This is a genomic window from Pseudarthrobacter sp. WHRI 8279, from assembly GCF_040224115.2.
Classification (GTDB): Bacteria; Actinomycetota; Actinomycetes; order Actinomycetales; family Micrococcaceae; genus Arthrobacter.
Window position 1 is genome coordinate 3,536,469 of record NZ_CP168162.1, and the last position, 57,671, is coordinate 3,594,139.

General features: G+C 62.9%; 46 protein-coding genes and 2 pseudogenes (2 of these 48 cut by a window edge). 20 read left to right on the forward strand and 28 right to left on the reverse strand.

Translation table 11 applies throughout. The features are described from left to right. Positions 1-697, reverse strand: partial view of a hypothetical protein gene (locus tag ABRP28_RS16260; protein ID WP_350005984.1) — the beginning only. It extends 1,466 nt beyond the left edge of the window; 697 of the gene's 2,163 nt are visible here — the first part of the coding sequence; the start codon lies at positions 695-697; the stop codon falls past the left edge of the window. Further along, positions 694-3,192 carry a glycoside hydrolase family 2 TIM barrel-domain containing protein gene (locus ABRP28_RS16265; RefSeq protein WP_350005986.1) on the reverse strand — a complete coding sequence of 833 codons (2,499 nt, stop codon included), beginning with the start codon at positions 3,190-3,192 and terminating at the stop codon, positions 694-696. The genes ABRP28_RS16260 and ABRP28_RS16265 overlap by 4 nt, the downstream gene beginning before the upstream one ends. 512 nt (positions 3,193-3,704) lie before the next feature. On the opposite strand from ABRP28_RS16265, the gene istA reads away from it, so the two are divergent. The 4 genes and pseudogenes from istA (at position 3,705) to ABRP28_RS16285 (ending at position 7,168) form a co-directional block, all read left to right on the forward strand. Beyond that, positions 3,705-5,381, forward strand: coding sequence for an IS21 family transposase (gene istA / locus ABRP28_RS16270; RefSeq protein WP_350005988.1), 1,677 nt, complete (start codon positions 3,705-3,707; stop codon positions 5,379-5,381). After that, positions 5,378-6,169 (forward strand): annotated as a pseudogene (istB, locus tag ABRP28_RS16275) (IS21-like element helper ATPase IstB); the annotation flags it as partial. The gene istA and the pseudogene istB, both read left to right, overlap by 4 nt. Before the next feature lie 174 nt (positions 6,170-6,343). Continuing rightward, on the forward strand, positions 6,344-6,751 hold the full coding sequence (gene mscL / locus ABRP28_RS16280) for a large conductance mechanosensitive channel protein MscL (RefSeq protein ID WP_090584173.1): 408 nt from the start codon (positions 6,344-6,346) through the stop codon (positions 6,749-6,751). A 195-nt stretch (positions 6,752-6,946) separates the two neighbouring features. Next, complete coding sequence (locus tag ABRP28_RS16285) at positions 6,947-7,168, forward strand: hypothetical protein (protein WP_043480981.1); 222 nt, start codon at positions 6,947-6,949, stop codon at positions 7,166-7,168. A gap of 439 nt (positions 7,169-7,607) precedes the next feature. Here ABRP28_RS16285 and ABRP28_RS16290 read toward each other — a convergent pair whose 3' ends face one another. From ABRP28_RS16290 to ABRP28_RS16315, 6 genes and pseudogenes are all read right to left on the reverse strand, one after another. Further along, positions 7,608-8,384 (reverse strand): substrate-binding domain-containing protein, encoded by a 777-nt coding sequence (locus tag ABRP28_RS16290; protein ID WP_350001608.1) that lies wholly within the window; start codon positions 8,382-8,384, stop codon positions 7,608-7,610. 63 nt (positions 8,385-8,447) lie between these two features. Then, positions 8,448-8,609, reverse strand: a pseudogene (locus ABRP28_RS16295) (LacI family DNA-binding transcriptional regulator); the annotation flags it as partial. A 106-nt stretch (positions 8,610-8,715) separates the two neighbouring features. Further along, positions 8,716-9,546 carry an ATP-binding cassette domain-containing protein gene (locus ABRP28_RS16300; protein WP_374152876.1) on the reverse strand — a complete coding sequence of 277 codons (831 nt, stop codon included), beginning with the start codon at positions 9,544-9,546 and terminating at the stop codon, positions 8,716-8,718. A gap of 8 nt (positions 9,547-9,554) precedes the next feature. Continuing rightward, complete coding sequence (locus tag ABRP28_RS16305; protein WP_350001555.1) at positions 9,555-11,366, reverse strand: dipeptide/oligopeptide/nickel ABC transporter permease/ATP-binding protein; 1,812 nt, start codon at positions 11,364-11,366, stop codon at positions 9,555-9,557. Beyond that, the gene (locus ABRP28_RS16310) at positions 11,363-12,304 is read right to left on the reverse strand and encodes an ABC transporter permease (RefSeq protein WP_350001553.1); all 942 of its coding nucleotides are present in this window, start codon (positions 12,302-12,304) and stop codon (positions 11,363-11,365) included. Before ABRP28_RS16310 ends, ABRP28_RS16305 begins: the two co-directional genes overlap by 4 nt. Positions 12,305-12,379: 75 nt before the next feature. Further along, complete coding sequence (locus tag ABRP28_RS16315) at positions 12,380-13,906, reverse strand: ABC transporter substrate-binding protein (protein WP_350001551.1); 1,527 nt, start codon at positions 13,904-13,906, stop codon at positions 12,380-12,382. Between the two features lie 374 nt (positions 13,907-14,280). Here ABRP28_RS16315 and ABRP28_RS16320 point away from each other — a divergent pair, with 374 nt between their 5' ends. The 7 genes from ABRP28_RS16320 to ABRP28_RS16350 are packed head-to-tail and all read left to right on the forward strand — an operon-like array spanning position 14,281 to position 23,808. Beyond that, a complete protein-coding gene (locus ABRP28_RS16320; protein WP_350001550.1) occupies positions 14,281-15,642 on the forward strand; it encodes an MFS transporter in 1,362 nt (453 codons plus the stop codon). 44 nt (positions 15,643-15,686) lie between these two features. After that, complete coding sequence (locus tag ABRP28_RS16325) at positions 15,687-16,712, forward strand: hydroxyacid dehydrogenase (protein ID WP_350001547.1); 1,026 nt, start codon at positions 15,687-15,689, stop codon at positions 16,710-16,712. A 59-nt stretch (positions 16,713-16,771) separates the two neighbouring features. Then, entirely contained in the window at positions 16,772-19,264 is a 2,493-nt protein-coding gene (locus ABRP28_RS16330) for a glycoside hydrolase family 78 protein (protein ID WP_350001545.1), read from the forward strand. Between the two features lie 21 nt (positions 19,265-19,285). Continuing rightward, positions 19,286-20,185, forward strand: a complete 900-nt coding sequence (locus tag ABRP28_RS16335) for a ribokinase (protein WP_350001544.1) — start codon at positions 19,286-19,288, stop codon at positions 20,183-20,185. A 2-nt stretch (positions 20,186-20,187) separates the two neighbouring features. After that, positions 20,188-20,619: an RbsD/FucU domain-containing protein gene (locus tag ABRP28_RS16340; protein WP_350001543.1), complete on the forward strand. Its 432-nt coding sequence runs from the start codon at positions 20,188-20,190 to the stop codon at positions 20,617-20,619. After that, a complete protein-coding gene (locus tag ABRP28_RS16345; protein ID WP_350001541.1) occupies positions 20,616-21,728 on the forward strand; it encodes a family 43 glycosylhydrolase in 1,113 nt (370 codons plus the stop codon). The genes ABRP28_RS16340 and ABRP28_RS16345 overlap by 4 nt, the downstream gene beginning before the upstream one ends. Beyond that, the gene (locus ABRP28_RS16350; RefSeq protein ID WP_350001540.1) at positions 21,721-23,808 is read left to right on the forward strand and encodes a hypothetical protein; all 2,088 of its coding nucleotides are present in this window, start codon (positions 21,721-21,723) and stop codon (positions 23,806-23,808) included. Before ABRP28_RS16345 ends, ABRP28_RS16350 begins: the two co-directional genes overlap by 8 nt. A gap of 69 nt (positions 23,809-23,877) precedes the next feature. Here ABRP28_RS16350 and ABRP28_RS16355 read toward each other — a convergent pair whose 3' ends face one another. After that, complete coding sequence (locus tag ABRP28_RS16355; protein WP_350001538.1) at positions 23,878-24,480, reverse strand: TetR family transcriptional regulator; 603 nt, start codon at positions 24,478-24,480, stop codon at positions 23,878-23,880. 83 nt (positions 24,481-24,563) lie between these two features. On the opposite strand from ABRP28_RS16355, the gene ABRP28_RS16360 reads away from it, so the two are divergent. The 5 genes from ABRP28_RS16360 (at position 24,564) to ABRP28_RS16380 (ending at position 31,410) form a co-directional block, all read left to right on the forward strand. Next, positions 24,564-25,343 (forward strand): SDR family NAD(P)-dependent oxidoreductase, encoded by a 780-nt coding sequence (locus ABRP28_RS16360; protein WP_350001537.1) that lies wholly within the window; start codon positions 24,564-24,566, stop codon positions 25,341-25,343. A gap of 275 nt (positions 25,344-25,618) precedes the next feature. Continuing rightward, positions 25,619-26,677: a Gfo/Idh/MocA family oxidoreductase gene (locus ABRP28_RS16365; RefSeq protein WP_350001536.1), complete on the forward strand. Its 1,059-nt coding sequence runs from the start codon at positions 25,619-25,621 to the stop codon at positions 26,675-26,677. A gap of 93 nt (positions 26,678-26,770) precedes the next feature. Continuing rightward, complete coding sequence (locus ABRP28_RS16370; protein ID WP_350001535.1) at positions 26,771-28,231, forward strand: MFS transporter; 1,461 nt, start codon at positions 26,771-26,773, stop codon at positions 28,229-28,231. Positions 28,232-28,258: 27 nt separating this feature from the next. Further along, the gene (locus tag ABRP28_RS16375) at positions 28,259-29,860 is read left to right on the forward strand and encodes a GMC family oxidoreductase N-terminal domain-containing protein (protein WP_350001533.1); all 1,602 of its coding nucleotides are present in this window, start codon (positions 28,259-28,261) and stop codon (positions 29,858-29,860) included. A 47-nt stretch (positions 29,861-29,907) separates the two neighbouring features. Beyond that, positions 29,908-31,410: an aldehyde dehydrogenase family protein gene (locus ABRP28_RS16380; RefSeq protein ID WP_350001532.1), complete on the forward strand. Its 1,503-nt coding sequence runs from the start codon at positions 29,908-29,910 to the stop codon at positions 31,408-31,410. Positions 31,411-31,878: 468 nt separating this feature from the next. On the opposite strand, the gene ABRP28_RS16385 is transcribed toward ABRP28_RS16380, so the two are convergent. From ABRP28_RS16385 to ABRP28_RS16405, 5 genes are all read right to left on the reverse strand, one after another. Next, on the reverse strand, positions 31,879-34,182 hold the full coding sequence (locus ABRP28_RS16385) for a glycoside hydrolase family 3 N-terminal domain-containing protein (protein WP_350001530.1): 2,304 nt from the start codon (positions 34,180-34,182) through the stop codon (positions 31,879-31,881). A 43-nt stretch (positions 34,183-34,225) separates the two neighbouring features. Continuing rightward, a complete protein-coding gene (locus ABRP28_RS16390; protein WP_350001528.1) occupies positions 34,226-36,601 on the reverse strand; it encodes an alpha-L-rhamnosidase C-terminal domain-containing protein in 2,376 nt (791 codons plus the stop codon). A 90-nt stretch (positions 36,602-36,691) separates the two neighbouring features. Then, positions 36,692-37,957, reverse strand: coding sequence for an extracellular solute-binding protein (locus ABRP28_RS16395; RefSeq protein WP_350001527.1), 1,266 nt, complete (start codon positions 37,955-37,957; stop codon positions 36,692-36,694). An 84-nt stretch (positions 37,958-38,041) separates the two neighbouring features. After that, the gene (locus ABRP28_RS16400; RefSeq protein ID WP_350001526.1) at positions 38,042-38,860 is read right to left on the reverse strand and encodes a carbohydrate ABC transporter permease; all 819 of its coding nucleotides are present in this window, start codon (positions 38,858-38,860) and stop codon (positions 38,042-38,044) included. Next, positions 38,857-39,657: a sugar ABC transporter permease gene (locus ABRP28_RS16405; RefSeq protein ID WP_350001525.1), complete on the reverse strand. Its 801-nt coding sequence runs from the start codon at positions 39,655-39,657 to the stop codon at positions 38,857-38,859. Before ABRP28_RS16405 ends, ABRP28_RS16400 begins: the two co-directional genes overlap by 4 nt. Before the next feature lie 472 nt (positions 39,658-40,129). On the opposite strand from ABRP28_RS16405, the gene ABRP28_RS16410 reads away from it, so the two are divergent. Next, positions 40,130-41,182, forward strand: coding sequence for a LacI family DNA-binding transcriptional regulator (locus ABRP28_RS16410; RefSeq protein WP_350001523.1), 1,053 nt, complete (start codon positions 40,130-40,132; stop codon positions 41,180-41,182). Between the two features lie 222 nt (positions 41,183-41,404). Here ABRP28_RS16410 and ABRP28_RS16415 read toward each other — a convergent pair whose 3' ends face one another. Beyond that, positions 41,405-42,673, reverse strand: coding sequence for a site-specific integrase (locus ABRP28_RS16415; protein ID WP_350001522.1), 1,269 nt, complete (start codon positions 42,671-42,673; stop codon positions 41,405-41,407). Between the two features lie 138 nt (positions 42,674-42,811). Here ABRP28_RS16415 and ABRP28_RS16420 point away from each other — a divergent pair, with 138 nt between their 5' ends. Beyond that, a complete protein-coding gene (locus ABRP28_RS16420; RefSeq protein ID WP_350001520.1) occupies positions 42,812-43,519 on the forward strand; it encodes a hypothetical protein in 708 nt (235 codons plus the stop codon). Between the two features lie 181 nt (positions 43,520-43,700). Here the strand turns inward: ABRP28_RS16420 and ABRP28_RS16425 are convergent, their stop codons facing one another. Beyond that, entirely contained in the window at positions 43,701-44,282 is a 582-nt protein-coding gene (locus ABRP28_RS16425; protein ID WP_191036278.1) for a recombinase family protein, read from the reverse strand. 200 nt (positions 44,283-44,482) lie between these two features. Here ABRP28_RS16425 and ABRP28_RS16430 point away from each other — a divergent pair, with 200 nt between their 5' ends. Then, complete coding sequence (locus ABRP28_RS16430) at positions 44,483-44,785, forward strand: DUF4193 family protein (RefSeq protein ID WP_191036279.1); 303 nt, start codon at positions 44,483-44,485, stop codon at positions 44,783-44,785. Positions 44,786-44,925: 140 nt separating this feature from the next. Here the strand turns inward: ABRP28_RS16430 and ABRP28_RS16435 are convergent, their stop codons facing one another. From ABRP28_RS16435 to ABRP28_RS16490, 12 genes are all read right to left on the reverse strand, one after another. Continuing rightward, positions 44,926-45,099, reverse strand: a complete 174-nt coding sequence (locus ABRP28_RS16435; protein ID WP_350001518.1) for a hypothetical protein — start codon at positions 45,097-45,099, stop codon at positions 44,926-44,928. A gap of 81 nt (positions 45,100-45,180) precedes the next feature. Continuing rightward, positions 45,181-46,182: a 3-hydroxyacyl-CoA dehydrogenase family protein gene (locus ABRP28_RS16440; protein ID WP_350001517.1), complete on the reverse strand. Its 1,002-nt coding sequence runs from the start codon at positions 46,180-46,182 to the stop codon at positions 45,181-45,183. Between the two features lie 2 nt (positions 46,183-46,184). Then, positions 46,185-46,667 carry a ribose-5-phosphate isomerase gene (locus ABRP28_RS16445; protein WP_350001515.1) on the reverse strand — a complete coding sequence of 161 codons (483 nt, stop codon included), beginning with the start codon at positions 46,665-46,667 and terminating at the stop codon, positions 46,185-46,187. Then, positions 46,664-48,433, reverse strand: coding sequence for a dihydroxyacetone kinase family protein (locus ABRP28_RS16450; RefSeq protein ID WP_350001514.1), 1,770 nt, complete (start codon positions 48,431-48,433; stop codon positions 46,664-46,666). Before ABRP28_RS16450 ends, ABRP28_RS16445 begins: the two co-directional genes overlap by 4 nt. Positions 48,434-48,478: 45 nt before the next feature. Beyond that, positions 48,479-49,477: a sugar phosphate isomerase/epimerase family protein gene (locus ABRP28_RS16455; RefSeq protein ID WP_350001512.1), complete on the reverse strand. Its 999-nt coding sequence runs from the start codon at positions 49,475-49,477 to the stop codon at positions 48,479-48,481. A gap of 2 nt (positions 49,478-49,479) precedes the next feature. After that, positions 49,480-50,604 carry a Gfo/Idh/MocA family oxidoreductase gene (locus ABRP28_RS16460; RefSeq protein WP_350001510.1) on the reverse strand — a complete coding sequence of 375 codons (1,125 nt, stop codon included), beginning with the start codon at positions 50,602-50,604 and terminating at the stop codon, positions 49,480-49,482. Next, a complete protein-coding gene (locus ABRP28_RS16465) occupies positions 50,589-51,287 on the reverse strand; it encodes a ThuA domain-containing protein (protein WP_350001509.1) in 699 nt (232 codons plus the stop codon). The genes ABRP28_RS16460 and ABRP28_RS16465 overlap by 16 nt, the downstream gene beginning before the upstream one ends. Before the next feature lie 64 nt (positions 51,288-51,351). Beyond that, positions 51,352-52,356: a sugar phosphate isomerase/epimerase gene (locus ABRP28_RS16470; protein ID WP_350001507.1), complete on the reverse strand. Its 1,005-nt coding sequence runs from the start codon at positions 52,354-52,356 to the stop codon at positions 51,352-51,354. Between the two features lie 35 nt (positions 52,357-52,391). Next, positions 52,392-53,582, reverse strand: a complete 1,191-nt coding sequence (locus ABRP28_RS16475; RefSeq protein ID WP_350001504.1) for a Gfo/Idh/MocA family oxidoreductase — start codon at positions 53,580-53,582, stop codon at positions 52,392-52,394. Positions 53,583-53,613: 31 nt separating this feature from the next. Beyond that, complete coding sequence (locus ABRP28_RS16480; RefSeq protein ID WP_350001502.1) at positions 53,614-54,519, reverse strand: carbohydrate ABC transporter permease; 906 nt, start codon at positions 54,517-54,519, stop codon at positions 53,614-53,616. A gap of 1 nt (position 54,520) precedes the next feature. Next, entirely contained in the window at positions 54,521-55,465 is a 945-nt protein-coding gene (locus ABRP28_RS16485) for a sugar ABC transporter permease (protein WP_350001501.1), read from the reverse strand. Beyond that, positions 55,462-56,790, reverse strand: coding sequence for an extracellular solute-binding protein (locus ABRP28_RS16490; protein WP_350001498.1), 1,329 nt, complete (start codon positions 56,788-56,790; stop codon positions 55,462-55,464). The genes ABRP28_RS16485 and ABRP28_RS16490 overlap by 4 nt, the downstream gene beginning before the upstream one ends. Positions 56,791-57,020: 230 nt before the next feature. Between ABRP28_RS16490 and ABRP28_RS16495 the strand changes: the two genes are divergently transcribed. After that, positions 57,021-57,671, forward strand: the 5' portion of a protein-coding gene (locus ABRP28_RS16495; RefSeq protein WP_231456466.1) for a LacI family DNA-binding transcriptional regulator. 393 nt of this gene lie beyond the right edge of the window; only the first 651 of its 1,044 coding nucleotides appear in the window; it begins with the start codon at positions 57,021-57,023; its stop codon lies off the right edge, out of view.

The window sequence follows — 57,671 nt, forward strand, 5'->3', positions numbered from 1 at the left end:
TGGGGGAGTCCCAGTCGGAAGTCTGGAAGAACCCTTCAGAGGCGTAGGGGAACAGCACTGATACTGTGAGCCGGGCGTCAAGGAGGAGTTGTGAGCTGATCCGGAAGCCCACGCGGGAGCTGTCGGGCGCGGCAGCGGTCTGGACGCGGACCAGTTCCCCGGCATATCGGAACGAGGTCTCGATGATTCCGGTCCACAAGTCGAGCGTTTGGTGGATACCTGACAACGCCGCCGGGTCGGTTTCGATGTCTCCCCCGGGGGTGCTGCGCAGTTGCAGTCCTATCCGGCCCAGGTCGATGCGTTGGGGGTTGGCGTGAAGCCATGCCCCGGGTTTGTTTTCGTCCGTCACGTTGCCGCGCATGGCCTGTTCCATGTCGTAGCGGTCAGGGTAGGAGACGGGACCGCGGGCGGTGTCGTACCGGGACATGGCGTCGTCGAGGACGTAGCCTTCCGGGTTGGGCATCTCATGCCATCCCCAGGAACTCATGGTGGCGGTGTTCACTGCGACCTGGCCGCGCTTCATGGCAGTTTTGGCGTCGTGGTAGTCCCTGAAGGTCTGCATGCCGGTGATGTCGGCTGTGTAGGCGAAGTCGCCGTTGCCCACCGTGAGGGCATGCTGTGGGTCCGCTGCCGTGAGGGTCACTGCGTGCCGGGCGACGACGGCCTGACGATCGATGGGTTCTGTTGTCTGAGTCATGCGGATACGCCTTCGGTAGTGGCTGGCAGCAGGACGGGGGAGCCTGCCGGCAGGGACTTGAGAATGACTGTGGCCGGGGCGAATCCTTCGGCGGTCGCGGTCAGGATGATTTCTCCGGTGCCGGTGGGGCGGACGACGGCGAGCAGGCGGCCGTCGAAGGAGGTGTGGCTGGGTGCATGGTAGCTTTCTTCCGTCGCGGGCCGTGCGCTGCCCAGGCCTTGAAGGACGCCGGCGCCTTCGACTGTCACGGCGACCGTTCGCTCCACGTTCGTTGCGAGGTTTCCTTCGGCGTCGCGGAACTCGATGGTGATGTGGCTGAGGTCGGTATGGTCGGCGGTGATTTCCGCGCGGTCTGCTTCAGCCGCCAGCCTGATGTCCCCGGTGGCGGAACGAAGCACTGTCCGGGCCTGCTCCACGCCTCCGGTGTAACCGATGGCGACGAGCTCGCCGGGGTGGTAGGTGAGGTCGAAGTCCGCGCGGAATCTGTGCTCCCGGCCGGCTGGCTGGCGGCCGATGGTGTGACCGTTGAGCTGCAGCTCCACTTCATCGGCGTCGCTGTAAACCTCCACTTTGACGGGTGAACCGGCTGGGACATTCCAGCTCCAACTGGAGATCGAATCACTCCAGCTCCATTGGCCGGTACTGCATTCCCGGTCATGGTTTTCGGGCCGCTGCACGGCGATGTAGGGTTCGTGGCGGAGTCCGAACACGGTTTCGCGGTAGTAGGACGCCGGGCGGCGGTAGCCGGTGATGTCGATGTCGCCGCACCAGGCGAGCAGCCAGGGGTAGGGTGCGCCGAAGCTGGGTTTGCCGCCGGTTTCGTCCGCGTAGTGCACGCGGCCGATGCCGGCTTCGCCGAGGTAGTCCCAGCCGGTCCAGGTGTAGTCGCCGATGACGTGGGGGTTCTCTTCGACGAGTTTCCAGCTCACGTCGATGTGGGTGGGGAACGTTTCGGTGCCGACGATGATGCGGTTGGGGAACAGCTCTTTGTCCTGGACGTAGCGGCCGTCGCCGTAGTTGATCCCGGCGACGTCCACCACGGCGTGCGATTCGGCTGTTTTCTCGGTGACAAGGGGTGAGGCGCTGATGCGGTTCATGAATTCGCCGGCCTGGCTCATCATGGCGTTGACGCCCTTGCCCTGCTCGTCGGAGTCGGCTGAGGAGGCGCGTTGGCGCATCATTTCGGAGACTTCGGTGATGGCGGAGACGAAGCCGTTAATGCCGTTGGTGATGTAGCGGGTGCCGTCGAGGGAGCGGATTTTTTCGGCGATCTTTCGGCCCCAGTCCGAGCCGAGGCCGCTGCCTGTTTCGGGGATTTCATTGCCGGTGGAGTAGAGGATGACGCTGGGGTGGTTGAAGTCTTTCGTGACCATGGCTTCGACGTCGCGTTCCCACCATTCCGGGAAGGACAGGGAGTAGTCGAAGGAGGATTTCGCGTCGGTCCAGACGTCGAAGGTTTCGTCCATGACCAACATGCCGTGCTTGTCGCAGGCGTCGAGCATGGCCTGGCTGATGGGGTTGTGGGAGCTGCGGATGGAGTTGAAGCCAGCTTCTTTGAGCAGCTGGATGCGGCGTTCTTCGGCCCGGCCGATGGTGGCCGCGCCCAGGATGCCGTTGTCGTGGTGAATGCAGGCGCCCCGGAGTTTCACGGTCTCTCCGTTGATCTGCAGGCCGCGGTAGGGGTCGAGCTGGAGGGAGCGGATGCCGAAAGTGGTCTCGTGCTCTTGGAGGACCTCCGTGAGGTTGGTCAGTTCCGTCTTCGCGGTGTAGAGGTAGGGGCTGTCCACGCCCCATAGCTGGGGGTCGGTGACGTAGAGGCGCTGGCGGACAACAGCGTTGGAGCCCGCCCTAAGCGTCGCCGGTGCCGAGCCTCGGGCTACAACATTGCCGACGGCGTCGCGCAACTCCGTGGCAACGGTCACCGTTGCTGTCTCCAGGCCCTCGTTCTCAACCGTGGTGGCGACATCGACGACGGCGCGGCGGTCGTCGATGTCCGGTGTTGTGACCCGAACGCCGTTAGGACCGAGGTGGACCAGTTCGGTGACGGAGAGGATGGTGTCGCGGTAGATTCCGGCGCCCGTGTACCAGCGGGAGTCCTCATGGACGCGGGCATCCACTTTGATGCTGTTCGGCTGCCCGTATTTGAGGAATGGGTCCAGCCGGACGGTGAAGGTTGAATAGCCAAACGGGCGCTGGCCGGCGAAGTCGCCGTTGACGTAGACCATGGCGTCCCGGTATATGCCCTGGAACTCCAGCGAGACGCGCTGGCCGCGGTATTCCTCGGGAACTTCAAAGGTTTTGCTGTACTCAAAGGCACCGTCCGGGAAGTAGCCGGTGTGTGAGCCCTGCACCGAGTCCGCCGACCGTGGCAGCGCGATCAAGGCATCGTGCGGGAGGGTGATTGGTTCGGCCGGTGAGGCCGGTGCCGACAATTCAGCGAAGAGGCTTTTTTTAGGACGTACTGCCCAGCCGTCATTGAACGAGGTGCGGGTCATCGATTTCTCCCTTGTAAGCGATGGGCGGACTGCGCTGCGCGAGGGGCTGCAGCATCCAAAAGGGTATTCCGTGATGGCCGGACGGTATCACGTGTCACAAGAAGGAAACCACTGTTTCTCCCCCTCTGTCAACAGGGGGCGCGGCAGTAATGCTCTACTTGGTACCAGCGGTTGACACGTGATACCAACCCAGCCGCAGGTTCGAACTAGATTGCTTGAGGCGTCTTACGAGCATGGCTGATTGGTGGGTCCTCGCCGTTCTCACCCATCACGATCGGATCGTAGACCCGTGCCACCCGTCCACCAGGTCCCGGGGCGCGTGGAAGCCTTCCTCCATCAGCCGGACTTTGGTGAAGTGCGGCCACTTGGCTGTGACAGGTTTATATGGCCCCGGCAGGACGGTTATTTCTGGCCCCCCTTCATGACTCGCCGGGCACCTGTGGCGGTTATTTGTGGCCCCACCTTCAACGTTGGATTCATCACTGGATGGATGCGGCGGAAGGCTGGTCTGGATGGAGTCGAGAGTGGAGTTGTTCGCGCGGATTCGAAGGGACGCCCGGGTTGAGGGCCTGTCGGTTCGTGCGTTGGCGGTCCGGTACGGGGTTCACAGGCGAACGGTAAGGCAGGCACTGGATTCGGCTGCCCCTCCGGAGCGTAAACAGAGGCAAGGCGTGTCCTGGAGGCTGGAGCCTTTTAAGGGCGCGATCGATGCGATGCTGATCGAGGACACGACGGCGCCGCGGAAGCAGCGCCGTACTGCACGCAGGATTTTGGCCCGGCTCATAGAAGAGCACGGAGCGCAGGAGCTGTCGTATTCGACGGTCCGTGATTACGTAAGGGTCCGTCGGGCCCAGATTGATGTGGAGGCCGGCCGCCGGGTTGAGGTGTTCGTTCCTCAGGAACACGCTCCGGGTGCTGAGGCTGAGGTGGACTTCGGCGAGGTCTATGTCGTGCTGAACGGGGTGAAGACGAAGTGTCACCTGTTCATTTTCCGGTTATCGCATTCGGGCAGGGCCATCCATCGGATCTACCCGACCCAGGCCCAGGAGGCCTTCCTTGAAGGGCACATCGAGGCCTTCAAGGTTCTGGGCGGCATCCCGACTAAACACATCCGCTATGACAACCTCACCAGTGCTGTCACCGCTGTGGTGTTCGGTCAGGGCCGGCAGCGCCGGGAGAACGACAGATGGGTGTTGTTCCGTTCCCACTACGGCTTCGACCCCTTCTATTGCCAGCCCGGCATCGCCGGGGCCCACGAAAAGGGCGGCGTTGAAGGTGAGGTGGGCTGGTTCCGCCGCAACCGGCTTTCACCGATGCCGGTTGCTGACTCCCTGGACGAGCTCAACGACCGGATCCGCAAATGGGAAGCCCAGGACGAGGACAGGAGGATCAATGACAGGATCCGCACCATAGGCCAGGACTTCGAGATCGAACGGCCGTTCCTGGCCAGGTTGCCGGCAGAGGAATTTGATCCGGGTCTGGCGCTGAACCCGAGGGTCGACAGGTCCTCGATGGTCACCGTCCGGATGGTGAAGTATTCCGTCCCGGCCCGGTTCATCGGCCGGAGAGTCCGGGTCTCATTGCGGGCGTCCGAGGTCGTGGTGTTCGATGGCCGCACCGTGGTCGCCAGGCATCAGCGGCTCGCCGCCCGGTCCGGACAGTCGGTCCAGCTGGACCACTATCTCGAGGTCCTCAAAACCAAGCCCGGCGCCCTTCCAGGCTCCACCGCTTTGGCCCGGGCGAGAGAGTCCGGGACGTTCAGCAGCGCGCACGAGGCATTCTGGGCCGCCTCCCGCCGGGTCAACGGCGACGCCGACGGGACCCGTGAACTCATCGACGTCCTGCTCCTCCACCGGTCCATGGACGCCTGCGACATCCACGCAGGCATCACCGCGGCCCTCGTAGTGGGCGCGGTCAGCGCCGACGTCGTCGCGGTCGAAGCCCGCAGACACGCCACGACATCCTGCCGGGGTGGGGCCAGTTCGGACCGTCATCCCGGTGTTCATGCTGAAGAGAAGGTGCAACGGGTTGTCAGTCTCACCCAGCGCCGCCTCATGGACCCCGTCGCCGTCATCGCCGGGCTGCCACCTGATAGCCGGCCCCTGCCGTCGGTCCGCGCCTATGACGAGCTGCTGGCCAAACGTTCGGAACACCCCGCAGGAACCGCGTCAAAGGAGAACATCTCATGAGCCCCACCGCACCGGCGACCACCATCACCCCGGCCTTGCGCCGGCGGCGAGGCCTGACCGAACAGGCAGCGGTTGCCGCCGTGAACCAGGCCTGCCGCCGGCTGCGCCTGCCCACCATCCGGGCAGTCCTCGATGAAGCCCTCGCCGTCGCGGGGAAGGAACAACTCTCCTACCAAGGCTTCCTGGCCGAATTGCTGCTGGCCGAGTGCGACGACAGGGACCGGCGCTCCTCGATCCGGCGCGTGAAAGCCGCGAACTTTCCCCGGGACAAGTGGCTCGGGGACTTTGACTTCGACGCGAACCCGAACATCAACCCCGCCACCATCCACACCCTGGCCACCGGGGAATGGATCCGCAAAGGACAACCCCTCTGCCTGATTGGGGACTCCGGGACCGGCAAATCCCACCTGCTCATCGGACTCGGCACCGCCGCCGCAGAGAAGGGCTACCGAGTCAAATACACCCTCGCCACCCGGCTCGTAAACGAACTTGTCGAAGCCGCCGACGAGAAGGTCCTGGCCAAGACCATCGCCCGGTACGGCCGGGTGGACCTGCTCTGCATCGACGAGCTTGGTTACATGGAACTGGACCGGCGGGGCGCCGAACTACTGTTCCAGGTCCTCACCGAACGCGAGGAAATGAATTCCATCGCGATCGCCTCGAACGAGTCATTCTCCGGCTGGACCAAAACCTTCACCGACCCGCGCCTCTGTGCAGCCATCGTGGACCGCCTCACCTTCAAGGGCACCATCATCGAAACCGGCACCGACTCCTATCGCCTGGCCCATGGCATCGCGCGTAAAAGTTCGGAACAGGCGAACAACCCCGCTGCAGGAACCCGAGGTCCCCGCAGAGGTGAATCCGACCTCATGCCACGGGCGCCGGCAGGCACTGGATAACTCACCACGAAACTTTCCCCAAAAGTATCCGATACGGCGTCCGCGTGGGGTAGTTTGATCCCTATGTTGACCGGATTCAAGAATTTCATCATGAAGGGCAACGTCGTAGACCTTGCCGTCGCCGTCGTGATTGGTGCCGCCTTTGGTGCCGTAGTCACGGCCCTAGTCCAAAGCGTTCTCATGCCGTTCATCGCGGCCTTGGTCGGATCTCCGAACTTCGATAGCTTCGCCGTCGTGACCCTCAACGGAAACGACATTAAATTCGGTGTCCTGCTCACAGCAATTGTTAACTTCGTGCTCGTGGCGGCAGCCATTTACTTCGTCATCGTCGTGCCCATGAACCACATGATCGAGCGCCGCAACCGGCGCCTCGGCATCAACCCGGACGTCAAGGAAGAAGCGGCCGAAGACCCCCAGATTGCCCTGCTCACGGAAATCCGGGATTCCCTACGGCAAGACCGCAGGGCCTAATCAAGTCGGCGGACCCAAACCCACCAAAATCCGCTTTCAGGGCTAAACCGCCGCCCAATCGCTTCGGCACGCTTACGTTCCGCAGAGCGATGCTCCGATAGCGTGTCTCCCAGCGGCGCAGGGATAAATCCCGGCGTTCGTGCAGCCGCAGGCTGGCTGTGCTTGTTTTCCGTCATCGATGAAAGGACATGAAAAGTGGCTGTTTCGATTGAATTGGGCAAGGCATTGGACAAGGCCTACGAGAACTCGACTCTGGACGAGGTCCTGTCGGCCCCGCCCTCGACTCTTGCCGGCCTGACCGAAAAGCACGACGAACTGCTTGCCGGTATGGGAATCAAAACCATCCGCGATCTGGGAAGCAATAAATACTTCGCTACGGCAGGTGTACTGGTCGCACTCTCCGGCAAGGTCGGGTAGTGGGTCTGGACTGTTAGCGCGTCTCACTGAAAAGGTCCGGCCCGGCGCACGCCAGGTCGGACCTTTTCCATTCCAGAATGGATTTCTCCCACTCAAGAGATCTGACATGCTAGCAACGACGGCGCCCCGACTCCATACCCCCGACCGGCATCTGCCGTTCCCCGGGCGATACAGGAACCCTTAGCCAACCGGTGCGAAAACCGTCCCGCGAGCCCGAGAGCCACAACAACGTCCCGTGAACCTGGGGCCACTTTCAATCGCCCCTCTGGGGCCAAAAATACTTGACACAATCAGCCACTCGCCGGTAATGCAGCCGGTGTCGACGGCGGTCATCTGGATGCCGTCGTTGTCTTGGCTGTTGCCCCCCGAGGGCTTAAGCCTGTTCGCCGGATTGTCACTCAGAACCCTGCGAGCCGGCACCCCCATCCCTGGATCGGGATCAGGTGGTTTCTCCCTCTATGACTGTCAGGAAATCCTGGTCGCCATCGGATATGGGGGTGGGAGCAGAATTTTTGCTGACGGCTTCAAGGTCCGCGGCGATCTGTCTCATCAGCGCGGTAGTGTCGACTTCCATTGTGGTCAGGCGGGGGGAGACGAGTTGGCCGACTTCGGTTGCATCCATGCCCATCACGGCCAGATCCCGTGGCGTTTCGAGACCCAGCGTGCGTCCTGCAGCCAGCACAGCGATGGCAACATCGTCGTTGTAGCAGGCCACTCCAAGGGAAGATCCCTCTTCGGAGACGGTAGCCAGGGCGAGGGTTGCGCCAACGATGTCCAGGGGAACTTCGATGCGTGCCGGCCGCGGCAACCCGTAGGCATCTGCCACAGCTTCCAGCCCCGCGAAACGGCCAGGACCGTAAGGGTCTGTCCTTTGGTCCAGCAGGGCGGCGTAGACGAGTGGGCGCGAACCGCCGCGGAGTAGCTCTTCGGCCATTTTCTGGCCGATCAGAAAGTTCGGGTCCGCTCCGGACCCGGCTGTCCATCCAACGCTGGGGCTGGTGACTACGCCGGAAGTTGCCAGAGTTGCTTGGTCTTCTTGGTTCAGGCCACCGAGATTCACAACCGCAACGGGGCGGAAGTTCATCACGGCGGCCAGGGTCTCGGCAAAGTCCCGGCCAGCAAAACGCACTACAACGCTAAGCCCGTGGATGTCCGCGAGTCTGGTGATTTCATCAACCAGATCCTGAAGGTTACTCCCGAATGTTGTGTTCGGCATGACGACCACAACAACGTCACTTCGCCCTGTAACAAGCGCCCTCCCGGCCGGCGATGGCCGGTACTTCAGCTCGGTTGCGGCATTTAGGACGCGGTTGCGGGTTTCCTCGGGGAAACGCGAACCCTGCCCGTTCAAGATGTGACTGACCGTGGCTCGGGACACGCCGGCCCTCTTGGCGACATCAAAGCTCGTTGGCCGCCGCGTCTGTGCTGTCTCCGCTACCACAGATCGATCATCTCATAGAAGCCCTTGACACGTGATACTCCGATCTCAACGTCCGATAGCATCATGCAGTTTGCCTCAGGCCCACGTCTCCGCCCGTACATGTTGGCTATCCCGCTGTCGAAGCGGAGCTGTAGCTGAGCATTCGTCTGGCCTCCCTGCGTTCACGCTGCCGATCGGGGTCGGCCGTGGGTGAGGCCAGCACAAGTCTGCGTGTGTAGTCGCTTTCCGGTTCCTCGGTAACCTGAGCCGTCGGACCTGTCTCGACCAGCTCACCGCGGTACATGACGGCTATCCGGTGGCTGATATGGCGCACGACGGAGAGGTCGTGGGTGATGAACAGGTAGGCAACCCCGGTTTGCCGTTGCAGCTCGATGAGAAGGTCCAGGACCCGGGCCTGGGTAGTAAGGTCTAGGGCTGAGACAGGCTCGTCGCAGACGATCAGCCGGGGCTGCAAGGCAAGCGCACGGGCAATGGCTACGCGCTGCCGTTGCCCCCCGCTGAATTCTCGCGGGTAGCGGGCAGCCGAATCTGCTGGCAGTCCCACTTGGTCGAGGAGGGTCGTTACGGATCGTCGTGCATCGGCTGGCTTTTGCCCCTGAGCGATCAGGGGTTCGGAGAGGATGTCCGCGATTTGGAGTGCAGGGTTCAGTGAGGTGTAGGGGTCCTGGAACACAACTTGGATATCGCGAGCGAGTTTCCTGCGTTCTCGCTGGCTGGCTGCCGTGATGTCGTTGCCGTCAAAGGTGATTGACCCTGATGTGGGGGCGGCCAAACCGAGCACCGCCCGCCCAAGGGTGGTCTTGCCAGACCCGGACTCTCCCACAAGCCCGAGCGTCTCGCCAGGGGCTATGTCCAGGGAAACGCCTCGGAGCACTTCCGGGGCAGCAGAGCGGAACCCTCGCCCCGGATAGCTCAGCCGCAAATTTGAAACTTGCAATAAAGGGTTCACTTCTGCTCCTTGGCGCCGGCCAGTTCAGGATCGGTCCGGACAGTAGCCTCGTCCAGGATCGAAGAGATAAGTTCCTGTGTGTAGGGGTGGGAGGGGTTACGGAAGATGGTTCTGACGTCCCCTCCTTCGACAATTTCACCGTCTCGCATTACGAGGACCCGATCGCAGAGGTCGGCGACCACTCCGAAGTTGTGTGTGACGAGGAGGACCCCCATGCCAAGCTCACCCTGAAGATCGCGGAGCAGGTCGAGGATTTCCGCCTGCACGGTCACATCGAGAGCGGTGGTGGGCTCGTCGGCAATCAGCAGTTTGGGCCTCGGTGCAACTGCGCCGGCGATGAGTACGCGCTGGGCCATTCCTCCCGATATTTGGTGCGGGTAGGAATTGAAGGTGCGCTCCGGGTCGGTGATTCCGACCCGGGCCAAAAGGGCCAGTGCTGTTGCCTTGGCTTCCTTCTTGGACATCGACGCTTTGAGCCCTTCGACCAGTTGGTTGCCGATGGTGAAAGACGGGTCCAGGTTCGACATCGGTTCCTGTGGGATGTAGGAGATTACGCTGCCACGCATGCGCCGCAACAGCTTCCCATCCTGTTGGAGGAGTGAATCGCCGGCGAGGTTCATCGCGTCGGCGGAAACTTCGGCTTGTTTGGGAAGGAGCCCCAGGATTGAGAAAGCGGTCTGCGACTTGCCGGACCCCGATTCCCCGACAAGACCCACGATCTCGCCGGGATGGATGTCGAGGGAGATTCCTTTCACGACCTCCTTTCGGGTCCCATCCGGATTTGGGTAGGAGACGCGAAGATTGCGCACCGAAAGCAACTCCCCATGAGCCGGAGCCGGAGCCTCCGCTGCCTGCGGTTTCATTGCAGAAGGCTTGGTGACTTTAAGCTTGGTCGCGGCCTGCTTCTTCTTTTGGCGCCGCGTGACCGCCTGCGGCCCAGCGAGTGCGTCCCGGTATGCATTGCCGAGCAGGACGAGCGCTGCGTTCATCAGGGCAAGGAACAGGGAAGGCCAGAGGAGCTGAAGCGGTGCCCTGTAGATGTTCAGGAACGCGTCGGCGGTCATTGTCCCGAAGTTCGCGTCCTGTCCTGAGCCGAAGCCGAGGAAGGCGAGGCCGGCCTGAATTCCGATGGCAGCGGTGGCCATGAATGCAGCTGAAATGATGATCGGGCCGCGCACCACATACAGCACGTGCCGGGAGAGGATTCTCCGGTTCGATAGTCCCGAGACTTTGGCAGCATCGACGTACAGCTCATTCTTGACACCGATGACGAGGTTTCGTACCAGCCAGAAGATGCCAGGTGATATGAAGACGCCAAAGAGCGCCATCATGGTCTGGTAGGTCCCGCCCGTGATGGGTTGCAGCACCATGATCAGGATCAGGGCCGGGAATGTCATGAGAAGGCTGAAGATCCACGCCAGCACGCCATCCACGCGCTTTCCGATATAACCGGAGATTAGGCCAAACATGCTTCCGATGGCCACCGCGACGCCGGAGCCGATCAGCGCGGAGGTGACAGAAACATTGATGGAGACAAGGACACGGGACCAGATGTCTCGGCCGTTCTGGTCCGCGCCCAGGAGATAGCCCGGGGTTCCCGGAGGCGCGTTGATGGCTGAAAGGTCGGCGGTGTTCGGATCATGGCCTCGCAGCACCGGTTCCAGTAGGCCCAGCATGACGATGCTGATGAGAACGATGACTGAGAATAGCCCGAGTGGAGTGCTGGTGATGCGGCGGAAGGCCCCTGCCCGTTTGGCGGTGTTGAGGGCACTTACGTCTGTGACCTGGTCGATGGAGGGCGTGGTCATGACATCCTGACTTTCGGGTTGAGCCACCCGCTGGCTATATCGATGACGAGATTCATGACGACGACGAGGCCGACGCCAAAAAGTGTGACTCCGAGCATGGCCGGCAGATCGAACTGGATGGTGGCGTTGAAGCCATAGGTCCCGTAGCCGGGCAGGGCGAAAATCTTCTCGATGAACAGGGAAGCTCCGAACAGCGAAATGAACTGCAGAGAAAACGTGGTAAATCCCGGCCCGGACGCGTTGCGCAGGGCGTGCTTGAGGAGAATGGACGTTTCTGATACTCCGCGGCTGCGCAGTGTGCGAACGTAATCCTTGCTGAGTTCGTCGACCAGGGAGCCCCGGATCTGGGCCGCGAGAGCCGCGATGCCCCCGATGGAGAGGATGATCGCCGGCAGAATCACTGATGCGAACCACTGCCCGGGTGACTCCCCGAACGGTGTGTAACCTACGGCCGGAACCAGTTTCAGCGAGATGGCAAAAACGTAGACCATGGCAATGGCCAGAATGATCGCCGGGAAGACAAAAGTGACAGTCGAGATTGCCTGCAGGATGGCATCAACAACGCCGCCTCGAGCGGCGCCAACGACGCCCAGCCAGGTGCTGATAGCCAACGTGATGGCAGCCGAGAGGAGCACAACGGAAAGCGTGACGGGAAGACGGCTGGCCAAGGCCTGCACGACGGGCTCGCTGGTGTAGTAGGACGTGCCCAGATTTCCCTGAAAAACGCCTGTAATCCAGGCGAAATACTGTTCCAGGATGGGACGGTTCAGGCCCAGTTGCCGGTTGAGGATGTCAATCTGTTCCGGGGATGCTGTCGGGCCGAGGATGTTGCGGGCAACCGGGATGTTTGCGCCGTAGGTCAGAAAAAACGTGATGGCGGTGACGACGGCGATGAGTACGAGTCCGCCGCCGATCCGGCGGAGAAGAAAGGGGATCACAGAATGCTCCTTGTGATGCTGTGCGGGGCGGGGCCCCGCACAGCATCAGTAGTTTCTAGCTAATAGCCGTGCCGACTATTTGGAAACAGGATTGAAAGGGAGGACGTTCTGTCCCCGTGCGACCGGCGGCGTGAATTCGATGTCCTTCTTGACCACATAGACACCCTCACCGGCGATAATCGGTGCATAGAACGCCTGCTCAACGAGGTACTTGTTGATCTCCTTGAATTTGCTGACCTGCTCGGCGTCAGGGGCGGCGTCCGCCGCTGCACGAAGAGCGTCAAGCTCAGGTGTGGTCGCATTGAACGGATTGAAGACACCGGTGAGGTTATTGTTCAGATCCAGCGCGTCCGAGCCGCTCAGACCGTTGAACATGAAGAACATGCCATACGACCGGCCAAGGACCTTGGCGTAGAAGTCCTGGAACGGAACCGTTTCCCACTTCACCGTAATGCCAATGGCACCGAGTTGCTGGGAGAGCACGGATTCGAAGCGCAGAGAGATAGGGGTGCTCGGCATCGTCACTTCAAATCCGTCGGCGTATCCTGCCTCCGCCATGAGCGACTTGGCCTCATCAACGTCAAACGGGTAGGCGTCCAGGAGGTCCTTGTCGAAAGTCTCTCCGTTGGGGCTGACCATCTGATTCGTCGCGCCACGTTCGGCGCCAATGAGGTTCTTCTGAATCGCCTCGCGGTCGATAGCCAGGTTGATGGCCTTGCGTACGCGGACATCGGCGAGAGCGGGCACAACGGTTCCCGCACGGTCGACGAGGAATAGTCCACCGACGGCAGCGGGGGGAGTGGGGCCGCTCGAGAACTGGCTTTCAGGATACTGTTTTGCTTCTTCTGCGCTTGAGACGGAAGTTGCGTCGAGCTGACCGCTCAACATCGCGTTCTGCACGGCCGTTGCATCGGCGATGATCTTGGTTTCGACTGTCCCATAGGGGTAGGCGTTTGCGTTCCAGTGGTCCGGGTTCTTGGTCAGCGTGTAGACCGAGCCGGCTGTCGTCTTTGCCTTGTCAAGGACATAGGCACCGGAACCTACGGGCTCGAGCTTTGAACTCTCAGCGGTGAGTACTGCGGGTGCTCCGACGGCACCGGCGACGCTTGTCAGCACCGGAACAAGAGACGCATCCGGCCGGGACAAGCTGACCTCGACGGTGGAGCTGTCCGTAGCTTCCACTGACGCAATGGAGGTCAGGTTTGCCTTCGTTGATGACCCGGCCATGGCCGCCTGCAGCGATGCAACGACGGCCTCGGCATTAACCGGGGTGCTGTCCGTGAACTTCATGCCGTCCCTGATTGACAAGGTCAACGTCTTCTTGTCGTCCGAGTACTCCCACTTCTCGGCGACTCCACCTTCAAGTTTCCCGTCCAGGGTCTGGTGGATCAACGTGTCATACACGGAGAGGAAAAGCGTTGCGTCCCCGCCGGTCCAGTTGCCGATCGTGAAGTTTCCGGGTGGGGAAGCAGCAGCCAAATGAAGGGTCAGGTTCTGGGGTTCTTCACCGCCGGCCTGCGACCCAGGGCTGCAGCTGGCCAGAGCCAGCGCTGTCGTCGCAACGGCTGCTACCGCTGCGAATTTTCTAAGAATCTTTTGCACTGAGGACTTCCTTGTCTAGGGGCGAGGACGCGTGGGCGTTGGAAAGGGCCCTAAAAAGCCGAGCGCCAACAACCGCAACTCGGGCATGAGCCACATCACATCTAGTATCACGTGATATGCAGCGTACGGTATCACGCGTCACTTAAGCTAGTGGCAAAACAGGGCGGTGTAAATAGGGACGTAAGACTTCCGTCCCGCGACTGCAGCGAAACCGCATTTCTATTGACACGTGATACTTGCGGTTCTATCTTTTAGAAAAGACATTTCGCCGAAACGTTTCAAAGGCAGGGGCCGTGGAAGATCACGGCTACCTCGCAGCTTGGCTGAGAGATGCTGACCCTGAATACCGCCGGCATGACAAAGGAGTCCCCCTCATGAGTGAATCCCACACTCACAACTCACCTCCCCCCAGTTCGGCTTTCCCGCTTGCCGGGGCCCTGAGCGAAGTAGAAGCAGAGGAACTGAAGGCGGCCCTTGGGGCGGACAACGCAGGTAAGGATCTTCCCCGCGTCAGTGGCCGGTGGATCCTGCTGCTGGTCCTGGCTGTATTCGGCGCATACATTGCCTTTGTTACACCCATCGCCATCTCTCTGGCCATCCGGGTCAAGGACCTGGCTCCTGACAACGAGGAGTACCTGGGCTTCATCCTTGGTGCAGGTTCGGTGGCCGCACTGATCTTTGGCCCCCTGGGCGGTCAACTCAGCGACCGCACCCGCACCCGCTGGGGCCGTCGCCGTCCCTGGCTGATCGGCGGTACCCTCCTGGGGCTGGTGGCCCTGGCCATCATGGGCACAGCCCCCTCGATCCTTATCCTTGGTATCGGCTGGGTCGTCGCCCAGATCGGCTTCAGCCAGGTTCTGAACAACCTCACCACCATCCAGGCTGACAAGCTCCCGGAGTTCCAGCGCGGCAAGGTCGCCGGCCTGACAGGCTTCGCCTCCATGGCGGCACCTGTCTTCGGCGCTATCATCGGCGGGACGCTCGCGTCCCAGTCCTTGCTGCTGTTCCTGATCCCCGGCGCCATCGCCCTGGTATTGGTGATGCTGTTTGTGATCCTTGTGCATGAGGACGACAGTCGCGGCAATACCTTTGACCAGCCCCTCACGGTCAAGACCGTCGTCTCGAAATACCTGTTCAACCCGCGCCGTCACCCGGACTTCTCCTGGAACTGGCTGGGGCGGTTCCTGTTCTACTTCGGCCTCACGCTCAACACCACCTACACCGCGTTCTTCTTTGCTTCCCGGCTGGGCCTGCCTGTTACTGAGGTTGGTGGCATTGTGGCCATCGTCGGGCTGGTCGGCATCGTCGGCACGATGGGTGGCGCCCTCGGTAGTGGTTTCATCTCGGACAAGTTGCAGCGGCGGAAGCCGTTCGTGCTCGCCGGCGGCGCACTGTTCGCCCTCGGCGCCGTCATCATGGCCTTCGCCCCGGACATGCCCCTCCTGATCGCGGGGTCCTTCCTCACCAACCTGGGCATCGGGATCTTCTCCGCAGTGGATCAGGCCCTTCTGCTGGATGTACTGCCCGAGCGGGAAACAGACGCAGGCCGGTTCGTCAGCATCACCCAGTTCGCCACGACCATCCCGCAGGCCCTTGCCCCCATCGTTGCATCGCTGATCCTGGCCATTGGGACCTCCGCAGTGATGGAGAAGAACTACCCCCTTCTCTACATCGCCGGCGCCGTTTTAACCATTCTTGGCGGACTCGTCATCCTCCGGGTGAAGGCCGTCCGCTAACCCCTGCCCCCGCCCCTGCGACAAAAACGTAACAAGGGAAAGTAATGCCTCAAATATCCAAACCGCTGGTGATCCTCCAACCTGCCCCCCAGTTGCGTGACCGGATTTTCCGGGAAAGGACGCTTGCCCGCCTCAACCAGGAATTCGATGTTCTGGACCTTGAGGCCGCACCGTCCGAGGAATCCTTCCAGGCAGCCCTACCGGACGCTTTCGCCATCGTGGGACATCCCGAACTGCCGGCAGACACCATAGAGGCAGCGGGAAACCTCAAGGCCATCATCAACGTGGAAGGCAACTTCTTCCCCAACGTCGATTACGCTGCAGCGTTCCGGCAGGGAATCCGCGTGCTTGGCTGCGGACCGGCCTATTCCCAGGCCGTAGCCGAATACACCCTGGGCCTGGCCCTGGACCTCGCCCGGGGCATCAGCCGCGAAGACCGCGCGATGCGCGAGGGTACCGAGCGGTGGGTGTCTGGGAGCAACCACGATTCCGTTCTTCTCCGCAAAGCGAATGTTGGGTTTGTCGGCTACGGCAACCTCGGCCGTGCGCTGCACCGCCTGTTGGAGCCCTTCAACAACACCATCCGGGTCTACGATCCCTGGCTGCCTACCTCGGTCCTTGAGGATGCAGACCTGATTCCCAGCTCGCTGGAGGAAACGCTCGCCGAAAGCCAGTTCGTTTTCGTGTTCGCCACCGCAACGGCGGAAAACCTGCATTTCCTGAATGCTGATGCCCTTGATCTGCTGCCCCCGGGCGCGCGCCTGATCCTTGTTAGCCGGGCCAACGTCCTTGACTATGACGCCTTGCTGGAACGTCTCGCTCAGGGAAAGATATTGGCCGCCATCGACGTGTGGCCGACTGAACCGTTGCCAGGGGACAGCCCTTTCCGGAACCAGGAGAACATCGTCCTGTCCGCGCATCGGGCGGGAGGAATTCCGGAGGCCTTCTACAGCATCGGCGATATGGTCTGCGACGACCTGGAACTTCTCAAAGCCGGCCTGCCGCCCTCGAGGCTGCAAATTGCCGCGCCCGAACTCGTGACCCGGTACCGCAACAAACCTGTCAGCTGACAACACCGTCCCTAAACGCTTCTCCACGCAACACCACTTCGGTCGGAAGGACATCCACCATGACTTTTGAACCCCAGGGCTCATTCATTAGCAGCAGCAGTGCCTCCAATGCAGGAGACCCCGCGGTCTACTTCCGCAGGGAGTTCGACGTCGACGATCGGCTGCAGCGGGCAACGCTGCGCATCACGGCGCTCGGCATCGTGGAGCCATACCTCAATGGCGTCCGCGTAGGCGATGAGGTGCTGGCACCAGGCTGGACCTCGTACCGGCACCGGGTGATGGTCAGCAGCTATGACGTAACGGACCAGCTGGTGGCAGGACACAATGCCCTGGGTGCCATCGTGGGGGAGGGCTGGGCGGTCGGAGACCTGACGTGGGAGAAGAAACGCCACAACTACACCGACAGGCCGGCCCTGTTCGCGCAGTTGGAGCTGGAATACGCCGAGCGCACGGAGATCATCGCCACTGATGAGCAGTTCCGGGTAGGCGAAGGGGCAGTCCGCGGGAACGGCATCTATTCAGGCGAGACCTACGATGCACGGCTGGAGCCGGACGGCTGGCACCAGCCAGCGTTCGACGACACCGGCTGGGCTTCAGCACAGCTGTTTGATTGGAGCCTGGAGACTCTGGAACTTCCGACTGCGCCGCCTATCCGGCGGATCGAGGAAATCGTGCCGGTCGATATCCTCACCAGCCCGCAAGGCAAAACGATCGTCGACTTCGGACAGATTGTCTCCGGCTGGGTGCGGTTGACCGTGTCCGGCGAAGCCGGCAAAACGGTAACCCTCCGCTACGCCGAAGTGCTTACCCCGGACGGTGAGCTGGAGACGGAAACCAACCGCGGTGCCGAGACCACGGACCGGTACACGCTCCGTGGGGGCGGAGAGACTTGGGAACCCGGCTTTACCTTCCACGGGTTCCGTTACGTCGAGGTCAGCGGGTGGCCGGGTAGCCCGGAAAAGGACGCCTTTAGGGCAGTTGTGGTCCACAGCGACATGCCCCGCACCGGCTGGTTCGAAACCTCGAACGAGCTCGTTAACCAGTTGCACAAGAACGTTGTCTGGTCCATGCGCGGCAACTTTGTCGGCGTGCCCACCGACTGCCCGCAACGCGACGAACGTCTCGGCTGGGCAGGCGATCTCAACGTTTTTGCCCCGACGGCCACCTTCCTCTACGACGTCCGCGGGGTCCTCGGCTCCTGGCTGCAGGACCTCGCCGCCGAGCAGGAGGAAACCGGCAGCGTCCCGTGGGTGGTCCCATATGTGGCCGCCAACATGGTCCCCGTCCCGTCAACCCCCACCGCTATTTGGAGCGACGTCGCCGTCAGCCTCCCCTGGACCCTGTACCAGGAGTACGGCGACCTGGACATCCTACGCCGCAGCTACGACTCCATGACCGCATTCATCCGGCAAGTGGAGCCGCTGCTCAACGAAAGCTGCCTATGGGACACAGGATTCCAGTTCGGCGACTGGCTCGATCCTGATGCCCCCGCAGACCGCCCATGGGACGGGAAGACTGACAATCACCTCATCGCCGCCGCCTACCTGTGCAAGACCACCCGGGAAATGGCCGAGACTTCCCGTCTACTCGGCGAAAAGGATGATGCCGCCCGGTTCCGCGCTTTGCACGAGAAGGTGCGTGGCGCGTTCCGCGACGAATACGTCTCGGCGAACGGCCGGGTCACCAATGAATCGGCGACAGCCTATGCACTGGTCATCATGTTCGGCATCCTGGATGAGGACCAAAGGCGGAAAGCCGGTGATCGGCTCGCACAGATCGTCGAGAAGACCGATTTCACGATTTCGACAGGTTTTGCCGGCACCCACGTCTTAACCCACGCGCTCAGCAGCACAGGGCATCTTGAGCAGGCCTACAAACTCCTGCTCAACACCGCTCCTCCTTCCTTCCTGTATCCGGTCACGATGGGTGCAACTACGATGTGGGAGCGCTGGGACTCACTACTCCCCGACGGCACGGTTCACGCGACAGGAATGACCTCACTGAACCACTACGCGCTTGGCGCCATCGGTGACTGGCTGCAGCGCGTTGTCGGTGGCCTCAATCGGGTCGAAGCCGGATGGACACGAATTCGGATCGCCCCCAAACCAGGCGGCGGCATCATGTCCGCCAAAGCCGCGCACCATACTCCGGGCGGGAAGGTTGAGGTTTCCTGGCGTGTCGAGGACAACGAGATGGTCCTCGACGTTATCGTTCCCCCCGGCTCCTCCGCAGAGGTCATCCTTCCCCTGCACCCTGACAAACCCGAACTGGAAGTGGGACCTGGGCCGCACTCGTGGCGCTACGCGCTTTCCGAGAAGTACGGTGCGCCCGTCGAATACACCCTGGACACCGTCCTGGGCGAGATCTTCACCAACTCCGAGGTATGGGCAGCGGTTCTGGATGTCTTCCGGGAGCACCTTCCGGGTGTCCCGCTCGACGCAGCCGCCACACACCTGGCCGCCATGCCCCTGAGTGCAGTGGTAGAGCGGGCACCCGACACCAAGGAACTGGAACGCGACCTGCGGGATGTTCTCAGCCGCGCTAACGCCTAACTCAAGGCTGGAGAAAATAATATGTCAATCCTCGTTTTTGGCTCGATAAATGAAGACGTACTCATTGCGCTGGAGCGGCGCCCCGCGGCCGGGGAAACGGTGCTCGGCTCAAAGGTGACTTTGGGCCAAGGTGGTAAAGGTGCGAACCAGGCGGCAGCGGCGGCCGCCGCCGGAGTGGATGTCCGGATGGTCGGTGCCGTGGGTGCCGACGGAGCAGGCGACCGGGCTATCCAGGCGCTGGCAGCCGCAGGTGTAAAGACCGATTTGGTCGCCACACTGAAGGATGCGCCCACAGGCACGGCGTACGTGAACGTCACCCCGGACGGTGAAAACTCTATCGTCGTCGTGCCGGGCGCCAACCATGCAGTGGACGGGAAGCTGCTCAGCCAGCTACAGCCCGCACTGTCCGCAACCGACGTTGTCATTGTGCAGACGGAAATAGGTTCGGCTGGCGCTGACGCGGCAGCGGAACTGGCGTCCCGCAACGGCGCCCGGATTGTGTTGAATGCAGCACCGGTCATCCCGCTGGCCAGGGAGACCTACAGCGCCTGCGACCCCCTGGTGGTGAACGAACACGAGGCCAGGGAAATTGCCGGCGTTGACTCGTTTGTTCTGGACCCATCAATTCTCGCTGAGGCGGTCAGGAAGGTGTCGGGGGCGCGGTCGGTGGTTGTGACACTCGGCGCGAAAGGGTGCATCGTCCTTGTTGCCGACAAGCAATGCCTTGTCCCGGGTGAGCCAGCACCCGTTGTGGACACCACCGGGGCAGGTGATGTCTTTGTGGGTACCCTCGCGGCACGCCTGGCTTTGGGGGACCCGCTGGAAAAGGCAGCAACCTGCGCCAATGAGGCCGGTGCCCGCGCCGTCACGTGGCAGGGAGCACGCGAAGTGACCCTGGCCCACGCCACATCCAGAGGATAAACGTGCTGAAAACTATCCCGCCGGTACTCGGTCCCGACCTCCTATGGGCCATCGCAGCAATGGGCCACGGTGACCGGTTGGTCATCGCGGACCGCAACTACCCCGCCCACTCAGGCCCGTCCCGAACCCTCGAAGCTCTCGGCGTCGACACAACGACCTTCATCGAAAGCCTTCTTCAGTTGTTTCCCGTGGACGATTTTGTTTCTCCCGAGGCGTTCGCCATGGTCCCCGACGAAGGGGCTGAAGAGGCGTATGAATCACACCAGTCGGCCGCGCAACTGATCAGCAGGGCTGAGGGCAGGCCTGTGGAGCTCGCCCGTGTCCCGCGTACCAGATTTTACGACCTCGCCCGTTCCTCCTTCGCTACCGTCATCACAAGCGACGCCCGCCCGTACTCATGCTTCATGTTGGTCAAAGGAGTCGTTCGCACGTGACCTACTCATCCATATGCCCCGGCAAGACCTGGCTGGACACTGCCGGCAATCGCATTCAGGCCCACGGCGGTTCCATCCACTATGAAGAGGGCGTCTTCTACTGGTACGGGGAAAACAAGGAGAAAACCACTCCCGGCAGTGGCAACTGGCACTGGGGTGTTCGCGCCTACTCCTCCACCGACCTTTACAACTGGGACGACCGGGGGTTGATCATCCCGCCGGTACTTGATGACCCGTCATCGCCGTTGCACCCGGCACAGAAGATGGACCGCCCGCACATCCTCTTCAATGAGGCCACGGGAAAGTACGTCTACTGGGTCAAGGTGATGGGGGAGGGGAGCCACGGGACGCAGCGCTCCTCGGTGCTCACCGCCGACTCCCTCTTGGGGCCCTACGAGATCGTGCGTGCCGGCCTCGAACCGCTCGGCATGAGCGCCGGTGACTTCGATCTCGTCGTCGATCCGGTCACCAGGAAGGCGTACTACTACTTCGAGAAGGTCCATACCGACCTGATCTGTGCAGAGCTGACGGACGACTACACGGATGTCACCGGGGAGTTTTCCAGCCACTTTCCGCACCCGGGACCGCCGTTCACCAGGGAGGCGCCGGCGCACTTTGAACGGGGCGGCGTGCACTATCTCATCACCTCCGGCTCCACCGGGTACTTCCCGAACTTCTCCGAAGTGGCATCGGCGCCCACCTTCCACGGCCCTTGGACGGTCCTCGGCGACCCACATCCTGATGACCTGTCCCGGACCTCGTTCCGTTCCCAGGTCAGCTGCGTGTTTAAGCATCCGCATAAGAAGGACCTTTATATTGCCCTCGCGGACCGGTGGCTGCCCCAGCTGCCGGATAACATGCCAAACGTTTATGACGTCGTAGCGTCCATGACGCAGACTGGCGGGGTCCCGGACGCGCCGCCAACGAGCGAAAACAGCGGCAGTCCAGACAGTGGCGGGGCGGAGGCCGGCGATGGCCGGGCGGCGATGGCAGCAGGACTGGGTGAGAACACCGCGATCGCGGACTACGTGTGGCTTCCCATCCGCTTTGCCGACAAGCACCCCGTTATCGATTGGCACGACGAGTGGCGGGTCGAGGACTATGACTGAGGCTGCTGCGAACAACGCCATCCACACAGCAGCTCCGGACGGCGCTCCCGTTGCTGACACTCACCCTGGTCGGCGCGGTACCACCCTCGACGTTGACGGATTCTTCAAGGATCCCTACGTGGACATCGACGAATGGCGCGAGACCCCTGTCCGCCACCGCTACCTCCACGGCGGATTTAACGGTACAGACACCAGATTCTCCGTTTACCTGCCCCCGGCGGAACAGTACCAGGGGCGGTTCTTCCAACACATCACCCCTGTACCTGACAGCGAGTACCTGGCGCAGCTGGACACGGGCCCGCACAACAAGATCGCCTTCGCTATCTCCAGCGGCGCCTACTTCCTCGAAACCAACGGCGGCGGAACCGCCGGCACGCCAGGGTCCGGGGCGGATCCCACGATCGCCGCGTACCGGGCCAACGCGGCAGCCGCACGATACTCAAGGGTCCTCGCAATGGAGTCCTACGGGGACCACCGTCCGTATGGTTACGCGTTCGGGGGAAGCGGCGGCGGGTTCCGCACCATCGGTGGTGCCGAAAACACGACCGGCGTCTGGGACGGGGTGGTGCCCTACGTGATCGGCTCCCCGACGGCCATTCCCAACGTATTCACGGTCCGGATGCACGCCCAACGCGTCCTGCGGAACTCCCTGGACAGGATCGTTGACGCGGTGGAACCTGGTGGCAGCGGTGACATGTTCGCAGGTCTGGACCCGGAGGAGCGCGAAGCGCTCCTTGAGGTCACCCGGATGGGGTTCCCGCCCCGGTCCTGGTTTGGCCACCGCACCATGGGCATGCACGGCTTTTCAGCCCTGTACGGCGGGTTGACCATGGCAGACCCGGGCTACTTTGAGGATTTCTGGACCAAACCTGGTTATCTGGGATTTGAGGCGCCCCCATCATTGACGCGCGACCGGGTACAGCACCGCTGCCGGATCGGGGGCCTTCTTACGGCAGCAGACCTGGCGGCACGGGGTCATGTGGTTGAGCCACTGGCGGGGCAGTCCCAGGGCGGGGTTGATGATGCCTGGGTTGGGTCCTCGGGCCGCAACGATGTTCCTGTCGCTGTGCGGCTGGAGCATGGTCCAGGGAAAGAACTCCTCGGCGCGGAGTTGCTGGTCAATTCAGGGGCGGCGGAGGGCGCGAGGATTGCGCTGCTGACAGTGGCGGATGATCTTGCCGTCTTCGGACCGACCGACAGTTTGGTCCTCCGTCAGCTCCGGACCGGTGATGAAGTGATGGTGGATAACAGCGGTTTCCTGGCTTCGCAGACCTACCACCGGCATCAGGTGCCTGGCCCGGATTACCCGGTCTGGGACCAGTTCCGCGACACCGACGGATCACCCAGGTACCCGCAACGGCCCATGCTGGTGGGGCCGCTCTTCGCAGCGGCCACCGCCGGTACGGTGCAGAACGGCCGATTCGACGGGAAAATGATCGTTGTTGAGTGCCTGCTGGACCGGGAGGCCTTCCCCTGGCAGGCCGATTGGTACCGGTCAAAAGTGCAAGAGCAGCTCGGGGAGGAAACAGCGGACAAGTTCCGTCTCTGGTACGTGGACAACGCCCTGCACGGCGACAGCGAGGTGCAGGAGCGGCCCACCCATACCGTCAGCTACCTTGGCGTTCTTGAGCAGGCACTGCTCGATCTCAGCGCCTGGGTTGAGCAAGGGGTGGAACCACTGGCGTCGACGAGCTACGACGTCATCGACGGCCAGGTCGTTGTCCCCCCGACGGCAGCAGAACGCGGCGGCCCGCAGCCCGTGCTCTCCCTTACAGTTGACGGCCATACGCGCGCTGACGTGGCCACCGGCGAGGACGTCACTCTCAGTGTTGCCGCTGAACTGCCCGCACAGGCCGGCAGCATCACCGCCGTCGAGTGGGACCTGGACGGACACGGGCACTTTCCCCATACGGAAGCCGTTGCGCCCGGATCGAGGTTGGACACGTCCCGGACGTGCTCGTTCCCTCGGCCAGGCATCTACTTCCCGGCCGTTCGGGTCACTTCCCAACGCGAGGCAAACGCTGGCACGCCCTTCGGTCGCGTCCAGAATGTTGCCCGGGTGCGCGTGGTCGTCAGCTGACCACCACGTTGGAGTGGCAAACGACCGACCCGGCCGCGGCGATCACCGCGCTGGCATGTTAGGTCTAGGTCACCCTTCACCCACGGTCAGCACCGCCAGTGCTGCCCGAATGTAGGGGATGGGATCGGAGTCTTCGCTGGTTGCCCATAGCAGCCAGGCCTCGAAGGTGGCCCCAATGAGGGCGGCGCACAGGTACCGCGCGGTGTCTTCGGGAATGCCCCGGGCCGTGAGGTAGGAGCGGGTCTGCTCACGACGGGTTCCCAGAAAATCCTGGCTTCGGCTCATCAACTCCGGGTGCTCAGCGATCAGACGGAGCCTTCCCCGAGTGACGCTGAGGTCCGGGAGCGCGGCAACGCCGGCAAGCACCGCTTCGCGGAGTCCGTCCAAAGTCTCGTGGCGGGACATCGGCGGAGCAGGGGCCGACTCGAACGCCGTACCTGAGGCTGCTATAACGGGTCCCATTCCGCCCCATACGAGGTCGGCTTTGTTCGCGAAATGGCGGTACAGGCTTTTGCGCCCGACCCCGGCCTCGCGCGCAATGTCCTCCATCGAGGTCTGCTCGTACCCGCGCTCGGCAAACATCTTCAAGGCGAGAGCTGCAATCGCCTCGGGGTCGATGCTCACCGGCCGTCCAGCTGGGCGGCCGGTGGTGGTCAGGTCATTCGAAAGCATCCCACCAGTATTCACCCTTCCATAATGACACAGCGTGTCATAAGGTGGTTGGCATAACCCTCATCAAAGTCTGGAAGGACATCATGGGCAACGAAGCCACGTGGCAGGAAACCATCACCAACAACCGCTTTGCAGGAAAAACGGTGATCGTCACCGGTGCAGCCTCAGGGATCGGGCAGGCGACGGCCCTGCGCATCGCCAAGGAGGGCGGCAGGGTCATCGCCGCGGACATCAGCAAGGAACGCCTTGATGCCCTGGTGGAGGAAAACAGCGGCCTGGACCTGGTGCCCGTCGCCGGTGACATCTCCACGGAAGAAACCGTGGCCGCAATCATTTCGGCCGCCGGCGGACGGATCGATGCCTTGGCAAACGTCGCCGGAATTATGGACAACTTCGCGCCTATCCACGAGGTGGACGATGATCTTTGGGACCGGGTCTTCCGGATCAACGTCACCGCCCTCATGCGCCTTACGCGTGCCGTGGTGCCGCTGATGCTGAAAGCCGGAGCTGGATCGGTAGTGAACGTCTCCTCCGAGGCCGGTATCCGCGGCTCGGCCGCCGGCGCTGCGTACACGGCCTCCAAGCACGCCGTCGTCGGCCTGACCAAAAACTCGGCAGTGATGTACGGGCCCAAGGGCCTGCGCTTCAATGCGGTGGCTCCCGGCCCCACCATCACCGGCATCGTAGCGAACTTCGGATCCCAGCTGGCAGCAGAACGTCTCGTCCCGCTCATGAAGGCCAACATCCCCGCACCAGTGAGCGCCGCACATCTCGCCGCCTCCATCACCTTCCTGCTCAGCGACGACGGGACCAACCTTAACGGGGCCATTCTGGCCTCCGACGGCGGCTGGTCCGCGATTTAGCTGTCATTGGTGGCGGTCTTTCGACGGGACCCCGGGAAATTCCCCCTCCCGGCGCCCAGCGTTGATAACTGCCACCAACACAAACGTTCAGCGGTGTGGCCGCAAGAAGAAATCCTCGGCGCCACCGGGCATCAAACGCCGATCAAAGCCGGCAGACCCTCAGGATCTGCCGGCAGCTGGAAACTTGGACAGGAAAGCGTAATGTGCGACATGCATCAAACCGTGGCCAGTGTGATTGACCTGCCTGGTCGCAGGCTCCCCAAAAAGGAGATCGCTTGAGCGCCGGTGCCCTGCAGCGGTGGGGGATAGTGGGCGCCGGAAGTATTTCCAGAACGGTTGTACCGGACCTTGCCAGTTGTCAGGGTGTCGAAGTTTCCATCGTGCAGAGCCGGGATGCGGGAAAGGCTGCCGCGTTCGCCCAGGAGTTCGGAATCGGCCGGTCCACCGGCGATTTCGGGGAACTCCTTGCTGACCCACTGATTGACGCTGTCTACATTGCGACACCCTTTGCTACCCACCATGCCCTGGCCAAAAGGGCGCTTCTTGCCGGCAAACATGTCCTGGTTGAGAAACCCATAGCCATGAACGCAGCCCAGGTTGTCGATCTGTTTGCTGTTGCCTCCGGGATGCAGGTTTTCCTGATGGAAGCCATGTGGATGAAGTTCAACCCTGCATTTCGCCGTCTCCACGATGAACTGGCCGCTGGCAGGATCGGCGAAGTCAGGAGCCTGCGTGCCTCATTCGGTATCCCTTTCCCGGCGGAATTAGGCAGCAGCCGGTGGGATCATGCTCGGAGCCCCGGGTCTCTCCTTGACCAGGGCATTTATCCCGTCACCCTCGCGCAAACGATCTTTGGACCGCCCGTTTCAATTCACGCCGCAGGCAGTTTGAACGAGGACGGAATCGACTTCGCCGAACACTTCACGCTCGAATTTGAAGGCGGGCGCTTCGCACAATGCGCCAGCGGGATGACCGAGTTTTGCGATCCCTCCGCCGCAGTAAGTGGCCGCAGGGGCTGGATCTCAATTCCGGCTCCATTCTGGGCAGGGACAGCCCTCGACATCCACGCAGACAGCTGGGACGTGATGTTCAGGGAGCCACACCGTGTGGAACTGGGCCAGGAAGGAAACGGCTACGTCCCCATGCTGCGCGAGGTCGTGAAAGCGATCAACTCGGGAGCACGTGAGCATGCCCTCCATCCGGCCAGCGAAACGATTGCCGTTTTCCGCACGATCGATGCCATCGGTCGCCAACTGATAGCCCTGAAGACGGAGTCTCCGACCCCTCAAGCTCCCCTTGAGCAGACCACTTCACCGCAGGGGTCTGCACGCTGAACACCGGTGCAGGCCATTCGCAACGGGTGGCCCAGTACTACGCCACCGGTTGTGTGGCCCAGATCCAGACCGTCCCTTCACAGGAGAATGCCCATGACTGCACGCAGTCCCGTTGAACCCCCAACCACCAGGACCGGACCATTGGTGGCAGTACTGGCGTTCGCCGGGATTGTTGCGTCGCTGACGCAGACTTTGGTGGTCCCGCTTCTGGTTGAGCTGCCAAAAATCTTCGACACCGCCCCTTCCAATACGTCCTGGGTGATCACGGTGACGCTCCTGGCGTCGGCCGTCATCACCCCGGTCGCGGGGCGGCTGGGGGACATGTACGGTAAACGCCCGGTCATCCTGGCCTCATTCGTCCCCCTGATTCTCGGATCTGCCCTTTGCGCCGTGGCAGACTCCGTGGTCCCCATGATCATCGGTCGAGGCCTGCAGGGCCTGGCAGCAGGCATGGTTCCTTTGGGTATCAGCCTCCTGAAAGACCTGCTTCCGCCGGCCGAACTGCGCGGGGCCATTGCCCTTGTCAGTTCATCGCTGGGTATCGGCGGCGCCTTGGGGCTCCCGATCGCCGCCGCAGTTGTCCAGTTCACCGATTGGCGCATCCTCTTCTGGGCCACAGCGGCGGTCAGTCTGCTGTGCCTGCTATTGATCTGGAGGGTTGTTCCGTCGGCTATCGCCCCGAAACGAGCCGGAAGGTTCGATTTGCCGGGGGCCCTTGGTCTTAGTGCGGCACTGATCTGCCTACTGCTGGCAGTGTCCAAGGGCGGGGACTGGGGCTGGGGAAGTCCCTTGGTGGTGGGTCTTCTGGGCGCGGCAGTATTTCTCTTTGGGCTCTGGGGCTGGTGGGAGTTGCGCACCCGTGACGCCTTGGTGGACCTGCGGGTGACTATCCGCCGGGCCGTGCTGTTGACGAACGTGGCATCGATCCTGCTGGGCTTCGCCATGTATGCCCGGTCGCTGATCCTCCCCCAGATCCTCCAGCTGCCTACCGAGACGGGATACGGACTGGGCCAATCGATGCTGCAAATGGGCTTTTGGATGGCACCGGCAGGCCTGGCAATGATGCTTGTCTCTCCACTGGGGGCAAAGCTCAGCGCAAGCAGGGGACCGAAGACAACGCTGATTGCAGGCGCAGTGATAACGGCTGCCAGCTATGCCGTATCAGCGTTCATGATGAACACCGTCTGGGGCCTGCTGGCCGCTAATGTGATCGCCGGCATCGGACTCGGCTTCGCTTACGGGGCCATGCCGGCCCTGATCATGGGTGGCGTCCCCAACACCGAAACGGGGTCGGCGAACAGCTTCAACGCGTTGATGCGCGCCATCGGTACCTCGTTCTCCGGTGCGGTCGTCGGCGTGGTTCTTGCCCAGATGTCCACGCAAACAGGTTCGCACCTGGTGCCCACAGCTGACGGCTTCACAACCGGATTGTTCATCGGCTGCGCCGTGGCCCTGGTCGCCGCCTTTGCAGCCCTAGCCATACCCGGGAAGCCGGCGCCGGCGCGGAACCAGGACCCGCAGCACCACAACGAATCATCCGCAGTACCCAAGTAACCATCAAACCAACACTGGAGTTGAGCTGTGAACGAAGGCCCTTATGACTACATCATCGTCGGAGCGGGATCGGCCGGATGCGTCCTCGCAAACCGGTTGACCGAGGATCCAAAAATCAATGTTCTCCTGCTGGAGGCAGGCGGCCCGGATTCTCACCCCATGATCTCCATCCCCAAAGGAATTGCGTTCACGCTGAGCAACCCCAAGTACGCCTGGTTTTATCGTACCGAACCCTTCGGACCCGTTGGCCAGGTCGAGTACTGGGCCCGCGGAAAGGTCCTCGGCGGTTCCAGTTCCGTCAACGGCATGGTCTACAACCGGGGATCCCAGGCCGACTACGACGGCCTTGAAGCGTTGGGCAACCCGGGCTGGGGATGGGACGAAATGCTCCGCGTTTTCAAGAGCATGGAAGACCACTCGCTCGGTGAGTCCGATATGCGTGGCACAGGTGGCCCCCTTCAGGTAGGGGTGCGCAAAGACAGCGAAACAGTCGGCGAAACCCTGATGAAGTCCGCCGGCGGTCTGGGCATCGAGACGGTCCAGGACCTTAATGCCTCCGACGGCGAACGGATCGGGTACGCGCCGGCGACAATCCGCAACGGAATGCGGGTGAGCGCAGCCAAAGCCTTCCTCCGGCCGGCGCTGAAACGGCCCAACCTCACCCTGCGCACCAACACATCCGTGTCCGGGCTGATCTTTAACGGCGAGACGGTGACCGGAGTAACAGCGTCGGCGGGGGAGTCCGCCGTGACGTTCAGCGCCAAACGCGAAGTCATCCTCAGCATGGGCTCCATCGCCACACCCCAGCTGCTTGAGCTGTCCGGCATCGGACGGCGTGACGTACTTACAGCTGCCGGCGTCGATGTCCGGGTCGAAAGCGAGAACATCGGCGAGGGCGTACGAGAACACCGCTGCCTGCCGCTCCAAGTCCGCCTTAACAAGAACATCGGTTACAACAAGAAGCTTTCCTCCCCGCCCAGGCAGGGGCTGAGCGGCCTTGAGTGGATGCTGACCCGTAAAGGACCGATTTCCACACCCGCCTACGACATGTTGACCTTCTTCAAGACGGCGCCGGAACTGGCTCGCCCTGACGCACAGGTACTCCTCACCCCGTACTCCTCAGGTGCAGGCTCGACTGGGTCCAATATCGAGAACCGGCCCGGTTTCTCCTTGCTCGGCTTTGCCCTGCGGCCCACAAGCAAGGGATCGGTGCACATCACCTCAAAGGATCCACGCGCCACACCCCGGATCATTCCTAACTACCTGTCAACGGAACACGACCGGTCAACGTCCATCGCACTCTTCCGAAAGATGCGCGCCCTCGTCAAAGAGTCTCCCATCGCCGAGTTCGCCAGCGCCGAGACCGTCCCCGGGCATGCCGTCGAGGACGACGACTCCATCATCCGGTCTGCCTTCCTGAACGGAGGCACCGGCTACCACGCCTGCGGCGCCGTCGCCATGGGGCCGAACGAGACCGACGCCGTCGACTCACGACTGCGCGTGCGCGGCGTCCGCAACCTTCGCGTCGTCGACGTTTCAGTCATGCCTGCCATGATCTCCGGAAACCTCAACGGGCCCGCCATGGCCATGGCCTGGCGCGCAGCCGAACTCATCCGCGACGACGCCTGAACAATAAGCGCGGAACAACAAAAACCACGTACGAAAGAGGGAAACGCATGACGACCACCCAAGATAATTTCGTTGCCAATGCCTCCGGACCCCTTGAAGGGGAACGCCGACTGTTCATCGACGGGCAGTTGGTCGACGCGAGTGACGGCGGCCTTTTCGAAAACATCGACCCCAGCACGGGCGAAGGCGCCGGCTACGCGGCAAATGCCACAGAAGACGACATGGAGCGCGCAATAGCAGCAGCGCGGAGGGCCTTCGACGAGGGCGTCTGGGCGAACGACCCGAAGTTCCGCAGTAGGTGCATCCTGCAGTTGCGTGACGCGCTGGAAGAGGAAAAGGAACGGCTTCGACGGATCGTCGTGACCGAGTCGGGCAGCCCTATTGCCCTGACCTACGGTGTGCAACTGCAGCAGCCGCTGGATGAGCCGACTTACTGGGCCGAAATGGCCCGCGAATTCGCCTACGAAGAGGAGTGGTCTCCCACAACCTCCCGTGGTGCGGTCTCCCGGCGTCGCATCCGTTATGAGCCCATGGGTGTTGTCGCCGCAATCACCCCTTGGAACTATCCGTTGTACCTCAACGTCTCAGAATCCATTCCGGCGCTGGCCGCGGGTAACGCAGTTATTCTGAAACCGGCCTCACTCACACCGTGGAGTGGACTGGAACTTGGCCGCCTCGTGGCCGAGCGGACCGACATTCCGGCAGGCATCTTCAACGTGGTCACCACCAATACCGTCGCCGTCACCGAGATGCTCACCTCCGACCCGCGCATCGACATGGTGACCTTCACCGGATCAACCTCGACCGGCCGCAGGGTGCTCGCTTCCGGCGCCCCGACGATCAAAAAGACCTTCCTCGAGCTTGGCGGCAAATCAGCCCACATCGTGCTCGATGACGCCGACTTCACCAAGGTACTGCCGGGGGCTGCGGTGGTGTGTGCCCACGCCGGGCAAGGCTGCACGTACTCAACCCGGCTCCTCGTCCCGCGGAGCCGGTACGAAGAAGCGCTGCCCATCCTCAAGGCCGTCTTCGAAAAAGTTCCGGTTGGTGACGTGTGGGATCCCTCCGTCATCCAGGGTCCACAGGCCAGCGCCAAGCAGCGCAACGCGATCCTGACCGCCATCGAATCCGGTGTGGCTTCCGGCGCCCGTCTCCTTACCGGCGGGCACGCCATCGAAGGGCGTGCCGGGTACTACGTGGAGCCAACAATCCTGGTCGACGTCGACCCCTACTCAGCCGTGGCCCAGGAAGAGATCTTCGGCCCGGTCCTATGCGTCATTCCATATGACACCGAGGACGAGGCCGTCACGATTGCCAACTCCACCATCTATGGCCTGGCCGGTGAAGTAAGCAGCGCCTCAGACGACCGCGCACTGGAAGTGGCACGCCGTCTCCGGGCTGGAAACATCTCCGTCAACGGCGGCGCGTATTTTGACGTGTCGACACCCCTGGGCGGCTACGGCCAGAGCGGGATCGGCCGCAGAAACGGCGAGGAGGGGTTCCGCGAGTACATGGAGCTGAAGTCGATCGGTATCCCAAGCCGCGGCTGATCAGTAGCTCGGGGGTGGCCACCGCTACAGGTGGCCACCCCGGCGCGTTAGGACACGACTGCTCAGACGAGGGATCATTCCTACTGTTGCCGTGTTAACCCGTAAGGGACAGCAGGATGGGCACGGACTATGTACTGGCCTGGGCCCAGGCGGGTTACCAGCACGCCGGTTTGGTGGCGTGCGGCCGCTTCCATGACTTGGGAGATAGCCTTTTTGAGAGCTTCGTCCACTTCGCTGGCCTGCCTGACGTTGACTTCCAGCATCCCCGGCGAAGGAGGGCCCAGGTCGGGAGCCGGCAGTATCGCTGCGCCTTGGCTCTGCTTTGGTGCACGCTCCTGAAACTCTGGATACATCGTGTCTACTTCCTTCTGTGTCTGCTCGGACTTCCCCGGCGAAGAGTGCAATTGCCCTCCACCTCAGGAAGGTCGAAGGGAGCCCTTCCCGTAGTCCCTCTCGTTGGTTCGGTGACTAGGTTGCGATCCGGAACCGGGCCGAGAGCAATCGTGGGTCACGGCAGTGCCGACCCACTAGCAGTTCGAAACTTCCGGGCTCAACGATCCGTTGGCCGTTCTGATCCACGATGGAGCAGGCGCTGGCGGCAACGGACAGATCCACTTCCACGGACTCTCCGGGCATTACCTGGACCTGGGTAAAGGCTTTCAGTTCCCGTTCGGCCCACGTCACGCTGGTGACCGTGTCGGCAACGTAGACCTGGATGGTCTCGATGGCAGGACGGGTTCCCGTGTTCGTGAGCGTCACTTTCGCTTCCACCCGATCTTCTGCCGTGACGCGTTCTGAGAGTATCCGGAGATCGGTGTAGTCGACGGTGGTGTAGCTCAGCCCCTCACCGAACGCGAACAGCGGGTCCTGGGAAAGGTCGGCGTAACGGTCGCCGTGCTGGCCGCGGATCTGGTTGTAGTAGATCGGCAGTTGTCCGGCATGTCGCGCGAAGGAGATCGGTAGCCTGCCGGTCGGTTCAATCAGTCCCAGGATGAGTTCGGCCACGGCCCTGCCACCCTGCATCCCGGGATTGAAGGCTTCAATGATGGCAGCCGAATCAAGGACTGCCTGGGGCAGGACCGATGGCTTCGATTGCACGAGAACAACGACGACGGGGGTGCCCGTTTCGATGAGCCGCTCGACCAGTTCAATTTGGCCGCCCTGGAGTTCGAGGGTTGCTGTCGATTTGGTTTCTCCCGCGAGAGCCACCGTGTCACCAATGACCACGACGACGTAGTCCGCTTCGCGGGCAGTGGCGGCTGCTTCCTGGAGCATCTGCGCGTCGGAAGCAGCAGGTACGAACAGCGGCGGCCGCGGCTGCCCGTCCTTGTAAGTGGGGCCGGCGGGATCCGGTACCAGCTGCCCAATGTCGGCTCCGCGGGCGTAATTGACGGTCCAGTTCTCCGGTGCCGTGGCGCGGAACCCGTCCAGGACAGTGGATGTCAGGTGCCGCGGGTGACCATCGGGCAGCCAGTTGATCTGGCCTGACGCGCCGGCCCAGTCACCCAGCTGCGCGTGCGGGTCGTCCGCGTTCGGGCCGATCACGGCAATGGTCCGCGAATTACGGGATGCTATGGCCCTGCCTGCTTCAGAAGGGTTGAATCCGCCGTCGAGGGGCAGTGTGCCGTCATTGGTGAGCAGCACGAGTGACCGGCGGGCCATCTCCAGGTTGATGGCTGCATGCTCGGTCGAGCCGATGACCTTTGCCTGCTGTTCGGAGTCCGGGATGCGGGGATCTTCGAACAGTCCGAGTTCAAATTTCAGGGTAAGCAGCCGGCGGAGAGCATCGTCGATCAGGGCCTCGTTCAGGTCGCCCCGGCGGACGGCTTCCTGGGCTCCTTCGAAGAACTGGGGAGTTGCCATGACCAAGTCGTTGCCCGCTTGGACGGCGACAGTTGCTGCCTGAACGTCGTCTTCGCAGACTTTTTGTTCCCAGACCATGCGTCCGACGTTGTCCCAGTCGGTCACCAGGGTGCCGGTAAATCCCCACTCGCCTTTCAGGACCTCGTTCAGGAGCCACTTGTTGGCCGTGACCGGGACCCCGTCGATGGCCTGGTAGCCGAGCATGAACGTGCGGCATCCTGCTTCGACGGCTTCCTGGAACGGGGGCAGGAACCAGGAACGCAGTTTCCGGCGGCTGAGGTCTGCTTCGCTGGCGTCCCGGCCGCCCTGGGTTTCGGAGTACCCGGCGAAATGTTTGGCGGTGGCGAGGATCGCGGTTCGGTCCGTCAGCCCGTTCCCCTGGTATCCGCGGATCATTGCTTTTCCAAGGGCCCCGATGAGGTGGGGATCCTCGCCGAACGTTTCGTTCACGCGTCCCCAGCGCAGGTCGCGGCTGATGCAGAGTACAGGCGAGAACGTCCAGTGCAGCCCGGTGGAAGCGACCTCGACGGCGGTGGCACGGGCGCCCTGTTCCACCAACGCCGGGTCCCAGGTGCTTGCCATGCCCAGCTGGGTTGGAAAGATGGTGGCTCCGGGCCAGAACGAGTGTCCATGGATGCAGTCATCGGCCATCAGCAGGGGGATCTGGAGCCGGGTGGTCAATACGAGCGTTCGCGCTTCGAGGATGCGTTCGGGGGAGGCGTGGAGGAGGGACCCGGCGAGTTTTCCGATGACCAGATCCTGCAGGTCGCCGCGGGCGTCCAGCTGCAGCATCTGCCCCCCCTTCTCCTCAAGTGTCATCCTGTCGAGAAGGTCCTCCACCCGTTCCGGGATGGGCAGGGCGGGGTTGGTGTAGGGCGCGGTGCGGAGGTCACTCTGCGGGGAGGTCATGTGTGTTCTCGTTTCTAAGTGCCGGTCAGGTCAGCAGGGTCGTTTAGAGCGTGAAGGTGAGCGTCCGTTGGTGGTTGTCGACGTGCTCAGCGATCTGGGAGGCGGAGTCTGCAAGTTTCAGTCCGATCGCCAATGGAGCGGATACTGTAACCCTGCGGGAGCCCTCCGTCGCGCGCTTCCAGTGGACACTGATCAGCCCGTACGGTGTGGGGACTGTGCCTTCGGCCCAGTCCAGATCGCTCGGGGCCGGATCGATGGTGGCGCTGGTGAAGCCCGGGGACGCGGGCCGGACGCCGAGGATGTAACGGGGGAAGTGTTGGAGGGGAACGCTTCCCCACGCGTGGCAATCGCTGCGGAGGCTGACGGTGTCCTCCGCCCAGGTGGTGAGGTTCATGGCCAGCATGTCCTCCCAGGGTTTCCAGCTGATGCGGTCGTGGGCTTGGGCGGAGCGGAGTGCATCGAAGAGATCGAGGGCTGCGGCATACGAACACTGGGCCAGTTCTGGATCTGCTGTTGCCCGCCGAAGCAGGTCTGCTGCTTGGTCCCCTTGGACGGCTCCGGCGAGGACGGCCCAGACCTGGGCATGAACGCTTTGCGGCCGGCCCCGGTCGGTGTCCCGGAAGTACCCTGTTTCCTCGTCAAATGCGGGTCCTGCCAGGATGAGGGCAGTCAGGGCGTCGGCGCGGGAGGAGTACTCCCGGGAGAGCCCTTCACGGCCGCAGAACTTCGTGATGGACGCCGCTGACCGCAGGGCTGCGAGGTACATGAAGGTGGCGATGGTATTCGCACGCCGGGGTCCAAGTTCCGGAACCCCCCGCGTCAGCCGCCACGCATCGGTCCAGTCAACGAAGTTCCACACGTTGCCGTCGTCTTCAGGCGAGATCACGAAGCCATCGGCCGAGACCCAGTCATCGAAATGCCGGAGAACCGCGTCGATCCGGCTGATGAACCGTTCAGTGAAGGACCGGTCACCGACGTGGTCGACGTGGTCGGCAACCATTCGAACCCAGTACAGCGAGAAGCCGGGGATGAATTGCGGCTCGACACTGGGGAAGCGGCTTTCGGTCAGACCCATGGGGTCTCCGGAAGCGGCGAAGTCTTCGATGGCCCGCCTGATCAGCCGGTCATCGGCGGAGAGGTGGAGCGAGAAAAGGGCCTGGGAGCGGGTGTCCATGGCGTACTGCAGCTGCTCATAGAAGGGGCAGTCTTCGAATGTCTCGTGCATGCAGTTCAGAAGCGTCCGGACGCTGACGTCCCACAGTGTCCGGTCCAGATCCGATGACGATTTGAAGGACCCGCTGATTTCCACGGGGTAATGGGTTTGGGTGAGGGTCAGTGGGTGGATCCGTACTGCTGCCTCGGCGGTGGTGATGCGGAGCCTGATGAACCGAAATGTTCTGAACCAGTAGGGGGAGTACCGTTCGGGCCGCTCCTGGGTCCCGGTCCCGGAGAGCGTGTAGCTGTCCGGGTCGCCGTACAGGTCGCCGTTGATGTGGTCCGTGCGGTCACCTTTGCGCCGCAGCCACGGGACCTCAGTGGGGGTTTGTTCGTAGCATTCAGCTGCTGTGATCTCGACGCGTGTTCCGCGGCCGGCTTCGAAGGCCGCGGACAGGAATGCGGTCATCAGTACGCCGGCGTCAAGGTCGACGCTGACGTCGGTGCCGGCTGGGACTTGCAGTGATTCTCCCCGCAGGAGCCGTCCCCAGTCCATGTTCGGGTTGGAGGTTGTGCTGATGGCGGTTATGGGTGCCGAGTCCAGCGTGAGATGGGGGATAGGTCGGTGGGCGAGTGTGGGCCGGGGGACTGAGCTGAAGGGCTGCTGGCTGTCCAGAACTGGTGTCTGCCAGTGTGAATCATCGAATTCCGGATCAAGCCAGGCATGCTCGCTGGTCTGACCGTTGACCGTTTCCTGGATGCCGAGGAAGACCGTGTTGTTGCCCTGATGGAAGTGGCGCCCTTGCACGGTGTGGCACTTCCATGCCGCGGGTCGGGAAAGGTCGATACCGGCGATGGTGCCCCTGACCAGCAGCCCGGGCCTGCCCGTTCGTGGCACTGAGGCGTTCCCGAGAGCGGAGGCAGTGTAGGAGAGCACGTCGATCCCGATGGTGTTGATTCCCGGGGAAAGATGGGAGCGAATATCGATGGTGTCGGTGAACCATGTTGTACCGGAAGGTTTCGCGGGCCCGGCGGCAACAAGGTCCCCGTTGATGCTCAGGCGGTAGCGGGAGTCCGCACAGAGGTGCAGCAACGCCGGCGCATCGGGGAGTGTGTCGATCCGGAGTTGGGTACGGAAGCGCATGGACGTGGCGACACCGTCAGGGTGTACCGCTGCTGCTTCAACGGGAAGTCCGAACCAGGGGCCCCCAAGGTTGGGGCTTGCGAGGCCGTGCGCTTCTTGAACCAGATCGAAACTTTTCATGACTTTGCGACTCATCACTGGGTTGTCGGTGGGGGAGTAAGCACGCGAAGGCGGCGTTCACCGAGCGGTGAACGCCGCCTTCGCGTGGTTTTACTTCAGTGCTGTGGTGTAAGCGTCCTGCATTGAGGTCAGGACGTCCTTCGGGGCTTTGCTGCCGCCGAGCATTTCCTGGATACCGGTCAGGTGCAGGTTCTGGACCTGCGGTGAGGGCCAGTCAACATCCGGGAATGAAACGGTCTTTTCTTCCTGGACGAAGGGAACCACGAGCTTGTTGATCTCGTTGGACTCGATCTCGCCGTTGGGTGCGACTCCGAACTTATCCGCGTTCATCGCGCTGCCTTCCTTACTGGCGAGGAAAGCGACGAATTTCTTCGCCCCGTCGGCGTTCTTTGCCTTGGCGTTGACGCCCCAGCCCACGCCCAGGCCGAAGGCCAGCCGTGTGTCTGCGGTGTTATCGGTGGCGGGCAGGGGTGCCAGCTGAACCTTCAGCTCGGGGTTGGCGGCCGTCATTGGGTTGGCCATGGTGGAGAGCTGGATTGCGCCGAGGGCCCGGCCGTCGGCAACCATGGCGGTCTGGTTGTCCACTGAGGTACCCAGGGCGTCCTTGTTGAAGCAGCCCTTGTCGAACATCTCCTTGTACTTGCCCATGGCGTCCACCCAGCCGCTGTCCTGGAAGGTCACTTCCTTGTTCAGCTGCTTCTCGTTGAAGTCCGGGTCCTTGGAGTAGACATCGGTGGCGGCCAGGGCGTACGTGACCAGTTGGGTTACCCACTGGGTCTGGGCACCAAGGGCGTAGGCGACCTTACCGGCCTTCTGCGCATCGTCGCAGAAGGTTAGAACTTCGGAGTACGTCGTGGGGATTTTGAGTCCGGCGTCCTGCAGAGCCTTCGCGTTGTAGACGCCGCCCAAGGTATTGGCAGTGGCCACGTCGGTAAACATGTACCGCTTGTCCTCGTAGCTGGTCGCGGAGGTAGTCGACTCGGGCTGCGCCGCGGCCCAGCTTTCGCCGGAGAGATCGGCGAGGTACCCGTTCTTGGCCAGGGATCGCACGGCGGTGGCGTTGCCGCTGCCGGGGAAGACGTTCAAGACGTCCGTGGCTGTGCCTGCTGAGAGGCGGGTGCCCATCTGCTGGTTGTAACTGTCGGTAGGGATAATCGTGTATTCGACAGTCAGGTCTGGATTAAGTTCGTGGAACTTGTCCGCGATTGCATTCCACTTGTCATCGGACCCTGAAAGGCGGGCCACGGTGACCTTGCCAGAATCAGAGGATGCCGGTGGGTTCGATGAGCAGCCGGTGAGGGTGATCCCGACGGCGGCAATCGCGCCGACCATCGAGATGATGTTCTTTTTACGCATGATTCTCCCTTGAAGTGCGGGGGTGGATGTGGTTGGTGAGCGGTGTAGAGCCGGTAAAGCGGGGAAGTTGCGGGCGTTTCCCGCTCAACCCTTCAGCCCTCCTGCGAAGCCCTTGATGATGCTGCGCTGCAGGAGGAAGTAGAAGATCAGGAGGGGGATGACGCCGATAATCAGAGCGGCGAAAATGGTTCCCCATTGGTTCACGTACTGTCCGGTGAACGAGTAGATGGCGATCGGGATGGTGTTGGTTCCGCTGCCCGAGAGGTACAGGAGCGGGGTGAAGAAGTCATTCCATACCGTGATGGTGTTCAGGATGACTACGGTGCCTGTGATCGGGCGCATCAGCGGGAAGACGACCTGCCAGAACACGCGGAACGGGCTGCCTCCGTCCAGGGTGGCGGCTTCTTCGAAGTCCAGGGGCAGGGACCGCAGGAACTGTACGTAGAGGAAGATCGAGAAGGGCATCTGCGCGCCGACGTAGATGATGATGAGGCCCCAGATGGATCCGATGAGTTGCAGGTCACGGAAGGTGGTGTACAGCGGGATGAGGGCCAGGAGGCTGGGGATCAGGAGCCCTCCGAGGAAGAACGCGAAGGTCAGCTTGGACCAGGTCCGGGTGATGCGTGCCAGGGGGTAGGCCGCGGCGGCACTGATTACCACGATCAGGAAGACCGATACGACAGTGATGACGATGTTGTTGATCATTGCTGGCCCCAGGCCCCCACTGACCCATGCCGTGACGAAGTTGTCGAAGGAGGGGTTGGTAACGGGTGCCAGGGACGTCGTCACGCCGCCGGATTTGAGGGCCGTGTTCAGCAGCACGTAGACGGGAGCGGCGAAGAGGAGCGCAACGAGAACCATTACGACCTCAAGGACGCCCGTTTTGAGGGTGTAGCGCTTCATTTGTTTTCTCCTCGGCGGAGCAGGGTGAACTGGATGAGTGAGGCAACCGCGACGAAGACGGTCAGAACGAGGGTCAGGGCGATGCTGTAACCGAACTGCTGGAACTGGAAGGCGTCTTTGTAGGCGATCGTGCTGAGGCTTTCCGTGGCGCTGCCCGGGCCGCCCTGGGTCATGATCAGAACCTGGTCGAAGAGTTTGAGGCCGCCGATGAGGGACAACATCAGGTTGATGGTCACCGAGGGGCCCAACAGCGGCCGGGTGATGTTCCAGAAGGTTTTGAAGGATCCGGCCCCGTCCAGGCTCGCTGCCTCGTAGACGTCCTCAGGGATGCTTTGCAGCCCGGCGAGGAAGATCACCATGGAATAGCCTGCGAACTGCCAGACCACTACCGAGATGATCGCGGGTAGGGCCAGCTGGGCGTTGCCCAGCCAGTCCTGGGCCAGGAAATCCAGGCCAATGGCGCGCAGGGCGATATTCAACGCGCCTTGGGGGGCGAGGATGTACTGCCACAGGTTGGCGACAACAAGCGGCGTCACGACTGCGGGTGCGAAGAACAGGACGCGCAGCCAGTTGCGGGAGCGGATTGCTGAGTTGACACCCAGCGCCAGCAGGAGGCCAATGAAGTTCTGGATGACCATGATGCCGACGGCGTATAGGGCCGTGTTGAGGATCGATGCTCCGGCTGCTGAATCTCTGAAGACTCGGAAGAAGTTGTCCAGCCCGATGAATTCGAACTGCGGTGACAGCCCGTCCCAGTCAGTCAGGGCGTAAAAGGCGCCTCGCCAGCTGGGGATCACGACGATGAGCGTGAACACCGCCAGCGCGGGAAGGAGAAACCACCAAGGCGCTTTCGTTCCGGCACCGCCTGACGGCCGGCCGACTCTTCCCCTGCGGTTCGCAGTGCGTCCTGGCCGTGGCGCAGAACGTCCAGACGCCCCCGTGCGGGGGTCGGCGAGTTCACGTTGCGTCATCGCATTTCCATTCTCTTCGTCGAGGACGTGACCGCGTTCGCGGAGGTGAAGCCTACTGGGCTGAATCGTTTCATCTGAGTGCTGTCGAGAAACTTTTCGTCCAGGAGCTGTCGTCCAAAGGTGTTCAATCGGATAGTACGTTCTACGAGACAAGCTTGCGATTTACTGCCATAAGTTCGTAGTACGTTATACACTTCTTATAGCGTAGATCACAACCGCCCGATCTGCCAAGGGGTTGAGTCTTCGAATGCTGTAAGAAGGGGTGAGTGGTGTGAGCGCACCGATAGGAGAGTTGGCCATGAGCAAGGATGCTGCAGGTAAGCGGCCCACCATCGTCGACGTTGCCCGCCATGCGGGCGTGTCGACCGCTGCCGCGTCCAAGGTGTTGCGCAATGCCTATGGGGTCAGTCCCCAGATGAAGGCAAAGGTCCAGGCATCCATGAAGGCTCTTGGCTATCGTCCTTTGGCGTCAGCCCGCGGTATGCGGGGACGAACTCAGGCTGTGGCGGTCGTAGTGGCTGATCTGCACAATGAATTTTCGTCCTTGCTGGTCGAAGGCATCAGGCAGGAAGCCGAACGGCAAAAGTACCGGCTGCTCGTGGCCCCGGCCGGCTCGGGAAAAGAAGCACAAAATCGGATGGTCGAAGACCTGATCGATCGTGGAATGGATGGGATCGTCCTCATTTCCCCTCTCGGAACGGATGCAGAGCTGGAGACGCTCGCCAGGAGTATTCCGCTGGTGGTGCTCGGCCGCCATGCGTCCAGCTCGGATTACGACTCGGTCGCTGCCGATGACTTCAACGGCGCAAACCTTGTTGTTGATCATCTCGTATCGCTCGGGCATCGGCGGATCACGTACGTCAACCACACGACAGAGGGCACCAACGACGCCAGACTTCCCGAGGAAGTGCGCGTGCGTGGATATGTTGACGCGATGATCCGTCACGGGCTTGGTGATGCCATCGACATCATCCAATCGCAATGGAGCCAGGAAGGTGGCGAGCAAGCGGGAACGGCGATCCTGTCGCGAGCAGATAGGCCCACCGCTGTCTTTGCAGGATGTGACGTGGCCGCCTTCGGGGTCCTCACAACGATGTGGAACGCACGTATCAGTGTTCCGAATGAACTATCCATTGTCGGCTTCGATAACATCTTCACCACCTCCCTGGCGCCAATTTCAATTACAACGGTCGACCAGTCCGGACTGGACATGGGAGCCGCCGCTGGAAAGCTGTTGCTCGAAAGAGTGGGAGGTCGTACAGAGCCGGTGAATTCTATGGTCCAGCCAACCCTCGTCGCACGTAATACCACCGCAGCCCCGGTGATGGCCCACAGAAAGCGTGAACCTTAAGACCTCCAGCCGCGCCATTAACCCGGTTTGAAGGCCGATTAGGTGGCAAACCGGAAAGCCCCCTCGGTGAGCAGCCGGTGATGGTCTAGCCCGGGCTTGGCTGAGCAGTTATGACCTCCGGATACAGGGGATAAATCGCCACTCACGGACGGCTGGAAGCAGCCTCGTCTGCGGGCACTCCCCCGTTCATTTTCAAAGGCCGATAATGGATATTCTGTAAAGCTAGCGAGCGTCCCCGAGCGGGAGCTCCGACATAGCGCTCCGGTCCTCGCTCAACGGAAACTTCTTGAGGAGATTCTCAACCTCGTTTATTACCCACTCGGCGTCTGATGTGCTGACCCGGTCAAACCATCCATGGGCTGCGTCATCGCGGTAGCCCTGGACCCGGGCAATCAGTTGAACGTCCGATGGCGACAGTATTTTTCTAGCGCTAAGCACCGAAGCATAAGTTCCCAGTTTCGGATTCGATGTCTTGACATCCAAGGAATGTGTGTCCGTCAGAGATCGAAGGTGCCTCTCCAACACCGCACCCGCAAAGCTGGCGGCTATGCCCGCTGGACTGTCAGTTTCTCGCAAAATGACACGGGCCTGAAGAAGGAGATCCTCCGATTCAGAGCCTGATCCAATCACGAGACGAGCCATGCGTAATGCAGCGTGGTCGTCGGTCGGATTTGGAGCGCGCCGTACCCATTGAGCGAGTCGACGCGTTTCCATGTCGCCAGCGGAGCGAACGACACCCAGATAGCTGAACCCTTTTTCGATGGCTATAGCTCGCATCGAAACGCTCAATGTTGAGGGGGTTACGGCGAATGAAATGTCCGCTGCGCTGGCAAGCCGAGCAACGATTATGGCTTGTGCTTTTCGAGTTACACCGGACCCTCGCCTCAGTAGAAGAGGGCCGGACCGCCGCCCGTTAAGGTGTTCCTGGATTGCTTCGTAAATTGAGTCATCCAGCACGGTGTACGGGAGGCTGCTGTGAACGCCGCTGCGAGTTGAAAGCCGAAGTATTTTGCGCCGATCCATGGCCCCCAGGTCCGAGACCTGCGCCCGCGAGATTTCGTCAGGTTTGAGGGAATTGATTCCAAGCAAGCCGATTACCGCGCGGTCGAAGGGGTCGGCAGCCGAATGCCAGAGAGCGGACAGCTCATCGATGGTGAGTGTGTCACGTGCCTTTGGCATCTGGCGGATGGTCGAGAAATTGGCCGTGGGATCGTCGTCTGCGTGTCCCTCGTCAATGCACCAAAGAAAGAACCGGCGAAGAATCTGAAGATGCTGACTTACCGTTACTGGCTTGCGACCTTGACGCCGCAATTCATCAAAGTATTCCGCGATCACTCGTGGCGAAACCTCTACGGTTCCGGGGTACTCAGTGTCTAGCCATCGAAAGAATTTGTTGAGGATGTACTTGTAGTTTTTTCTCGACTCGTTGCCAAGTTCACTGACCGCCACGTAGTGATTTACGAGATCCTGCCAAAGAAACGGACTACTCATACAGATACTCCCTCCTACAGGAGCTCCCACTGTTCGATGGCCCCCAGAACACCCTAGCTGCGGGAGCCGTCGCTCCGCCTAAAACCGTCCCTTGAGTCTGTAAGCACGGGCTCCGACGCCGGCCGGTACCATCAAGCCATGACCAGCGAAAAGGAGTATGTCGATCACGCGTTGCGTGTGGGGGAGGGGCTGACCGGCCTAAGCCTCAAGCAGCTTGGCTTCGAACCACGGCTGGAAGACCTAACCGCGGACCAACGAAGACTGTTGGGTGACGATGACGTCGAGTGGATGGAATCAATCACGCCCGAACAACGCGACCGAAGCCTGTTTCAAGCCAAACTTCTAGCAGGTGCGCTATGGGAAGCCTCTGGGATCTTGATTGACCAGCTTTTTGAAGACCTCTTCAGCTTGCGCAAGCTTCGGACTGTCGACCGCGAAGATATCGCGAACACCTTCGTCCTGTCCTGGCTGCCTCCCAGGCTGGCTCAAAAGTATGATGTTCGCTTTGTGCAGAGCTTCCTTGTCGTGGCGGCGGACATGACCGGTGCGCTGGTCAGGGGCTGGAGCCGTCCCTCTTGCGTCGCCCAGGAGCTGGCGCTGCGTTGCCTCTTAGATCAGGTTGAGATCCTTGAAGACTCCTACGAACTGGATTTGGCGGATGATTGGCGCGGAAAGCTTGAAGAGCAGATGTTTGAGGACATGGACAGTGAGATGCTCTTCCAGGACGCCATGGACGGCTTCGAGAACGATGTTGGTTTGAATATGCAGCTGGGTCTGGCGCCGATGAACGTTGAGGACTGGTTCGAGCCGTTCAATGACGCGGCAGTGCCGCCCTTCGTACACTGATGCAAGCGAGGGGAGCATTGAGCGGCCCGACCCTGCCTGGAACCCATGTGACTTTTCTGTCCGGGCCGCCGGCGTGCGGAAAGTGGCGAAACTCCGGCCAAATAGCGGTTGGCCGAAGTTCCGCAGTTAACTCTGCGGGGTGAACCTTAGGATTGACTGGGAACGGCGGCGTCATCCTGGCTCAGGGGAGTGGACGGGTCGCCACTTTGGCGTGGCGGAGGTACTGGTAGACCGTTTCCCTGCTGATGCCGTAGTCACGGGCGAGGACGACTTTCGGGATGCCGATGCCGGCGCGCTGGACCAGTTCGGCCGCTCGTTCGGGTGTCAGGGTCTTCTTGCGTCCTTTGTAGGCTCCGCGCTGCCGGGCCAGGGCGATGCCTTCGCGCTGCCGCTCCCTGATCAGGGACCGTTCGAATTCAGCGAAGGCCCCCATGACCGAGAGCATGAGATTGGCCATGGGGGAGTCGTCCCCAGTAAAGACGAGCTGTTCTTTGAGGAACTCCACCTGCACTCCGCGTCGGGTGAGGCCCTGAACCAGCGCGCGCAGATCATCCAGATTCCTGGCTAGCCGGTCCATGCTGTGCACGACGACGGCGTCGCCCTCGCGAACGAACCGGAGCAGTTCGGTCAGCTGCGGCCGGGCGGTGTCCTTGCCGGAGGCCTTGTCCGTGAAAACCCGGTCCAGAACCTGGCCTTCGAGCTGGCGCTGCTCGTTCTGGTCGAGGGTGCTGACCCGTACGTAGCCGATGCGCTGACCATTCACGGCGGCCTCCCGTTCGTCGGTGTGTGAGAACGAGTGTCGGCTCGCAAAAGGATCCCGTCAAGACCGCCGCCGTACGTGGGCACAAGGCCCTATCCCGCGGACGGCAGCCATATCCCTGCGATGGAGACCCCTGATGGTGGTGTAGGTTGCTCACTGGTCAAAAAACAAGCGAGAGATGGAAGAAACGAGGACCACCAGCAGTGGCTGCCGATTATGACGAAGTCCGTTCCGACGTCAAGGAATCCCAGGAACGCTCCCTGGAGGCGTTGAAGTCCGCCAGTGCCCCGGATGCCCGCAGCGTCGTCACCGAGCTGGACGAAGCCGACGCGCTGGACGAAGGGTTGACTCCGGGCGGGGAAATCGTCTCCGAGGAACTCATCGTCCAGGTCGTCCCGCAGGGTGCGGATGAGTTCACCTGTTCATCCTGCTTTCTGGTCCGGCACCGATCGCAGCTGGCACGCGAAATTAACGGCCACTCGTACTGCATCGAGTGCGAGGGCTGACGGCAGGAAGCTCTCGGACCAAGCAGCAAACCCACTGGATTCAGGGCAGAAAATGATGCATCTGATGCAACACGCAGCTTTTAGCTTTACATAAGGTCCATTATCGGCCTTCAAATTCTTGGTCCCTCTCTACCTTGCTTCTACGCCTCGGGGTCGCTGCCCAGCATGCGAAGCAGATCGCGCACCATCATGCGCAGTTCCGCGTACCCGTGTTGGTAGAACAGCGGGGTCATCTGGTTCGGGGGCGTGCTATCCAGTTCGCGCAACAGCCGCACGGCATCTTCAATGACTCCCTTGCCGTTTTTGTTAGCCATTGATTCCCTCCCTCTTCGACCGTTGACCACCACGCCGCTCTTTCGGGGTTTCGCACCCACAGCAGCAGCAAGAATCCACCCTCACCCAATAGGCGCCGGCCCCAGCTCATCGAGCAGCCTCTGCATGGCCACATACGCCCTGTTGCGGTAGGCGATCAGCTCGGGGGTGCGCTCCGCCGGGGCGTTGAGGAAGCCGGCGCCGGTCTTGGTGCCGAGCTTCCCGGCCTCCACCAGGTCGCTCAGGATTTTAGGGGTGGCGAACCGCTCCGGGAACTCCTTCTGCAGGGACTTGTAGCAGAAGTTGTACACATCCAGCCCGGCCATGTCCGCGATCGCGAACGGTCCGAAGAAGGGCAGCCGGAACCCGAACGTGGTGCGCACCAGGGTGTCCACGTCGTCCGCCGTCGCAATGCCCTGCTCCACCAGCTGCGCCGCCTCGTGGAACAGCGCGTACTGCAGCCGGTTCAGCACAAATCCGGTGGCGTCCTTGACCACGGCGGTCTGCTTGCCGGCAGCGTGGACCAGATCTCGGACCGTACCCACTGTAAGAGCGGACGTGCCGGCGTGCGGGATGATCTCCACGCCGGGAATGAACGGCGACGGGTTCGAGAAATGCACACCCAGGAACCGCTCCGGGTTGCTGACCGGCTCGGACAGTTCGGCGATGGAGATCGTGGAGGTGTTGGAGCCGATGATGGCGTCCGGGCGCGCAGCGGCGCTGATGCGGACCAGCGTCTGGTGCTTGATGTCCAGGACCTCGGGCACCGCCTCCTCGATGAAGTCCGCATCCGCCACGGCCTCCTCGATGTCCTTCGCGGCCCACAGGTTCTGTTTCAGGATCTCGGTGGAACCGGCCGGGAACAGCCCATCGGCCACAAACTGGTCGGATTCAACCAGGAGCCGGTCGTAGTTGCTCTGCGCCAGCTCAGCGGACACGTCGGACAGGGCAACGCGCGCTCCGCCCAGCGCCAGGACCTGCGCGATCCCGCCGCCCATGTAGCCGGAGCCCACGATGGCGATCTTCCGGGCGCCGGGAGTGCCCGAGCTGGAACCGATGGTCGGATTGGATGAGTTTTCGGTCATGATCAGACTGCTTTCGTGGGTTCGGGTTCATAGGAACAGATGGCGTCCACCTTCGCGGCGGAGGCCGAGGTCTCGTCAAACCGGTAGCCGAGCCATTCGCCCACCAGTTTCTTGGCCAGTTCCAGGCCGATGACGCGCTGGCCCATGGTGAGGACCTGCGCGTTGTTGCTCAGCACCGAGCGCTCCACCGAGTACCCGTCGTGCGCGGTGACCGCACGGATTCCCGGTACTTTGTTGGCGGCGATCGCCACGCCCAAGCCCGTGCCGCAGATCAGCAGGGCACGGTCCGCCTCGCCGTGGGCCACCTTGCGGGCGGCGTCGACGGCGACATGTGGGTAGGCGGTGGTGTCACCGGCCCCCACGCCCACGTCCACAACGGATGCCACGCGGCTGTCCGCTTCCAGCAGCGCCTTCAGCGCTTCCTTGTATTCGACGCCGGCCTCGTCATTGCCGATGACGATGCGCCACCCTGCCCCGGCGCTCACGACTGGGCTTCCTGTCCGGCCATAGAAGCGGCCGCCCTGGGATAGGAGAGTGCCGGTGAAGGCTCGAAGTACTCAGAAACCCGCGTAACGATCAGGGCGAAGGACACCGCTCCGGGATCCGGGTGGCCCAGGCTCTTTTCGGCCAGCGGCCGTGCCCTCCCCTTCAGCGGGCGCAGGGATGCGGTGGCATCGGCCGCCTGCCGGGCGGCGGTCACCGCGGCGGCCAGGGCCCCGCTTACCGGCGTCCCGCCGTCGAACGCGGCCACAAAGGCGTCCCGGAAGGGAAGCAGCGCGTCCACCATGGTCTTGTCTCCCGGTTCTGCCTTGCCCAGGCTGGTGACGGCGTCCGCGAAGGCGGCCACTGCAGCCGCCGCGTCCCCGCCGCTGTAGGAGTCCTTGTTGCCGAGGGCCCGGCCGGCAGCCGCCAGGGCGGATCCCCACAGCGCCCCCGAGGTGCCGCCGGCCCGCTCGCTCCAGGCCTCGCCCGCCGCGGCGAGCACGCGGTGGACAGAGAGTCCCGCGCCAACAGCTTCACCTGCCGCTGCCACCGCGGCGTCCACGCCCCGGCGCATGCCGACGCCATGGTCGCCGTCGCCGGCAATGGCATCCAGCCTGCCAAGTTCACGTTCATGGTCGACGACGGCGTCCCTCGCCTGGGCGAGCACGTCGGCTGCCAGCCTGCCCAGCCCGGCCGCTGCCGCCGTCGTATCTTCCTCCTCGGCAGCCAGGGCGCCTTCCGTTGCCGCCAGTTCCCGGCGGGCCCGCGGTGCCAGGCTGCCCTTGCGGTACCCGGGGGTGTCGGCCGGGGCCGTCCAGAAGCGCTCCAGCTCGTCATCCAGCCACAGCAGCGTGAGGGACAGCCCGGACATGTCCAGGCTGGTGACCAGCTCGCCGCATTCCGGCTCCACGATGGTCAGCCCGGCACCGGTGAGGAGCTTGTCAATCTTGCCGAAGAGCAGGAACAGTTCCTCGTACTTCACCCTGCCGAGCCCGTTGAGGATGGCCACTACCCGGTTCCCGGCCTCATCGGGCTTGTCCCGGAGCAGCCCGGAGACGAGCAGTTCGGCGAGTTCGGACGCCGTGGGCATGGGATGGTCTGAAATCCCCGGTTCGCCGTGGATGCCCAGCCCCAGCGACATTCCGCCGGCCGGCACGTGGAACAGCGGCTCGGCAGCGCCCGGCAGGGTGCAGCCGTCGAAGGCCACCCCAAGCGAACGGGTGCGGTAGTTTGCGCGGACTGCGAGCTGTTCGACGGCGTCCAGGTCCAGTCCCGCTTCGGCTGCGGCGCCGGCGATCTTGAAGACGGTCAGGTCCCCGGCGATGCCGCGGCGCTTGTCGATCTGGTCCAGCGGGGCGCTGGCGATGTCATCGGTGACCAGGACGGTGCGGGTCTCGATGCCTTCAGCGTTGAGCCGCTGCTGTGCCTCGCCGAAATGGATCACGTCCCCGGCGTAATTGCCGTAGCTGAACAGCACGCCGCCGCCGGCGTTTGCCGCCTTTGCCACCCGGTACGCCTGCCCGGCGGAGGGCGAGGTGAAAATGTTGCCGCACACCGCACCTGCGGCCAGGCCCGGCCCCACCAGGCCGGCGAAGGCCGGGTAGTGTCCGGAACCGCCGCCCACCACCACGGCCACCTGGCCCGCGGGAACCTCGGTGGACCGGACCACCCCGCCGTCCACCCTGGCCACATAGCCGCGGTTGGCTGCCACCAGGCCGTCCAGCGCCTCCTCCGCAAAGTCCGCGGGGTTGTCAAAGATCTGGGTCATGGTTTCCTCGTTGAATCCTTGGGTTGGGAAAGGCGGGTTTAGCGCTTACACGTGGGCGGGCTGCGCCGGCTGCTGCCGCCCCTGGGCCACCTGGCTGCTGCCCAGGGCGTAACCGCCGGCCTTGGGCAGGACGTGGCGGCGGAGGTAGTCCTGGTTGCTGGCCGAAACGCTCAGCCCGTCCCCGCCGTAGTGCTCGGTGCAAAGGATCCCCTGGAACCCGGCGGCCAGGGCCACCTTGAAGGCCTCCCGGTAGTTGATGAGGCCGCTTTCCATGGGAGCCGGCATGGTGACGTACGAACCGCGGGCCGCGTCCTCGTCCCGGAAGTAGTTCTTCATGTGCCAGAAGTTGGCGAACGGCAGGGTCTTGGCCACCAGCTCCCGCCAGTCCTCCACCGGCCGGTGCAGCCGGATGAGGTTTCCCAGGTCCGGGTTGAGGCCCACGTTGGGAAGCCCGATGTCCTGGACAAGGCGCACGGAGGAATCAGCGGTGCCCAGGTACGTGTCCTCATACATCTCCAGCGAGAGCAGGAGGCCCACCTCGGCGGCGTGCCGGCCGAGTTCCCGGAGGCGGGAGACGGCGTTGCCCCAGGTTTCCCGGTCTCCCTCCGGGTCCTTGTGCCCTTCAACCGTCCAGAACCAGAGCTGTTTCTGCTGCTCCGGCGTGATGGCCTGGTGGAGGCCAAAGGAAACAACCTCGCACCCCAGCTCGGCCGCCGCGTCAATGGTCCGGTGGCTGTACGCCAGGTTGGCTTCCCAGTTCCGCTCATCAATGACGCTGCGGCGGATGGCGGAGACGGCAGGGGTGCCGATGCCCACGTCCTGTGCCGTCTGCCTGAACTCGGCGAGCCGGTCCGGGCTGAGATCGCCGGGGCGGACCCAGCTGTCCGTCAGGTCCGCGTTGGCGAACCCGGCCTCCTTCACCTCCGTCAACGCCGCCGCCCAGGCGGAGGCATCGGCGTCGTTGATGTGGGTTCCCTGGGCGCTGGTGCCCGGGAAGGGCAGCATGGCCGCGGTGATGGGCCAGCTGTCGGCTGTGTAAGCCATGCCTACGACGCTTCCTGGGCCTGGAGCCGGTCCAGCTCCCCGGCCAGGACGGTCAGCTCCACGCTCGCCGGCCGCTCCACAGTGCTGGTGATCGCTACCGCCGCGCCGCTGCCGGCTGATTCGAGGACCGATTCCATCACCTCGAGGGCGTGGTAGGCCATCGCTCCGCCGGCGCGGGGTTCAACGCCGGCAGGGGTGGAGGCCAGGTCCGCAATGCCGAAGCCACGGCCGGAGTCAACGTAGCCGGCGGACACGGGAAGGGTTTCCCAGTCCTCGGCGCCGAGGGAGAACAGCTGGACGTCGCCGTCGAAGTGGTTAGGGTCCGGCACTACCAGGGATCCGCGTTCCCCGTGGATCTCGATGTTGGGGGATTTGGACTTCACGGCGTCAAAGCTCATGAACAGGGTGGAGAGCGCACCGGAGGCGTGCACCAGGACACCGGTCACATGGGAATCGATGTCGACGGGGACCTTCTCGCCCTGGCGGGGTCCGGAGCCGATGGTGCGTTCGTTGCGGGTGTGGCTCGCTGCGCCGATGACCGAGACCACCGGGCCCAGCAGGGTGACGAGTGCGGTCACGTAGTACGGGCCCATGTCCAGGAGGGGCCCGCCCCCGGGCTGGTAGTAGAAGTCCGGGTTCGGGTGCCACCGCTCGTGGCCCGGGGTCACCATGGTGGCGCTCGCCGAGATGGGGGCACCGATCAGGCCGTCATCGATCGCCTTGCGCGCGGTCTGGATGCCGGTGCCCAGCACCGTGTCCGGTGCGCAGCCGACGGCGACTCCCGCCTCCCGCGCGGCGTCCAGCACCTGGCGGGCTTCCGCGGTGGTGGCAGCAAGGGGCTTCTCGCCGTACACGCTTTTGCCGGCCGCGATGGCCTTCAGCGCCACCTCGGCATGGGCGGCGGGGATGGTCAGGTTCAGGACAAGTTCGACGTCGTCCGCGGCCAGGAGTTCCTCGACGGAGAGGGCGCGGACGCCTTCGTAGCCATCCGCCACGGCCTGGGCACGTGCGGGGTCTAGGTCAGCCACCGCCACCAGGTCAACCTGCTCGAGTTTGCGGAAGTTGGCCAGGTACTGCGCGATGATGGCTCCGCAGCCAATGATTCCGACTTTCAACGGCTTGCCCACAGCAGGCCCCTTTCGATGATGGTGCGGACGTTGGTGTCCTGGAGGATTTCGACCCGGTGGCCCGGGGTGGCGACGAAGATGCGGCCCTTGCCCCACTGGCGGGTCCAAATGGCCGGTGAGGTGACTTCCCGGTTCCACGGGTCCCACTCCCGGACCTTCTGCGTGGTGGTGGCCAGGACGTCGATGTAGTCGTCGGAGAGCACCCAGTACTGCTCGGTGACCAGGTCGAAGTCGGAGATGCCCCGGGTGATGGGGTGTTCCGCGGCGGCCGGGAGCATGTTCACCGTGTAGGGAACGTAGTTGTCCGACTGCTCGCCGACGCACTCGTCCGGGTGCTTGCCGGGGTGGCAGGCGAACTGCCCGCCGATCAGGTGCAGGTAGTCGGAGTTGTTGCGGTACGAATCGGCGATGCCGCCGTGCCAGCCTGCCAGGCCGGTGCCGTTTTCCACGGCGGCCCGCAGCCCTGCGAATTCGTCCTTTTCAATGGTGGTCATGGTCATGCACTGCATGACCAGGTCCACGCCGGCCATGTATTCGGCGTCGGCATAGACCTTGGGGGATTCCTCCACGCGGACGTCGTAGCCGTTGTCCTTGAGGTAGGGGATGAAGAGTTCCGTGGCCTCGTACGGCTGGTGGCCGTCCCAGCCGCCGCGGACCACCAGGGCGTTCTTGCGTTCTGTCATGTCGGGGGTTTCCTTTTGTTTGGCTGCCGGCCGTGGACAGAAAGTCTGGGCCGGAAAGTCTGGGTCAGCGGCTGGAGAAGGCGGCGTCGAAAGCGGCCGCCGGCGGGGCGATCCGGGCCAGTTCCTTGACCATGGCCAGGGCCTGCGGTGCGCCGACGAGCCGGTCCATGCCGGCGTCCTCCCACTCGATGCTGGTGGGCCCGCTGTAGCCGATGGCATTCAGGGTCCGGAAGATCCGGTTCCACTGCACGTCGCCGTGCCCTGCGGTGACGAAGTCCCAGCCGCGCCGGGGATCGGCCCAGGCCAGGTGGGAGCCCAGGCGCCCGTTGCGGCCATCAAGCTGGCGGACCGATTCCTTAACGTGCACGTGGAGGATGTGGTCCGCGAAGTCCTGCAGGAACATCACCGGGTCCAGGTCCTGCCAGATGAAGTGGGACGGGTCGAAGTTCAACCCGAAGCTCTTGCGGTGCCCGATTGCCTCCAAGGTGCGCTTGGCGGTCCAGTAGTCGTAGGCGATCTCGGACGGATGGACCTCCAGGGCGAACCGGACATCCACCTCCTCGAAGACGTCCAGGATGGGGTTCCACCGGTCGGCGAAGTCCTGGTAGCCGGCGTCGATCATTGCCTCCGGGGCGGGCGGAAACATCGCCACGGCCTTCCAGATGGAGGAGCCGGTGAACCCTGTGACGGTCTTGACGCCCAGGCGCGCGGCGGCCCGTGCTGTGTCCTTCATGGACTCCGCGGCCCGCCGGCGTACTCCTTCCGGTTCGCCGTCGCCCCAGATCTCCGCCGACAGGATGCCCTGGTGGCGTTCGTCGATGGGGTCGTCGCACACGGCCTGCCCGGTGAGGTGGTTGGCGATCGCGAAGACCTTGAGGTTGTTTTTCTCCAGGATGTCCAGCCGGCCCTGGAGGTAGTTGTCGTCCTCTGCGGCGCGGCGGGGGTCCAGGTGGTCGCCCCAGCAGGCGATTTCCAGCCCGTCAAAGCCCCACTCGCCGGCGAGCCGGGCCACCTCCTCGAACGGCAGGTCGGCCCACTGCCCGGTAAAAAGCGTGATTGGTCGTGTCATGGCTGTTCCTTCTCCTGTTCCTGCGTTCACGGTCCCTAGACCTTCTGCCACTGGCTGGAGTTGGTGGCGCTTGCCTCCACGGCGGCCAGGACCCGCTGGACCTGCAGGGCATCCGCGAAGGACGGCTCGGGCTGGCGGCCCTCACCGATTGCGGTGACCAGGTCCACCACCTGGTGGGTGAAGCCGTGCTCGTAGCCCAGGCCGTGGCCGGTGGGCCACCAGTTGCCGACGTACGGGTGCTCGGGTTCGGTGACAAAGATTTTCCGGAAGCCGGCGTCCGGGGACTCCGCCGCGTCGTAGAAGGACAGGACGTTCATGTCCTCGAAGTCGAAGGCGAGTGAGCCTTTGGTGCCGTTCAGTTCCAGGCGCATGGCGTTCTTCCGGCCCAGCGCGTACCGCGTGGCTTCAAAGACGCCGATCGCTCCCGCGCCAGCGCCGCCGTCGAACTTTGCGCTGAAGATGGCTGCGTCATCCACGGTGACTTTTCCGCGGGGTGCGTCGCCGCTGAGGTCGCCGTGGCCGCCCAGGCCCACAAGGTCGCCGGCAAGGGGACGCTCCGGGACAAACGTTTCGAGCAGCGCCGAGACGCCGCTGATGCTTTGGCCGGTCACCCACTGCGCGGCGTCGATGCTGTGCGCCCCGATGTCGCCGAGGGAACCGGACCCGGACTTGCTCTTGTCCAGCCGCCAGGTCATGGGGGCGTTGGCGTCGGAGAGCCAGTCCTGCAGGTACTGCGCCCGGACGTGGCGGATCTCGCCCAGCCTGCCCTGCTCCACGAACCGCTTGGCCAGCGCCAGTGCGGGGGTGCGGCGGTAGCTGAAGCCGCACATGGACATGACACCTTGCTTGGCCGCGGTCTCCGCAGCGAGGGTCATCCGCTCGGCTTCCTCCACGGAGTTCGCCAGCGGCTTCTCGCACAGCACGTGCTTGCCGGCCTCGAGGGCCGCAATTGCGATCTCGGCATGGGTGTCGCCGGGCGTGCAGATGTCGATCAGGTCGATGTCGTCGCGCTCGATCAGGCGGCGCCAGTCCGTCTCCACCGAGTCCCAGCCCAGCTTGTCCGCGGCTGCCCTGGCGGCCTCGGCGTTCCGGCCGGCGACGGCGGTGAGTTGGGGCTGGAGCGGCAGGTCGAAAAACCGTGGTGCGGTGCGCCAGGCGTGGGAGTGGGCCGCGCCCATGAAGGCGTAACCCACCATGCCGACGCGAAGGGGCTGTGCGGGGGTCATGTGTCTGTCCTTTCGTGGAGGTCCTGGTTGTTTACTTGCTGAAGCCGGCGGTGAGGCCGCTGAGCAGCTGCCGGCGTCCCACCACGTAGAGCACCAGGATTGGCAGGGTGCTGAGCACAACCGAGGCAAGCACTGCCGGGATGTTGACGCTGTATTCGCCCTGGAAGGTCCACAACGCCAGGGGAAGGACGCGCAGGCCCGGGCTCTGGGTGAGGACCAGCGGAAGCAGGAATCCGTTCCAGACGTGCAGGCCGTTGTAGATGGCGACGGTCACGATCGCCGGGCGGGTCAGCGGCAGGGCGAGCCGCCACATGGTCTGCCACTCGCTGCAGCCGTCCAGCCGCATCGACTCGAAGAGTTCGTTCGGGACGTCGCGGATGAAGTTGGACAGGATCAGCACCGTGAGCGGGATGGCAAAGGCGATGGACGGAAGCATGAGCGCCAGCAGGCTGTCATAGAGGTTCAGCCGGATGATCATCAGGTAGATCGGGATGATGGTGGCCTGCAGCGGGATTGCCAGTCCCATCAGGAACATGCCGTTGACCAGCTTGAGGAACCTGCCCTTGCCCCGGACTATCGCGAAGGCGGCCATGAAGGAAATCAGCACGGTGGGAATGACGGCACCCAGGGTGACGATGGTGCTGTTCATGAAGTACGTGGCGAAGTCGGCCTCGAGGACCATCTGGTAGTTTTCCAGCGTCGGGGACGTGGGAAGCGCCAGCGGATTCTGGCCGAAGTACCCTTCCTGGGTCTTCAGGCTGGTGATGACCACGTAGTACACCGGAATGATGATGATGGCCAGCCAGATCCAGCCGCCCAGGCCTGCCGGGACGTTGAGCCGCCTCATCCGGGAACCGAGCCCCCGCTTTGGGGCGGCCGCGCTGGCCCGGGGGCCAGCGGGAGTTTCCTCCGTGCTGCTTGTCAGGACGGTGCTCACCCTACATTCCTTCCAATTGGCTGCCCTGCTTGTCCTTGCCTCCAAGGCGCTGGAGGAACAAAGCGAGTGCAAGGCCGATGAGTACGAGGATGACGGCGATGACGCTGGCCGGTCCCATGAGGTTGGCCCGGAAGCCCCGCAGGTACATGTCCAGGGCCAGGATCCGGGTGGAGTTGCCCGGGCCGCCGCCGGTGAGGACGAAGATCAGGTCGAAGTACGTCAGGGACCCCACCACCATCAGGGTGGAGGAGGTGATGATGGTGTACTTCAGCTGGGGGAGGGTGATGTGGAAGAACTGCTTGATGGTTCCCGCCCCGTCGATTTCCGCTGCCTCATAGAGCGACTTGGGAATCTGCCGCACCCCACCCTGGTAGATGAGCGTGTGGAAGGGGACGAACTGCCAGGCGATCACAAAGATGACCAGCCCCAGCGCCAGGTGGGGAACACCCAGCCAGTCCTGCGCCAGGAAGGGAAGCCCCAGCCCGGTTGCCAGGCCGAAGTTCGGGTCCAGCAGGGCCTTGAACGCGATGGCGACTGCTGCCGATGAAAGCAGCAGCGGCAGGAAGTACAGCACGGCCAGGGCGGCCCGGTAGCGCTGGCTTCCCGCGGTGAAGACACCCAAAAGGAGGCTGATGGGGGTCTGGACCAGCCAGGAGGCGATCATGATCAGGAACGTCAGTCCCAGGGCGTTGTACAGCCCGGGGTCCGCGAGCACGGAGAACCAGTTGCCCAGCCCCGCCGCCCCGATGGCACCGATGCCGTCCCAGCTGGCGAAGCTCAGGATGAGGACACCGGCCAGCGGCACCACGGCGAATGCCAGGAAGAAGAACAGCGCAGGCACAGTCAGCCAGGCAAGGGCGGCGTTACGGTCTCCGCCCTTGCCTGGGCCAGTCCCGGCGGGAGCTGCCGGCTTGACCTTACGGGTGGTGGCGACGGCGTTACTCATTTTCCGAGGGTTGCATTCATGTTCTCGGCGAACTGCTGCGGGGTGATCGACTTCAGGAACAGCTGGTCGATGTTGTTCAGCAGGGCTTCAGCCGCGGTGGGGCTCAGGGCCTGGTCCCACGACTGCTGGAAGTTGGGGGCGTTCTTGGCCAGGTCGTAGACAAAGTTCAGGAAGTCCTTGTCCTCGGAGGTGTTGAGCTTGTCCTCGATGCCGTTGACGATCGGGACGGAGCCGGAGTTGATGTAGGTATCGATGACCGTCTCGGTGAGGATGCCGTCCTTGAAGAACTTCTTCGCCGTCTCCTTTTCCGCGTCGGTGGCCTTGGAAGAGATGGACATGTACTGGGCAGGGTTTCCCACGCCGTTCTTCGGATCGCCCTTGCCGCCGGCAACCGTTGGGAACTGGACGAACCCCAGCTTCCCGTCCTGGACGAAGTTCTGGCCGCCCTTCTTCATGGCGCCGTAGGTCCAGGAACCGTGCAGCATCATGGCTGCCTTGCCCGTGAACAGCAGGGCCTGGTCCGCATTGGAGTCCGCCGCGATGGACGAGAAGCCCTTGATGAACCCGTCCGCGGAGACGAGCTCCTGGATCTTGGTTCCGGTTTCGATGACGGCGGGATGCATCCAGGAGTCCGGCTTGCCCTCAAAGATGGCGGTGAACACTTCGGCGCCGCCGATGCGGTCCAGCAGGTATTCCAGCCACATCATGGAGGTCCACCGGGACTGGCCGCCCAGGGAGAAGGGTGCCACGCCCATGTCGTTGAAAGTCTTGACCAGGGACATCACGTCATCCCAGGTCTTGGGCGGCTGGGCGCCGGCCTTTTCGAACAGTTCCTTGTTGTAGAACAGGACGATCGGGGCGACGTACTGGTTGGGCAGTGCGTAGATCTTTCCGTTGACCGTGGCCGCACCGAACGACGCCGGGAAGAACTTCTCCTTCAGGTCCGGGTTCTCGTCGAACCAGCCGGTGAGATCGTCAACCTGGTTGGCCTCGGCGTAGGTCTTCAGGGTGCCGCCGCCCCAGCCGTAGATGATGGTTGGTGCCTGGCCGGCGCCGATGGCGGTCTTGATCTTGGTTTTGTAAGCGTCGTTCTGGAAGTACGTCACGGCGATCTTGTTGTCCGGATTCGCGGCGGTGAAGGCGTCCACGGCCTTCTGCATGGTGGTCTGGTTCGGTTCGCCGGAGAGGTACCACATGCTGGCGCCGCCGCCGCTGCTGGAGGAACCCGGTCCCGACGTTCCGCAGGCAGTGGCCGTCATGGCGGCGAAGGGGGTGAGGGCAGCAAGGGCGAGGAATGAGCGCCGGGAGGTCTGGGGTTGCTTCATTGCGTCTCCATCTGAGATTGCTTCGTTGCAAATGTAGGCGTGAACTTTACCTGCGGTTTCGAAATATTTCGAATGCGTGATTTAGGTCACGGTCTAAACTAAAGGTCGGGGGTGCGATAGGTCAAGACCCAATTTTCCGGCTTTATTTCGCTGGCACTTCTGGGTCCCTTGACCTGTCTCGCGGAAATCTGAACAATGAGTCAACGAAACTTTTCGAAAGGTCTCAGCAGATGGCAACGAAAATCCCGGAACGGGCCAAGCCGACGCTTGCCTCCGTTGCCCAGCAGGCCGGGGTTTCCGCGCCCACCGTTTCGAAGGTGGTGAACGGCCGCGAGGATGTGTCGCCGGAAACCCGGGCCCGTGTACTGGCCGTGCTTGAGCAGGCCGGATACCAGTCGCCGCTGCAGCGCCGTTCCGCCGGGGAGACCGGCACCGTGATTGAAGTGGTCATCGATGTCCTCGATTCCGCGTACACCATTCAGGTCCTCAACGGCGTGCTGCAGTCCGCGGCCGATGCCGACGTCGAGATCCTGGTCAGCGTTACCGGTCCCGCGGGCCAGGGGCGGCGCAGCCCTGAGCGCCGTGCCCAGCGCATGGTGGACGAGGGCAGGGCCGGAATGATTGTGGTGACCTCAGCCTTCAGCGAGACGCAACTGCACCCTTTCCGGCGCCGCCAGATTCCCGTCGTCGTGATTGACCCGCTGAACCCGCCCTCCGCCGACGTGGTCAGCATCGGGGCCACCAACTGGGCCGGCGGCAAGGCGGCCACGGAACACCTGCTGGAACTGGGGCACCGCCGGATCGCGTATATCGGCGGCATCGAGAATGCCGAGTGCAACCAGGCGCGGCTGCACGGCTACATGGCCGCACTCATGGCGCAT

Coding starts and splice junctions, on each gene's coding strand:
- ABRP28_RS16450 (WP_350001514.1), bottom strand. CDS start 48,433: ATGACCCAGATCTTTGACAACCCCGCGGACTTTGCGGAGGAGGCGCTG.
- ABRP28_RS16435 (WP_350001518.1), bottom strand. CDS start 45,099: ATGGCTAACAAAAACGGCAAGGGAGTCATTGAAGATGCCGTGCGGCTG.
- ABRP28_RS16420 (WP_350001520.1), top strand. CDS start 42,812: ATGACCAGCGAAAAGGAGTATGTCGATCACGCGTTGCGTGTGGGGGAG.
- ABRP28_RS16320 (WP_350001550.1), top strand. CDS start 14,281: ATGAGTGAATCCCACACTCACAACTCACCTCCCCCCAGTTCGGCTTTC.
- istA (WP_350005988.1), top strand. CDS start 3,705: ATGGAGTCGAGAGTGGAGTTGTTCGCGCGGATTCGAAGGGACGCCCGG.
- ABRP28_RS16370 (WP_350001535.1), top strand. CDS start 26,771: ATGACTGCACGCAGTCCCGTTGAACCCCCAACCACCAGGACCGGACCA.
- ABRP28_RS16385 (WP_350001530.1), bottom strand. CDS start 34,182: ATGACCTCCCCGCAGAGTGACCTCCGCACCGCGCCCTACACCAACCCC.
- mscL (WP_090584173.1), top strand. CDS start 6,344: ATGTTGACCGGATTCAAGAATTTCATCATGAAGGGCAACGTCGTAGAC.
- ABRP28_RS16415 (WP_350001522.1), bottom strand. CDS start 42,673: ATGAGTAGTCCGTTTCTTTGGCAGGATCTCGTAAATCACTACGTGGCG.
- ABRP28_RS16360 (WP_350001537.1), top strand. CDS start 24,564: ATGGGCAACGAAGCCACGTGGCAGGAAACCATCACCAACAACCGCTTT.
- ABRP28_RS16325 (WP_350001547.1), top strand. CDS start 15,687: ATGCCTCAAATATCCAAACCGCTGGTGATCCTCCAACCTGCCCCCCAG.
- ABRP28_RS16475 (WP_350001504.1), bottom strand. CDS start 53,582: ATGACCCCCGCACAGCCCCTTCGCGTCGGCATGGTGGGTTACGCCTTC.
- ABRP28_RS16485 (WP_350001501.1), bottom strand. CDS start 55,465: ATGAGTAACGCCGTCGCCACCACCCGTAAGGTCAAGCCGGCAGCTCCC.
- ABRP28_RS16455 (WP_350001512.1), bottom strand. CDS start 49,477: ATGGCTTACACAGCCGACAGCTGGCCCATCACCGCGGCCATGCTGCCC.
- ABRP28_RS16290 (WP_350001608.1), bottom strand. CDS start 8,384: ATGCCGAACACAACATTCGGGAGTAACCTTCAGGATCTGGTTGATGAA.
- ABRP28_RS16350 (WP_350001540.1), top strand. CDS start 21,721: ATGACTGAGGCTGCTGCGAACAACGCCATCCACACAGCAGCTCCGGAC.
- ABRP28_RS16395 (WP_350001527.1), bottom strand. CDS start 37,957: ATGCGTAAAAAGAACATCATCTCGATGGTCGGCGCGATTGCCGCCGTC.
- ABRP28_RS16440 (WP_350001517.1), bottom strand. CDS start 46,182: ATGACCGAAAACTCATCCAATCCGACCATCGGTTCCAGCTCGGGCACT.
- ABRP28_RS16400 (WP_350001526.1), bottom strand. CDS start 38,860: ATGAAGCGCTACACCCTCAAAACGGGCGTCCTTGAGGTCGTAATGGTT.
- ABRP28_RS16330 (WP_350001545.1), top strand. CDS start 16,772: ATGACTTTTGAACCCCAGGGCTCATTCATTAGCAGCAGCAGTGCCTCC.
- ABRP28_RS16470 (WP_350001507.1), bottom strand. CDS start 52,356: ATGACACGACCAATCACGCTTTTTACCGGGCAGTGGGCCGACCTGCCG.
- ABRP28_RS16490 (WP_350001498.1), bottom strand. CDS start 56,790: ATGAAGCAACCCCAGACCTCCCGGCGCTCATTCCTCGCCCTTGCTGCC.
- ABRP28_RS16390 (WP_350001528.1), bottom strand. CDS start 36,601: ATGAAAAGTTTCGATCTGGTTCAAGAAGCGCACGGCCTCGCAAGCCCC.
- ABRP28_RS16335 (WP_350001544.1), top strand. CDS start 19,286: ATGTCAATCCTCGTTTTTGGCTCGATAAATGAAGACGTACTCATTGCG.
- ABRP28_RS16465 (WP_350001509.1), bottom strand. CDS start 51,287: ATGACAGAACGCAAGAACGCCCTGGTGGTCCGCGGCGGCTGGGACGGC.
- ABRP28_RS16380 (WP_350001532.1), top strand. CDS start 29,908: ATGACGACCACCCAAGATAATTTCGTTGCCAATGCCTCCGGACCCCTT.
- ABRP28_RS16355 (WP_350001538.1), bottom strand. CDS start 24,480: ATGCTTTCGAATGACCTGACCACCACCGGCCGCCCAGCTGGACGGCCG.
- ABRP28_RS16410 (WP_350001523.1), top strand. CDS start 40,130: ATGAGCAAGGATGCTGCAGGTAAGCGGCCCACCATCGTCGACGTTGCC.
- ABRP28_RS16305 (WP_350001555.1), bottom strand. CDS start 11,366: ATGACCACGCCCTCCATCGACCAGGTCACAGACGTAAGTGCCCTCAAC.
- ABRP28_RS16265 (WP_350005986.1), bottom strand. CDS start 3,192: ATGACCCGCACCTCGTTCAATGACGGCTGGGCAGTACGTCCTAAAAAA.